Origin of the sequence: Xenorhabdus thuongxuanensis (genome assembly GCF_001908095.1) — a bacterium.
Taxonomy (GTDB): domain Bacteria; phylum Pseudomonadota; class Gammaproteobacteria; order Enterobacterales; family Enterobacteriaceae; genus Xenorhabdus; species Xenorhabdus thuongxuanensis.
Genome location: NZ_MKGR01000013.1, coordinates 1 through 57,671 on the forward strand (window position 1 = coordinate 1; position 57,671 = coordinate 57,671).

Consider the following 57,671-nt stretch of genomic DNA (forward strand, 5'->3'; position numbering starts at 1 on the left):
AGCCATGATCAAACTCTTCAATTAAAAGTTTGATGCTCAAAGAATTCTACTGTTAGTTCGTAATGAATTAACTGTCAGTCACTCTTCAAGACTTTAAATCTTTTTGCCTTTCGGCTTGGATAAGTGTCTTGCGAGTGCCCACACAGATTGTCTGATTAATTTGTTAAAGAACGTTGGCAACCGGAAGTGGCCTTCGGGTTGCGAGGCTGCGTATCTTACGCTATCCTCTTATTGTGTCAAGCCTTATTTTTCAGGGCCTTTCACGTTGTCATCCCGACAGGTTTGTGTGTTTGTCGTGACAACGGAAGCGCATTATAGGGAGTTTTGTGATACTGGCAATAGTTATTTTGAAAAAAAGCCTCAACCGCTTATTTATCACCCAAAAAGCCCTGATTTGGTGTTTTTCCAATCTACAAAAAGAAAAAAGAGGTGCAAAAAACACCTCTTAAAAACTTTCTAAGTAATCAATATCATTGTGTTGCAACAATACGATTGTCTTCTAACTCTAAAGTCACTAATTTACCTGGGATCAATTTGCCAGAAAGAATTTGCTGAGCCAGCGGATTTTCAATCTCTTGCTGGATAGCCCGTTTCAATGGACGAGCTCCATATACAGGATCGAAACCAGCTTCGCTTAGTTTTTCCAGTGCTTGAGATGTTATCTCCACCTGATAACCGTGCTCTTCCAAACGCTGATATAAACGTTGCAATTGAATATTTGTAATAGATTTCAGATGCTCTTTTCCTAATGGGTGGAACACAACAACTTCATCAACACGGTTAATAAACTCAGGTCTGAAATGATGACCAACTACTTCCATCACCATATTTTTCATACCCACATAATCCAATGTACCAAAACGTTCTTGAATCATATCGGAACCTAAGTTGGAGGTCATAATCACAACCGTGTTACGAAAATCAACTGTTCTTCCCTGACCATCAGTCAAACGGCCATCATCCAATACCTGCAACAAGATATTGAAAACATCTGGGTGAGCTTTCTCTACTTCATCCAGCAAAATGACAGAATAAGGACGACGGCGCACCGCTTCCGTCAGATATCCCCCTTCTTCATATCCAACATATCCGGGAGGCGCTCCCACCAACCTTGAAACTGCATGTTTTTCCATAAACTCCGACATATCAATGCGTACCATAGCATCATCACTGTCGAATAAGAAATTAGCCAACGCCTTACACAATTCTGTTTTACCCACCCCAGTCGGCCCCAAGAACATGAAAGAACCAATCGGACGATTGGGATCAGATAATCCCGCTCTGCTACGACGAATTGCATTCGATACAGCATCAACAGCTTCATTCTGCCCTATTACGCGCTTATGCAATTCTTGCTCCATGCGCAGTAACTTATCTTTTTCACTTTCCAGCATTCTGGATACAGGGATCCCTGTCCAGCGTGCGAGTATTTCAGCGATTTCAGCATCTGTGACTTTGTTACGCAGCAGCTTCATATGACGATTTTCTGCTGTTGTTGCTGTTGCTAAACGTTTTTCCAATTCCGGAATTTTTCCGTACTGAATTTCAGACATTTTAGCCAAGTCACCGCTACGGCGAGCTTTTTCTAATTCAATACGGGCATTTTCTAATTCAGCCTTAATATTCTGAGTACCACTAAGTTCAGCTTTCTCCGCTTTCCACTCTTCTTCCAATTCAGAATATTCACGTTCTTTTTCTGCTAATTCTTCGTTCAGCATCTCTAAACGTTTTTTACTGGCATCATCAGACTCTTTTTTCAGTGCCTGCTGCTCAAGCTTTAATTGAATAACGCGGCGCTCAAGGCGATCCAACGCTTCTGGTTTAGAATCCATCTGCATACGCAGGCTTGCCCCTGCTTCATCAATCAGATCAATGGCTTTATCAGGTAGCATACGATCAGAAATATAGCGATGAGATAATGTTGCAGCCGCCACGATTGCCGGATCAGTGATTTGGACGTGATGATGCAATTCATATCGCTCTTTCAATCCACGTAAAATAGCAATCGTATCCTCAACCGTAGGTTCTGCCACATAAACTTTCTGGAAACGACGCTCTAAGGCCGCATCTTTTTCTATATACTGACGATACTCATCAAGTGTTGTTGCCCCAACGCAATGCAGTTCTCCACGAGCCAGAGCAGGTTTTAACATGTTACCAGCATCCATTGCACCTTCGGCTTTACCAGCTCCTACCATGGTATGCAATTCATCAATAAATAGAATGACTGAACCTTCCTGTTTGGCAAGATCGTTCAAAACACCTTTCAAACGCTCTTCGAATTCACCACGGTATTTAGCACCAGCTAATAACGCTCCCATATCAAGAGACAGAACACGTTTATTTTTCAGCCCCTCAGGAACTTCACCATTGACAATACGCTGTGCTAAACCTTCAACAATCGCGGTCTTCCCAACCCCTGGCTCACCAATGAGAACAGGGTTATTTTTGGTTCTTCGCTGCAATACCTGAATAGTTCGACGAATTTCTTCATCACGCCCAATCACAGGATCTAATTTACCTTGTTCGGCTCGTTCAGTCAGATCAATGGTATATTTCTTTAATGCTTGACGCTGATCTTCTGCGCCATGCTCATTCACTTTTTCACCACCACGCATTTGTTCTATTGCCTTAGTGATTTTATCTTTAGTTGCACTCGCAGCTTTCAGCATGTCACTTAATGTTCCACGTTCTTCTATCGCTGCCAGGACAAAGAGTTCAGAAGAAATAAAGTTATCACCGGCTTTTTGTGCAAGTTTGTCACACAGGTTTAAATAACGTCCCAGTTCGTTGGATACTTGCACATCTCCACCATTGCCTTCTACTTTCGGCAATCGGTTCAGAGCCTGATTCAGTTGATTATTGAAGCTTCCCGTATCCACCCCTGCCGAGGCCAATAAAGGACGTACTGAACCGCCTTCTTGATTAATTAATGCACTCATCAAGTGGATAGGTTCTATAAATTGATTATCACGCCCTAATGCGAGAGATTGGGCGTCAGCGAGAGCAAGCTGGAATTTATTGGTAAGACGATCCAGACGCATAACACCTCCAATACTGGTCAGAATTTGCTACTGGAGACTAGATAAGGTCATTCCTTAAATATTCAAGGTCTTCTGAAAAGTTAATTGGAAACTTACCGCTATACGCCAAAGATCGTCCTGTAAAGTAGGTTATCGCAACCAGATTAAAGTTGCCATTCGCCCTGTATTACCATCACGACGATAGGAGAAAAAGTTTTTTTCCTCCGTGACAGTACATGCGGTTCCACCAAAAATCTCTGTGATTCCTACTGACTGCAATTTTAATTTAGCCAGTAAGTAAATATTTGCCAGAAACTTGTCACCATAAGGCGTGAAAGCTTGTTCTAGATCAGGATTGTTCGTAATGAAAGCCTCCCTAACCTCACTTCCTACCTCAAATTTTTCAGGGCCAATAGCAGGCCCCAACCACGCACGGATCATGCCAGGTTTTGCGCTAAATCGAGACACGGTATTCTCCAACACTCCGGCACATAATCCGCGCCATCCTGCATGAGCCGCTGCAACTTCATCACCAGAAATACTACAAAAAAGAACTGGCAAACAATCTGCTGTCATCACAGCACAAACCTGATCAGGTATATTCGTGTAAACGGCATCGGCCTGATTATTCACCAATGGATGACCATCAAGTGTGATAACATGCGTTCCGTGTACTTGCTCCAACCATGTAGGCTGCTGCGGCAATTGGGCATATTCAACCAACAGCGTTCTATTCCGTTCCACGTATTCTGGAACATCCCCAACATGATTACCCAAGTTTAAACTGTCATATGGGAGTTGGCTTATTCCACCAAAACGGGTAGTACTGCAAGCGCCAACATTATCAGGCTGTGGCCAGTCAGGAAAAATCAGTGGCGTCATTTACCTACCAATCCATCTCGTCTTTGAAAGTCTCAGCATCCACTTTCATCACTTCAATCAACTTAACCATATCGTCCGGTAATGGAGCATGCCATTCCATCTCAATTCCAGTGATCGGATGGTAAAGACGTAACATGGTTGCATGCAATGCCTGGCGATCAAAATTGCGCATCACTTCGCGAAATTCGTCAGAAGCCCCTTTTAAGGGACGAGGGCGTCCACCGTACAGAGGATCACCCACCAACGGGTGTTTTATATGTGCCATATGCACACGAATTTGGTGTGTTCTGCCTGTCTCCAAACGCAGACGCAATCGAGTATGTGCCCGGAAATGTTCCATAATACGGTAATGGGTAACAGCAGGTTTACCCATAGGGTGTACTGCCATGTGTGTGCGTTTTGTTGGATGACGGGAGATAGGTTCTTCTACCGTTCCTCCAGCCGTCATACGTCCCAAAGCAACCGCTTCATATTCACGAGTTATTTCACGTAATTGCAAAGATTCTACCAACCGCGTTTGTGCCGGAACGTTTTTTGCCACAACCATTAGCCCTGTCGTATCTTTGTCAAGACGATGAACAATACCTGCGCGGGGAACATCTGCAATTTCAGGATAATGATATAATAAGGCATTCAACACTGTACCGTCAGGATTACCTGCTCCCGGATGAACAACCAAATCACGTGGTTTATTGATTACCAAAATATCGTCATCTTCATAGACAATATTCAGTTCGATATCCTGAGGCTCCCAACGTGCATCTTCTTCAATGATAGCGTCAACGGAGATTTCTTCACCTCCCAGGACTTTTTCTTTTGGTTTGCTAACTAATTTGCCATTAACTTGAACTTTATTATCCAAGATCCACTCTTTTATACGTGACCTGGAGTAATCAGGGAACAATTCAGCCAAAGCTTGATCTAAACGTTGACCAAGCTGAGATTCAGCGACTATTGCATTAAGTCGGATTTGTTGTGCCATATATAACTTCTATATTTTACGTTGAGTTTTGACGGCGAAGCCGTTTCATTTAAAATAGTGTGCTATTGTAACCCCATATTTTGCCGGGAGCTTCACGGACAGTCTCCCAGAAAACACTCAGAGGATAATCAACACGTGATGATTCGCATGAAATATCTGGTGGCAGCGACCACATTGAGCCTGGTTCTATCTGGATGCTCCAGCAATAAGGATGCTGTTCCTGATATCCCGCCATCTCAAATTTATTCAATTGGGCAGGAAAAGCTGCAAGAAGGTAACTATAAAGCGGCTATCAAGCAATTGGAATCCCTCGATAACCGATATCCTTTTGGCCCGTACTCTCAGCAAGTTCAGCTTGATCTGATCTATGCCTATTACAAATCAGCGGAATACCCACTGGCTCTCGCATCCATTGACCGTTTCATGCGCCTGAATCCAACCCATCCTAATATCGACTATGTGCTCTATATGCGTGGTTTAGTCTCGCTAGCTTTGGATGACAGCCTATTACAAGGCCTTTTCAACATTGATCGATCAAATCGTGATCCTGAACATGCCCGTGCTGCATTCCGTGATTTCAACCAACTGGTGCGCTATTATCCAAACAGTCAGTATTCAACTGATGCTACCAAGCGGTTAATATTCCTCAAAGAACGTTTAGCCAAATATGAACTTGCTGTTGTGCAATATTACACTAAACGCAGTGCTTACGTGGCTGTCGTCAATCGGGTAGAACAGATGCTACGAGACTATCCTGATACTAATGCAAGTCGGAAAGCACTCCCTTATATGGAATTAGCTTATAAAGAATTAGGATTGACGGCTGAAGCCAATAAAGTGGCACAACTGATCGCTGCCAACCCCGTATAAAATCTCATCCCATTAAATTTGAATAGGTGATCGAAAACAGCAGCTAAATGGCTGCTGTTTTTATATCTATTGCTATTGTTTTTATCTAATAGTGAAGCTGCTAGGGTTATATCGTTGCCAAGAATATCACTGCTGGGAGTGTGATTTTTGTAAGACTTGCCTTTTTATTCTATTTAGTTAACCAACAAACTGAATGCATTCGCACATTTTGGTCATATTTGGCTGTATCTTCATTATTTTTACCCTGAAAATAATTCATTTCTTGTAACTATAACTCTATTTAATAATCCCATAACTGACCAATAATGACGCATAACTCCTCCCTTAGCAACAAATATTCTCCATATCTTCCTTGGCTATCACAATTCCGTCACTTACTGCCAAAATCACCCAATAAAAGTGATTTAGATCATTCTTTTTATACAAAATGGCGCTATGCTGAATACATCAAAGACGGAGTAACATCAAAGAGGTAACTATATGTTAGTGAATATTACCAGCAAACAAATGGAAATTACCCCCGCAATTCGTAGCCATGTAGAAGACCGTCTAAGTAAGTTGAGCAAATGGCAAGTCAATCTAATCAATCCACATATCGTACTATCAAAAGAGCCGCAAGGATTCTTGGTTGATGCCACAATTGGCACACCGAATGGCACGTTAGTGGCTAGCGCCAAACATGAAGATATGTACGCAGCAATCAATGATCTGTTGACAAAATTAGAACGCCAACTCAATAAAGTGCAGCATAAAGCTGAAGCTCGCCGCACAGACAATAGTGTTAAAGAGTCCAATCTCAACTTAGAAGTATAATTTCCCCTGATTCTTATCCTAACGCGCTCAATGAGCGCGTTTTTACTGCCTGTTGACACTCCAAGCTAAATAGGTTAATTAAAATACATTATTGAAACCATAAAGTAATGTGCTAACAGACTAAATGATTATCAAACCGTGTTTCTTATTTTTCTTTTTTTTCACCTTCTCATAAGGAGGTTATTTCGTTTTAAAAAAAATTTAAGAAGACGAATAAAAAGCCTCCCATCAACAGGGAGGTTTTTTTGTTTTACTGATCCACGATGCACAGGCTACACTCATGATAAGAATGTCAGGAATATATTATGGAACGAGATTTAGTTAGTTTACGAGAAGAAATTAGCCATATTGATGCAGAATTGCTGGATTTGCTTGCTAAACGCCGAAAATTAGCCAGTGACATCGCCCAGACAAAACTGCACGATAATCGCCCTATCCGAGATAAAAACCGTGAACGAGAGTTATTAGGCATATTGATTGATAAAGGAAAATCACGTGGATTAGATGGATTTTACATTACACGATTATTTCAAATGATCATTGAGGATTCTGTTCTCACTCAACAAGCGTTATTACAGCAACATCTGAATCAGACACCTTACGATTCTGCCCGTATTACTTTTCTGGGGCCAAAAGGTTCATATTCTCATATTGCAGCTCGACAATTTGCTGCCCGTCACTTTAATCAGTTGGTTGAGTGCAGTTGTCACAAATTCTCAGATATTTTCTCACTGGTTGAGATTGGTCAGGCTGATTATGGCATCCTGCCACTGGAAAATACCAGCTCAGGGGCAATTAATGAGGTTTATGATTTATTGCAACATACCCCCTTATCCCTTGTTGGAGAGATAACTCTACCAATCAACCACTGTCTATTGATTACGGGACAAACTGACATATCAAGGATAAAAACCGTCTATAGCCATTCCCAACCTTTTCAACAATGTAGCCAATATCTCAATAAATATCCTGACTGGAATATTGTCTACTGTGAAAGCACTGCTGCTGCTATGCAAAAAGTAGCTGAACTTAACTCACCAGAAATAGCCGCATTAGGCAGTGAGGCTGGCGGTGCTTTCTATGGATTACATGTTTTAGAAAACAACTTGGCAAATCAGCAAGAGAATAGTACTCGCTTTATTGTTGTTTCCCGCAAATCTATTGACGTATCCGAGCAAGTTCCGGCTAAAACCACTTTCATTATGTCAACCGGACAGCAAGCAGGAGCACTGGTTGATGCTCTTATTATCCTAAAGAAACACGATATCCCCATGAGTAAATTGGAGTCTCGCCCAATAAATGGCAAACCGTGGGAAGAGATGTTTTATATTGATGTGCAAGCCAATCAGCGTTCCATAAAAATGCAACAAGCATTAAAAGAGCTGACAAAAATCACTCACTTTCTGAAAGTGTTAGGATCTTACCCATCGGAAAATGTTATTCCTATTGATCCTATCTAAAGTAAAAGACAAAACCGGATGAAAATATCCGGTTTTAAAATGAAATCTATACTCGGTTGTCATTAGCCTGCTGCAAAAGCACTCGACTTTCCTTCATAAATCGGGTTGCTTCATCACCAAACCAATCAGTTACCTGGTTAAAGTTCTCAATAAAAGCTGACTTATCTTGATGTTCCAATATTTCCAATGCCTGCCCGAAACTTTGGTAATACCGACGGATAAGTGCAATATTTTCGGGACTAGACATAATAATATCAGCATACAGTTGAGGATCTTGTGCGAATAATCGTCCTACCATCGCTAGCTCTAATCGATAGATCGGCGAAGATAATGAAAGCAATTGCTGTAAATCGATATCTTCTTTTGCAAGATGCCGTCCGTAAGAAAAAGTAGTGAAATGGCGCAGTGCCTGGATGAATCCCATATTTTTATCATGCTTTTCTGCGGTAATTTGATGCAATCTCGCTCCCCATACCGATATCTGTTCCAAAAACCATTGATACGATTCTGAATGACGTCCATCACAATACACTACTAATTGCTTAGCAAAGCTACCTACATCTGGTCCAAACATAGGATGCAACCCTAAAACAGGTCCTTGATGTACTTCAAGCATCGCATTTAATGGTCTTTGCTTGATTGAAGCCAAATCAACTAAAATGCACTGTTCTGGTAAAGGAGGTAATCGACGAATAATTTTCTCTGTCAAGTGGATGGGAACACTAACAATCACCATCCCTGCCCCAGCTAATATATGTTCGGCGTTATCCCAATCATCAGCTTCTAGCACCTTGACTTCATAGCCAGACAGCGTCAATAATCGACTGAATAATTGCCCCATTTTGCCTAAGCCACCTACAATGACTACAGGCCCCAAATGAGTACCGAGTTTTTTAAAGCCTTTGTTATTTTCATTGACATAAGACTCTCGCATAATTCGACGTAAGATATCTTCAATCAAATCAGGCGGAATTCCCATGTTTTCCGCCTCCTGACGGCGGGAGGACAACATGTCTGCCTCCCTATCAGGAGCATAAATCGGTAAGCCAAGCTGACTTTTAACTTCACCAACTTGTGCTACCAGATTCATTCTTTTCGCTAGCAAGGATACTAAGGCTTTATCTACCTCATCAATTTGAGTTCTCAGTTGTGATAATTCTGCCGTCATATTGATTATCCTGCTTTTTCCATCATTACATTTCGATTAGCCAAATAAGGGGCGATTTGTTGATGCAGTTTTCTCAATATTTGCTCCGTAGTCTGCCAGCTAATACAAGCGTCAGTTACCGAAATACCATATTTCATATTAGAACGAAGCTGTTCGGAGGATTGATTACCTTCATTGATATGGCTTTCCAACATAATCCCAATGATGGATTGATTTCCGGACATAATCTGTTCAGCAACAGAATCCACAACAATACTCTGGCGACGAAAATCTTTATTGGAATTACCGTGACTGCAATCAATCATCAGTGATGGTATCAACCCTGCTTTAATCATTTGGCGTTCACAATCAGCAACATGTTCTGCACTGTAATTCGGTACTACACCGCCACGCAATATCACATGTCCATTCGGATTACCCTTAGTTTGTAGCAAACAAACTTGGCCTGACTGATTTATCCCCATAAAGCGATGAGGCATTGCTGCTGCTTTCATGGCGTTAATTGCGGTATTCAAATTACCATCTGTGCCATTTTTAAATCCGACTGGTACAGATAGCCCTGATGCCATTTCACGATGAGTTTGAGATTCAGTTGTTCTAGCGCCAATTGCTGACCAGCTAAATAGATCCCCTAAGTATTGTGGATTATTGGGATCAAGTGCCTCATTAGCCAAAGGCAATCCCATTTCTACCAGGTTCAACAACAGGCGACGGGCAATATGCAGCCCCGCATCCATATCAAATGAACCATCCATATAGGGATCATTAATTAGCCCTTTCCAACCAACGGTTGTACGAGGCTTTTCAAAATAGACACGCATAACAATATACAGACAATCACTCAATTCAACAGAAAGCGCCTTCAAACGGCGAGCATAATCCAGAGCAGCATCCACATCATGAATTGAACATGGACCACATACCACTAATAAACGAGGATCACGATGCTGAATAATGTCAGCGATGGTATTACGCGCGTTTGTGATGGCATGTCGATCATGGCTATTCAACGGATATTTCTGTTTCAACTCTTCCGGTGTGATAAGGACTTGCTCATCAAGGATGTGAACGTTATTCAGAGCGTCTTTTTGCACGATCATTTCTACCTGCCTTGTCTGTTTAATGTTTGTCTAAGTGTCTGGTGAATAACATACCATGAGACGTAAAGAATACAATCCAAAAACGTAAATATTCACTATAAAATGGAAATATTTTTTTACACACAAATAAAAAAGACTATTTATATTATAGAGATACTAACAATCTGTTGAATTTTATGAGCGGTACCTTCCTTAGGTGAATTAAAGGAAGTTTATTATTAACTACAGCTTTCTTTTACCAGGATTGATTAACGTCAGTGGCACTTACACAGTAGAATATATTTTAATCAGCACGTTGATTGGATTTATGGTAATAACCCTTACCTGGATTACGAATGCAAAAAGGCCAGCATATACGCTGGCCTTTAATAACTTTCAGATGTAGCGAAAGCGTATTATTTTGCGTTCAGACGCTCTTTAATACGAGCTGCCTTACCAGAACGCTCACGCAGGTAGTACAGTTTAGCTCTGCGAACAGCACCACGACGTTTAACGCTGATGCTGTCTACGACTGGGGAGTGAGTCTGGAATACACGCTCAACGCCTTCGCCGTTAGAAATCTTACGAACAGTGAATGCAGAGTGCAGACCGCGGTTACGAATCGCAATAACCACGCCCTCGAATGTCTGCAGACGCTTTTTAGAACCTTCAACGACCCATACCTTAACTTCCAAGGTGTCACCCGGACGGAATGAAGGTACATCTTGCTTCATCTGCTCTTGTTCAAGTTGTTTAATAATGTTGCTCATAATAACTCTCTTACCCTAGGTAAACTGATATATCAAAGACATTCCCTCAACGGAATGTATCTGGATTAATTCGTTGCCTGATCTTGATATTCCCGTTGGAATTCAGATAGCAACATCCTTTGCTCGTCAGTCAGAGCTAGGTTTTCTAGAAGTTCGGGCCTTCTTAACCAGGTTCGGCCAAGCGACTGTTTCATTCGCCAGCGATTAATTTCAGCATGGTTTCCCGACAGCAAAACTGGGGGGACTTCCATACTATCTAACACTTCAGGGCGAGTATAATGTGGGCAATCCAACAATCCATCAGCGAATGAGTCTTCTTCTGCCGATGCTTGACGCCCTAATACTCCCGGAATAAACCGCGATACCGAGTCAATCATCGTCATTGCAGGAAGCTCTCCCCCGCTAAGAACGTAATCACCGATAGACCATTCTTCGTCAATTTCGGTTTGGATGATACGCTCATCAATACCTTCATAACGCCCGCAAACCAGAATTAATTTCTCATTTGCTGCCAGTTCACAAACTCCCTGTTGATCGAGTTTGCGTCCCTGAGGTGAAAGATAAATCACCTTTGCACCATCACCTGCCGAAGCTTTAGCTGCATGAATGGCTTCTCGTAATGGTTGCACCATCATCAGCATGCCTGGACCACCGCCATAAGGGCGATCATCAACAGTACGATGCCGGTCGTAGGTAAAATCCCTTGGATTCCAGCATTCGATACTCAACAGGCCATTTTTTACTGCCCGACCAGTTACCCCGTAATCGGTTATTGCGCGGAACATTTCAGGAAACAGGCTAATAACCCCAATCCACATACTGTGTCCCACTCATTTAAACCGTTTTTATCGGAGATTAAAAACCAGGATCCCAATCTACCTCAATGGTTTTGGTAGCGAGATCGACTTTCTTGATAACCTGCCCATCAAGAAACGGAACCAACCGCTCCTTGATACCGAATGCATCTTTCAGATTTGCTTTTATTACCATCACATCGTTAGAACCCGTTTCCATCATGTCATGAATGGTTCCAAGGTTATAACCGGATGTATTTATTACTTGGCAGCCAATAAGGTCTTTCCAGTAATAATCACCCTCTTCCAGTGCTGGTAACTGGCTACAATCCACCATAACTTCACAGTTAGTGAATAAATTCGCCGCATCCCGATCGTCAATACCTTTGATTTTGACGATAATATCTTGGTTATGGTATTTCCATGCTTCCAGTTCAATGTGTTGCCACTGACCTAAGCGTTGAATAAACCACGGTTGATATTCAAAAATGTCTTCGGTGTGTTCGGTGGAAGAAAAAACTCTGAGCCAACCACGAATGCCATATGCAGACCCTAACTTCCCCAATACAATTGGCTCAACAGGGTGCTTCAGGCCAGATTGTTTGCTCATTGTTACCACCGCGACAGATTAAGCTGCTTTCTTAGCGTCTTTGATCAGTGTAGCAACACGATCAGACACAGATGCACCCAGACCAACCCAGTGTTCGATACGGTCCAGATCTAAACGCAGAGCTTCTGCTTTTCCTGAAGCGATTGGGTTGAAGAAACCAACACGCTCAATAAAACGACCATCACGCGCATTGCGGCTATCGGTCACGACTACTTGATAAAACGGACGCTTTTTTGCGCCGCCACGAGCTAAACGAATTGTTACCATAACATCCTCATTAGTTAGCAAAACAACCAGACTCCATCGAGGAATGGAGTCCGGCTGTCCATTTAAAAGCCCGAAAATTTTACTCACTTTGGCGCAAAAAGCAATCCAAAGAACATCTTCTTTCGCAACTTTGTTGATTATCGCCCCATAAATCCCGGTGGCAGCATACCTTTCATGCCTCGCATCATTTTTGCCAAACCACCTTTCTTCATCTTTTTCATCATACGCTGCATTTCATCAAACTGTTTCAGCAAACGGTTGACGTCCTGCACTTGTGTACCTGATCCCATCGCGATACGGCGCTTACGGGAACCTTTGATGATTTCTGGTTTTTCACGCTCTTTACGGGTCATGGAATTAATGATGGCTTCCATTTTAACCAGAACCTTGTCATCCATTTGGGATTTGACAGCATCAGGGATCTGCGACATTCCCGGCATTTTGCTCAACATACTAGCCATTCCGCCCATGTTACGCATCTGTTTAAGCTGCTCAAGAAAATCACTTAAATCAAAGCCATCACCTTTTTTCAGCTTAGATGCCAGTTTTTCCGCTTGGGTACGATCAACTTTGCTTTCAAGTTCTTCGATCAGTGAAAGCATATCCCCCATACCCAGAATGCGGGATGCAATGCGATCAGGATGGAAAGGCTCTAATGCATCCGTTTTTTCACCAACGCCGAGGAATTTGATAGGCTTACCAGTGATATGGCGGATAGAAAGCGCAGCACCGCCACGCGCATCACCATCTACTTTGGTCAGCACAACCCCTGTTAATGGCAATGCTTCATTGAATGCTTTTGCTGTATTTGCCGCATCTTGACCCGTCATTGCATCAACAACAAACAGGGTTTCAACAGGATTAATAGCCGCATGAACTGCTTTGATTTCATCCATCATAGCTTCATCAACATGCAAACGGCCTGCTGTATCGACTAGCAATACATCATAGAATTTCAGCTTAGCATGTTGGATCGCTTTATTGACAATATCAACAGGCTTTTCCTGTGGATCAGAAGGGAAAAAGTCAACTCCAACTGTTTCAGACAAAGTTTCAAGCTGTTTGATCGCCGCTGGTCGGTATACGTCAGCAGAAACAACCAAGACTTTTTTCTTGTTTTTCTCTTTTAGCAACTTACCTAATTTAGCAACGCTGGTTGTTTTACCTGCACCTTGTAAACCAGCCATAAGAACCACTGCAGGAGGCTGTGTGGAGAGGTTCAGTTCACTGTTAACCTCTCCCATCGCCTTAACCAATTCATTTTGAACGATTTTGACGAATTCCTGACCTGGGGTCAGACTTTTGTTAACCTCATGCCCCACAGCGCTTTCTTTGACTCGTGCAATAAAATCACGCACGACAGGTAATGCAACATCCGCTTCGAGCAAAGCCATACGAACTTCGCGCAGCGTATCTTTAATATTATCTTCAGTCAGCCGTCCTCGACCGCTGATATTGCGCAATGTGCGCGATAGTCTGTCAGTTAAATTATCAAACATTGTCTCAGCTCAGATATCTACAAGTGGGTCTACCTGTAAGGCAAATTTCGCAAATTATAGCACGATGATTATGTGATCTCTGCAAAGAGATTCCCAAGTATGATTAACAACGGTTGGAGGCTATTCCTGCTAGCGGTATACTTAAATTTCAGGTTCAATCCATACCCAATGGATTCCATTGCGAAAACAATAAACGTTATGCTGATATTTTCAATTATTGCTTTACTTGCCTATCTCATTAGCCTGACGCTCATCGTGCCAGGTTTATTGCGCCAACAAAACAGTTATCAAAAACTGGCACTTTCTTTTGCCATTGTAGCGTTAGTCGCTCACGCGATTGCATTAAAATACCAAGTTTTTCATGTTAGCAGCGGGCAAAATCTCACTTTATTGAATTTAGGTTCAATTGTTAGCTTGCTTATGTGCATCATCATGACAGTCGTCGCTTTCCGTGGACGTGCATGGTTTTTACTGCCGATTGTTTACAGTTTCTCCATGATCAATTTGATACTGGCTAGCATGATGCCGGGAGAATTTATTACTCATCTTGAAGATAGTATCGAATTATTTATTCATATTGGGCTGGCATTACTTGGCTATGCTACTTTACTCATTGCAGCGCTTTATGCATTGCAACTTGGTTGGTTGGATCATCAGCTTAAAAAGAAAAAACTCACATTTACCTCTGGTATTCCTCCATTGATGACAATTGAGCGGAAAATGTTTCACATTACCCAAGTTGGTGTAATTTTACTAACATTGACGCTATGTACTGGCATCATGTACATGGATGATATTTTCAGTAAAGAAAACATCCATAAATCTATTTTATCTATTATTGCATGGTTTGTTTACGTTATTTTGCTTTGGGGACATTATCATGAAGGATGGCGTGGCAAGCGTGTTATTTGGTTCAATTTGATTGGCGCATTTATTCTAACACTTGCTTTTTTCGGCAGCAGGCTATTGCAGGAAATGATGGTTTATTAATAAGTTAATTTATCATCACCGATTTGTATCCTTATTAGGAAGGAATTCTGTTTTGGAGAACATCTCAACAAGTACACTGATTATAATTCTTGTTGTCATGGTGATTGTTTCAGCTTATTTCTCTGCCTCAGAAACTAGCATGATGACAATCAACCGATATCGTCTACGCCATTTGGCTAAACAGGGGAGCAATCCCGCACGTAGGGTTGAATCTCTGCTGCGTCATCCAGACAGACTTATTAGCTTGATCCTTATCGGTAATAATCTTGTCAATATCTTGGCGTCCTCTCTTGCTACTATCGTTGGTATGCGGCTCTATGGCGATGCCGGTGTTGCTATTGCAACAGGTATACTCACATTCATTATTCTCATTTTTTCTGAAGTAATGCCAAAAACCATCGCAGCGCTTTACCCTGAAAGAGTTGCATTCCCAAGTAGCTTCTTGTTACGCCCACTAGAAAAAATTATGCTGCCTCTTGTTTGGTCATTTAATAGGATCAGTTTGCTGTTTATGCGCTGTTTGGGTATCAAAACTTCTAATATCCGCAGTGATGCCGTTAGTAAAGACGAGCTACGCACAATTGTAAATGAGTCAAATGCCAATCTATCACGCCGCAATCAAGATATGCTGCTCTCAATATTAGATCTTGAGAAAGTCACCGTTGGTGACATTATGATCCCACGTAATGAAATTGTCGGTATTGATATTAATAATGATTGGAAGTCCGTTATCAGGCAACTGACACACTCTCCACATGGACGCATTGTGTTATATCGGGACTCTCTTGATGATGCTATCGGTATGCTCCGAGTGCGTGAAGCTTATCGACTAATGATGGAGAAAAAAGAATTTACAAAAAGAAATTTACTCAAAGCCGCAGATAAAATCTATTTCATCCCAGTTAGCACGCCATTAAATATCCAGCTTATTAACTTCCAACGTAACAAACAAAAAGCTGGCCTAATCGTTGATGAATATGGCGATATTCAAGGATTAGTGACTGTCGAGGATATTTTGGAAGAAATTGTCGGAGATTTTACCACCTCCATGTCGCCAACTCTAGCAGAAGAAGTTCTTCCACAAAGTGACGGAACCGTTCTGGTTGATGGCACAGCCAATATCCGTGAATTAAATAGGGCTTTCGGTTGGGCGCTTCCCGAAGACGGTCCAAGGACAATGAATGGAATGATTCTGGAAGAGCTAGGTGAAATTCCCGAATTAAATGTTCAAGTGAAAATTAGTGAATACAATTTTGAAGTTCTTGCAGTACACGATAATGTTATCAAACAGGTTCGTGTCACACCAATGAAAAAAATACAGAACAAAACATAGATCTGATAAATAATCTAACCATCATAATACATTCAGGTTAAAAATATCCAATCTCATCAGTCTAGGCAATTAAGAGCAGAAGAGTTAAATTTTATTAATTATTATCTTTTCCTCCAGTTTGTTATACGTGGATTTTTAAATAATTAGAGAGAAAAGAACACCAATACAGGACTAGCAGAATAAGCTAGCCCTGCAATAAAATAAAGTGAGTTTAAACCTGAAGCTCCACAAGTTTTTCTTCAGGCAATGCCAATTCATCGTTATAATTGACACGAACACCTGAATCAATAATACACTGAGCAATATCTTGAGCTTCTTTCAATGAATGCATTTCATATGTACCGCACTGATAAATGTTCAATTCTGGGATCTGGCTCTGATTTTGAACTTTTAGCACGTCTTCCATTGCAGCTTTCCAAGCCTCAGCCACCCTCAATTCTTCCGGAACACCGATCAAGCTCATATAAAAACCAGTACGACATCCCATTGGAGAGATATCAATGATTTCAACACCATCACCGTTCAAGTGATTGCGCATAAAACCTGCAAACAAATGCTCAAGTGTGTGAATACCTCGTTCTGGCATCACCGCTTTATTAGGAACACAAAAACGTAAATCAAATACTGTAATAGTATCACCATGAGGCGTTTTCATTGTCTTGGCAACTCTAACAGCAGGTGCCGCCATACGAGTATGGTCAACTGTAAAACTATCCAACAAAGGCATAATACTACCCCCTAAGGTATCAGATTTTTTACGAAGATTTTTTCAGATAAATGAAACCTTTTCATTTGCGGCTGGTCATAAGATATGAAGACGCGCAAAATTGTTATCATCCCTATTCTCTAAGATGTTTTATTTGGCCACCAGTGGTGGCCATTTTCTTTTTTAACGCCCTGCATGAAGCTGTAAATACTCTTCAAAACTCATGTTATCTTGCTGTTCAAGGCCATGCTGATGTGATACAGAAACGTCACGCTCAACAGAAAAATTTTCATCATTCAAAATTGAATAATGCTCTTCAACCAATTCGTTATGATACTGCCCTGCCAGTTCCAACCCAAAACCAACTATCCCCTGAGATTTCATCTTGTCCAAGACACGCGCTGAAAACGTCAGTGATGGATTTTCAAACATATTAACCAATTCTTTACAGACTGATTGATATTGAGTTCCTGAACAGGCATCCAGAATTGCAGCAACTCGCTCTAAATCCCTGAATAATTCCTGTCCTACGATCTTAAGAGGCTGTTGCTCAACCCCATAACCAAGGTCAATAGATAACCCAGGTTTGCGCCCTTCTAAGATAACCTTGTTCCAGTTTCCACGGCAATATGCAAGCTCCTCATTTCCCATTTCAGGAGCATCAGCTAGAACACACCATATCAAGAATAAGTCAAGAAAACGAATTTGCGTCTCATCAACCCCAATGGAAGCAAAAGGATTAATATCTAGAGAACGCACTTCAATATACTCTATACCCCCTCTCAACAAAGCATCTGAAGGAGATTCTCCCTCTTTCGTGACTCGTTTTGGACGTATTGGTGCGTACAACTCATTTTCAATTTGAAGAACATTAGTGTTGAGCTGTAAGTACTTATCTCCTTTTTTGATACCGATTGCCGCAAATTCTTCAGATGGCTTATGAATTGCTTTCTTAAGTCCCTCTACATAGGTATGAAGATGATTAAAAGTAATATTCAGATCACTTTGTGATTTGTTGGTATACCCAAGATCACTCATCCTCAACGACGTCGCATAAGGCAGATAACAAGTCCCTCTTTCTGTTTCCTCAAAAGATAATGCTGTATTTCTCCCACTTAAGAATGAAGAACAAATTGCCGGTGATGCACCAAATAAATAAGGGATAACCCAGCCAAAGCGGTAATAATTGCGGATTAAACGAAAGTAGCCATCTGAAATCTGCTCTTTTCCTGTTTCGGCGTCTTTAATACCCAACCGTGCCTGCCAAAAACTCATTGGCAGAGAAAAGTTATAATGTACACCAGAAATTGTTTGCATTAGTGCGCCATAACGGCTCTTTAATCCTTCACGGTACAAAGTTTTAAAGCGACCCAAGTTAGACGTACCATATTGAGCCAAAGTGATATTTTCTTCTTCGTCGATAAAACATGGCATACTTAAAGGCCACATTTTTTCATTGCTCAGATTCCGGGCGGTATAGATATGCAAATCTTTAAGGAAGGCAATGGTTCTATCTATATTGCTATCAACAGGGGTAATAAACTCCAATAGAGATTCAGCAAAATCAGTTGTAATCCATTTATGCGTTAAAGAAGCACCAAGTGATTTTGGATGCTCCGTCTTAGCTAAATGACCGTCTGGAGTAACACGCAATGTTTCACGTTCAATGCCACGACAAATACCGTTTAATACAGTAGGATTTGCTTCTAACCATGACAATGCTTTTGATACGTCCGGGATCAATTTGTCCTCCCGTGGAATTTAAGAGATTATTACTAAAAGTTTACTTTATATGAAACAAGTCAAGTTGTCGCTGATTACATAGAGGTGGCAACGCACTACAGCCCAAATTATAAACAGAGTTAATGAAACAAATGTTATATTTGAACGGAAATAAAAAGAAAAACCCCTGCCTTGATAAGGCAGGGGTTCTGATCTGGTGCATCCAGGAGGATTCGAACCTCCGACCGCTCGGTTCGTAGCCGAGTACTCTATCCAGCTGAGCTATGGATGCGTTGTCGATTTTCTATTTCTATTCAGGCGCTATTGGTTGCCTGACTTTATAGAACTTGGATACCCCAAATTCGGGATATATAAAATGGTGCATCCAGGAGGATTCGAACCTCCGACCGCTCGGTTCGTAGCCGAGTACTCTATCCAGCTGAGCTATGGATGCGTCGTCAATGTTCTACTTCTGTTCAGGCGCTGTTGATTGCCTGACTTTATAGAATTTGAATATCCCAAATTCGGGATATTTAAATTGGTGCATCCAGGAGGATTCGAACCTCCGACCGCTCGGTTCGTAGCCGAGTACTCTATCCAGCTGAGCTATGGATGCGTATTAAATGGCGGTGAGGGAGGGATTCGAACCCTCGATGCAGCTCTTAACCACATACTCCCTTAGCAGGGGAGCGCCTTCAGCCTCTCGGCCACCTCACCATTTTTAAACCCTGCGACTTATAAGTTTCCACTTTGTAGCTCTTCGAATATTCACTTCCGTTATTTACTCAGAAGCTTTTCATCAAGCTCTTCGTCGCTGCGATGGCGCACATATTACTTTCCCCGCCTGATAAGTCAAACAATTTTTCTCAACTTTTTTCCGTTTGAACACTTAACACGCAAAACGCTTGGTTTAACATCTAAGTGGCTGTTTTATAAACAGTGAAATTATCTAAAAACCGTTAAAATTTATGAAAATGATTATTCCTCTCTATGGCCTCATGAACGACGCTTTTTCAACAGATAGAAAATAAAAAGACATGAGAGAATAGAATCAAGGTATCAAAAAGAGATAAACATAGCAGGGTTACAAAACAAGAAAGTAGAAAAAAGAAGGCAAAAGGAAGTAGAGTAGCGCCCAAGTCTTGAAAAAAGCATGGACGCCATTCTTGAATTAAAAAGTTGTAGGCTGAGATTTTTCCGCCTGAATCCGTTGATAAATTTCTTCACGGTGAACAGAAACTTCCTTGGGCGCATTTACACCAATGCGAACTTGGTTGCCTTTAACTCCCAGTACTGTGACTGTTACCTCATCGCCTATCATGAGCGTTTCACCAACTCGACGAGTCAGAATAAGCATTCTTTGCTCCTTGAAAATTTAAAAGAGTCGGGTCTCTAGGTTTCCCCGCTATTATCCATCAAACACCGTGAAAACGTAAAGCAATGATATCTACTTAAAGTATAAGTAGTTTTGAACACATTTCTTATATCTATAGGATAGCTAAAATATAAGCATGCGCCCAACATTTCAACAATTTCACAACAAAAAACATCGGCACCATAAAAAAACACTTTCATGGTGCCACTCACTGCTCACGGCAATACCAACTATAACCGCAATGTTACCCACTCTTCTACACTAGCTAATGCGGAAGGAAGAGCTGTTACATCAGTCCCGCCAGCCTGAGCCAGATCAGGACGACCTCCTCCTTTACCTCCAACCTGTTGGGCAACAAAAGAGATTAAATCGCCTGCTTTTATTCTAGCAGTCAAATCCTTCGTTATACCAACAATTAGGCTGACTTTATCACCAGTCACTGTAGAAAGCACAATAATTGCTGATCCTAACTGATTTTTTAGATCATCAACCATCGTTCTGAGCATTTTCGGTTCTATATCACCTAATTGTGTTACTAGTAGACGAACGCCTTGGATTTCTTTGGCTTGATTAGCCAAAGAGGAACTTTCCTGAGCTGCTTGTTGAGATTTCAAATGTTGCAACTCTTTTTCCAACTGTTTCGTTCTGTCCAGTGTCGTTTTCACTTTCTCATTCAGGCTACTGATATCACCTTTCACCAGATGAGCGATGTCTTGCAGTAAATCAGCCTGTTGATAGACAGAGTTTAGCGCAGTTTGCCCCGTAATGGCTTCAATACGTCGAATCCCTGCTGCTGTACCTGATTCACTAGATATACGGAACAACCCTATATCACCTGTGCGATTCGCATGAGTACCACCACATAGTTCGGTAGAAAAACTTCCCATGCTAAGTACACGTACCTTTTCGTCATATTTCTCACCAAACAGCGCCATAGCACCTTTAGCTTTTGCTTCTTCTAGCTCCATTAATTCTGTAACAATTGGTGAATTTTTGCGAATCTCTTCATTCACCAAGTTTTCGACTTGACGGATCTGTTCTAGCTTCATGGCTTCAAAGTGAGAGAAGTCAAAACGCAGATACTTATCATTTACCAAAGAGCCTTTCTGGGCAACGTGTTCTCCCAAAATTTGACGTAATGCCGCATGTAATAAATGGGTCACTGAGTGATTCAAACGGATCGCATCTCTGCGTACCACATCAATTTCAGCACTAACTGTATAATTAACGCTCAATTTACCACTTGTCAATTTACCAATGTGACCAATTGCCTGAGTATATTTTTGTGTATCGATGACTTCGAAGACACCATTGTCATTCGATAATTTACCCGTATCACCAACCTGTCCACCAGATTCAGCATAGAAAGCAGTTTTATCAAGTATAACAATCGCCTCTTCACCAGCGTGAATTTGCTCAACAGCTTGGCCATTGCGGAAGATAGCGATAACATCAGCTTGCTGTGAATTATGTTCATAACCACAAAAATCACTACGTCCATCAACTTTGATCAATTCATTGTAATCTGTACCAAAGCCACTGGATTCACGAGCACGACGACGCTGGTTTTCCATCGCTGCATTAAAACCAACTTCATCAACTTTGATATTACGTTCGCGGCAAACATCCGCAGTCAGGTCAACAGGGAAACCATAGGTATCATACAAGCGGAAAGCGATTTCACCGTCGAGAATATCACCAGATAATTTAGTCAGCTCTTCATCCAGCAACTGCAAGCCACGTTCCAAAGTACGAGCAAACTGTTCTTCTTCTGTTTTTAATACCTGCTCAACCAAAGCTTGCTGCTGTTTCAGCTCTTCACCAGCCGCTCCCATGAATTTAATCAGTGGTGCAACTAGCTTGTAGAAGAAGGCCTCTTTTGCCCCCAACATGTTGCCATGACGAACAGCACGACGAATAATACGGCGAAGTACATAGCCACGGTTTTCGTTGGATGGAATAACACCATCGCAAATCAAGAATGCACATGCACGGATATGGTCTGCAACAACACGCAGAGATTTATTGGTAAGATCTGTTGCTCCTGTCACTTCTGCAACCGAAGCAATTAAGTTTTGGAATAGGTCAATCTCGTAGTTGGAATTAACGTGCTGCAAGACAGCTGTGATACGCTCCAGCCCCATACCGGTATCAACTGAAGGTTTTGGCAACGGTTCCATAGTGCCATCAGCATGGCGATTGAACTGCATGAAAACGATGTTCCAAATTTCAATATATCTGTCGCCGTCTTCCTCTGGGCTGCCTGGAGGGCCTCCCAAAATATGCTCACCGTGGTCGTAAAAAATTTCCGTACAAGGACCACATGGGCCAGTCTCCCCCATTTGCCAGAAATTATCTGACGCATATGGAGCACCTTTATTATCGCCTATACGAATGATTCTTTCTGCCGGAACATCGACCTCTTTATACCAGATGTCATAAGCTTCATCGTCTGACTCATAGACAGTAACCCACAGTTTTTCTTTTGGCAGGTTAAACCACTCTTCGCTGGTCAGTAACTCCCATGCATATTTAATTGCATCTTGTTTAAAATAATCGCCAAAACTGAAGTTACCCAACATTTCGAAGAAAGTGTGGTGACGGGCTGTATAACCCACATTTTCTAAATCGTTATGCTTACCGCCAGCACGAACGCAGCGCTGAGCCGTTGTTGCTCTAGAATAAGGTCTATTATCCAATCCTAGAAAGACATCTTTGAACTGGTTCATCCCTGCGTTGGTGAACAACAATGTTGGATCATTGGTTGGCACCAACGAGCTGCTTGGTACTATCTGGTGCCCTTTAGTATGAAAAAAGTCAAGAAACGCTTGACGGATCTCAGCGGTGCTTTTGCTCATAATTGTCCCGAAATCAAGCTGAAAAAACAGATCTATGAATGGATAAGGTGGTATATCGCATCACCATTTCAACTCACGAATAAATTAAAGTAGGGTTAAGATAGAGTGTCTTCCATAAGAAGTAAAATCCCATATAAATCCATTCGCTTTCCAGCATTGTAATTCGTCTAAGGATTTTCTGAAAGTCTGTTCGTTACACCTGTTTCAATACGCCTATTTCAAGGATGTTTATTTCCTTTATGAAAACAGATGTAAAAATAAAAACCACACCCGATATGGATGTGGTTTTTAAAAGCCAAATTAGCTCGGTATTATGATTAAATATGGAAGTCGAATAATTAATTAAAATTCTTCGTGGTTCACTTCTTCGCCATTATCTTCATAATCTGTCACATAATCCGTAGCTGCACTACTGAACTCACCTGTATTATTCAACAGTAAATCGCGCAATTTCTTATCCAACTCGGATGCAATTTCTGGGTGTTCTTTCAGGTACATAGTGGCATTGGCTTTACCTTGTCCAATTTTTTCGCCACTGTAGCTATACCATGCACCTGCTTTTTCCACCATCTTGTGTTTAACACCCAGATCAATCAATTCACCAAAAGTGTTAATACCTTCACCATAGAGAATTTGGAATTCGGCTTGTTTAAATGGCGCAGCAACCTTGTTCTTGACTACTTTCACACGCGTTTCACTACCAACCACTTCGTCGCCATTTTTCACTGAACCAGTACGACGAATATCCAAACGGACAGATGCGTAGAACTTCAGCGCATTACCACCAGTGGTCGTTTCAGGGTTACCAAACATCACACCAATTTTCATGCGGATTTGGTTAATAAAGATCAACAGAGTATTCGAGTTTTTCAAGTTCCCTGCTAACTTACGCATCGCTTGGCTCATCATACGTGCAGCCAGGCCCATATGAGAGTCGCCGATTTCACCTTCAATTTCTGCTTTTGGAGTTAATGCTGCAACAGAGTCAACAATAATCACATCAACAGCACCAGAACGTGACAAGGCATCACAGATTTCCAATGCCTGTTCGCCAGTATCAGGCTGAGAACACAACAGATTATCAATATCTACGCCCAGTTTTTTCGCATAAACTGGATCAAGAGCATGTTCGGCATCAATAAAAGCACAAGTTCTGCCTTCTCGCTGGGCAGCGGCAATGACTTGCAATGTCAGCGTTGTTTTACCGGAAGATTCTGGCCCGTATATTTCAACAATACGACCCATTGGCAAACCACCCGCCCCCAATGCAATATCCAGTGACAGGGAGCCGGTAGAGATGGTTTCAACATCCATTGAGCGGTTTTCACCTAAACGCATGATGGAACCTTTACCAAATTGTTTCTCAATTTGGCCCAGCGCTGCTGCTAGTGCTTTTTGTTTGTTTTCATCGTTAGCCATGTTTACTCCTTCGCAAGCAATGAAGGGGCTGCCTCACTGCTGATAAGCTGTTTCTGATACCAAAGTGCTGTATGATTATACTGTATAATCATACAGCATCAAGCTAATTTTTTATGATTTCATCCAATACGGTTTTTAAAGAAAAAATGACGGCTTGTAGACGCACAGCATTGCGATCACCCGGAAAATGCTGGCGATATAATACAGTCTGGATGTTTTCATTAACGTAAAAGGCAAACCCAAACCAAACCGTGCCAGTCGGTTTTTCTTCACTTCCCCCTTCTGGTCCAGCAATGCCACTGACAGCAACAGAAACGTCTGCCTTAGCAACAGTTAATGCCCCTGTAGCCATCTCTTTTACGACTTGCTCACTTACTGCACCAAATTTCGCCAATGACTCTGGTAAGACGCCCAACATTTCATGCTTAGCATCATTACTGTAAGTCACAAAACCACGATTAAAATAGGCCGAACTTCCCGCAATATCTGTGATCACTTTAGCTATCCAACCTCCTGTGCAAGATTCTGCGCAGGTCACGGATAATTTTTTCTGTTTTAATCTCTTTCCAAGTTCAATACTAAGCTGATTCAGGATTTTTTCATCCATAACAGGCCTTCAATTCTATAAGAAATTAATTTTTCCGAAGCAGATCCCAAATCCATAGCCCCCCAATTGCCAAAGAAAGCAAGATACCAAAACCAATGCCAACAGTAACAACCGAGGCTCCCGACATCACGGAAACCGAATACAGTCCCAGCATTACCAGCATGGCACTATTTTCGCCCAGGTTTTGCACAGCAACGGCTTTACCTGCCCCCATCGAATGCTTCCCATGTTCTTGTAATAGCGCATTTAATGGAACGACAAAAAGCCCACCAAATACTCCAAGGATGATCAAAATTAAGTAGGAAAATACTATTGATTGCTGAGTAGCAAAAAGAATGACCATGAACCCAATTAAGATCCCCGCTGGCATACAGCGACGCACGGTTTTCAATGTAATAAACTGCGCAGCTAAGCCTGCTCCAACAATAATACCAATCGCAACTACTGCATTCATCAATGTAGGAGTTGTATTGCCATCAATCCCCAGCACAACAGGAACCCATGCGACTAACAGGAAGCGCAGCGTAATACCTGCTCCCCAAAATAGGCTAGTACCTACCAGTGAAAAACGCGTTTCCTGATTACGCCAAAGTGAAGCACAAACCATCATGAAATCCACCAACATTTTTTTGGGATTCCAACCCTTGCCTTCACGAGCCGCCGCCAAACGAGGTATAAAGAAATTAGATACGACTGCGATACCATACAATAAGGCACAAAGCCCTAATGCCAGTACTAAACTCGCATCAGAAAGGAAACCGCCAACAACTGAGCCAATCAGGATAGCTACAATGGTAGAAGCTTCTATCATGCCATTGGCTTTTACCAAACGCCCGTCATCTGTCAACTCTCCTAAGATCCCATACTTGGCAGGAGAATAGGTTGCAGCCCCAATTCCCACTAAGGTATATCCCAGAAAAGGATTCATATCGATGCAGATGCTGATGGCTCCAAGCAATTTAATACCATTAGAAAAGAGCATGACACGCCCTTTTGCAAACCGATCAGCAATTTGCCCTACAAAAGGGGCAAGTATGATATAAGTCAGGACAAAAACAATTTGCAGTGCTGGCCAACTCCATTCAGGATAAGACTCTGCCTTCAATTGGGCTAAAATGGCAAAAAACAAAGCATTATCAGCAAAAGCAGAGAGAAATTGTGACAACAATACTGATTTCATTCCACGGGTCAGTAATGGTTGTTTCTCTACAATGATATCCATTTCCTTACTCCTGTTCAGCCATTTCTCTTAGGGTGACAAAATCCGGTTTGCCACTGCCGAGCAAAGGAAGTTGCTTCACATAACGAATATCTCGTGGAACCGATAACTCAGACATCCCTATTTCACGTGCTGCTCCCAACATTGTATTTCTATTTAAATTCGCATCTGTTGTGAACAATACCAGTGCCTCGCTTTTGCTTTGATCACCTCTGGTTGTAACCGCATGTAGCGCATCAGTAGAAACGTGAAAGGCTATTTGTTCTACCGCTTCGAGAGAAATCATTTCTCCTGCAAGTTTGGCAAATCGTTTCGCTCTCCCTTTGATCGTACAGAAACCTTCTTCATCAATAGAAACAATATCTCCGGTATCATACCAACCAATTTGATTACTCCCTTCTGCATCTTCCGCAGATGGTGACTCCAAACGATCAGGTGCTTCAACTCGCAGATATCCTTTCATGACATTCGGCCCACGTAGCTGTAAACGGCCTCCTCCCTCAATACCCTGTATAGGCAGCAAACGAGCTTCCATACCAGGTAAAATCCGCCCAACTGTTCCCGTTTTTGCCGCCATCGGTACATTGATTGCCACTATCGGCGCACATTCAGTTACCCCATAACCTTCCAAAATACGGATACCGAATTTATCTTGCCAAACTCGCTTGGTGTTTTCTGACAGTTTTTCTGCTCCGGCCACCACATAACGCAGACGGGCAAAATCATAAGGATGGGCAAAACGAGCATAATTATCCAAAAAAGTCGACGTTCCGAACAGTACAGTACAATTTTGGTCATAAACCAATTCAGGCACAACACGATAATGTAAAGGATTTGGATAGAGGAATACGCGACTGCCTGTCATTAATGGAGTAAATAGACCAACTGTTAGACCAAAGGCATGAAACAGAGGTAAGGAAGACATAAAGCGATCCAGCGGAGTAAAATCAGCAATTGTTTTTATCTGTTCAACGTTCGCTAATAGGCTAGTATGGCTATGAACAACGCCTTTAGGTATACCTTCTGAGCCTGACGTAAACAGAATCAATGCATCATCATCCGGTTTTTGCGAAGTTAAAATGGCTTTGGAAGGGAAAATCAAATGCCACAATATCCAAAGCTTATCTTCCCACGTTATTGTGTCCTTTAAATCTTCGAGATATACCCAATTGACTTCAGTCAATTGTTCTGGCAGATGAGCTAATTGCCCGTTTTCCAGAAATTGGCGGGATGTTACGATGGTTTTAATGGTTGCCGCCTGCATAGCATATTTAATGCCACTGCTTCCTGCCATATAGTTCAAAAGGGCGGGCACTCGTCTTTTTAACGAAGCACCATATAGGGTAGCAGCCATCACAGTCGCATTTGGCAACAGTAGACCAATTCGTTCACCTTCTTGTGTAAAGCGTTCTAATATCCGGCTGATATTCAATATTTTTTTCAGTAATGAATGATAACTATCTTCTTTAAAGCTCACATCTTCAATGCAAGGCTTAAAACGGCCAAAGCGTGTTTGCGCAGCCAAGTAAGCGCTGAATAACGTTTCCTTTGGGCGCGTCTGCATTCTCACTTCCATCATAATGGCATGGAGGTGTTCTCCTACCAAACGACGGCGTGTTGTTGAATCAGGTGCATCGGGCATTGGCAGATCGATGGCGGGTAAAATCTTGAGAGTGATTTTCGGGAACCAATGCAATTTCATAATTCCTTTTAACCGACCAAAAACTGTTTGCTCTGCACCATCAATTCGGATTGGTACTACTTTTGCTCCTGATTTCGCGGCAATAAAAGCAGCGCCATCATAAATTTTCATAAGGGAACCAGTTACGGTGATCCTCCCTTCAGGGAAAATCACAATCGGACGCCCTTTGTCCACTTCTTTCACCAATGTCCTGACTGCCATTGAGTTAGTAGGATCCAGAGGTACAATATCTGCATAAGGCTTGATAAATTTGAAAAAACCGCAGGTCGCAATATTAGAATAGATAGCAAATACTGGCTTTATCGGCAAAAATAACCCAATTAACAGGCCATCCAGAAACGAAACATGATTGGGAGCAATAATACATTTGGGGTGTTGTTGTAACTGTTTAGTATCACCTTCGATTGTAACCCTAAAGAGTATACGAACAAGCGGCCGAATAAAATTTAAGAGCATATCCATATCTCAAATATAATTAGTAAAATTAAAGTGAGTAAATAGAGTGATACTATAAGTTGTACAGAAAATTTGTTATATCAGATTTTTTCGCCAATTAGAAAATAAACGCAAACGACGTTGATATATCAAATTAATCTTTTTTATGGTTTAAAATGAAAGACTTAACGTGAAATACGATATCTTCTGTTGCAAGATTGGCATTGACAATAAAATCGGCACACTCTCGGTATAATGGCTCTCTTTCAATCAATATTCCTTCCATTTCTTCTATGATGGACTTTCCTGTTAGGCTAGGACGCTGTGTATTTTCTGGATTAAGGGATAATCGCTTACTCAAAACTTCCGCAGATGCCTGTAAATAAATCACAATACCATTGTGTTGCATATATTGGCGATTCTCAAGCGATAACACCATTCCTCCACCTGTTGAAATAACATGTTCACTCTGGTTAACCGCTTTCAACGTTTGACTTTCTAATTTTCTGAAATGTTCCCAGCCATATTGTTCAACAAGATCAGCTATCGTCATTTTACTCATGGTCTGGATACTTTCATCGGTGTCAATAAATTTATACGACAGCGCTTCAGACAACAACTTACCTATTGTCGTCTTCCCTGCACCTCGTGCACCTACGATGAATAGAGTTTGTTTCATTTCATTGTTTTCCCAAAGAGTCTTAAAATTAAGCCTAAGCACAAAGTATAGTAACTAAATATTTACACTAGTGTAAAAAGGTATTTTTGATGGATTAAAAAGTCACACTTAAAATTAAGTGTGACTCAACATAGTTCAATAAAATCTAATTAAAGTAGGATATAGTCAACTCCGAAGCAAATAATTACCATAACCAATCCACTTATACGTTGTCAGTGCATCAAGCCCCATTGGACCTCGTGAGTGTAATTTTTGAGTGCTGACAGCCACTTCAGCCCCTAAACCAAATTGTCCGCCATCAGTAAAACGCGTGCTTGCATTCACATATACTGCGGCTGAATCCACATTGCGCACAAAGTAATCGGCTTGCTGCAAAGATTCCGTCAGGATCGCATCGGAATGGGCTGTGCCATAAGTACGAATGTGCTCAATAGCTCGATCGATATCACTGACAATTTCCACATTCATATCTAAAGATAACCATTCATCACAGTAATCTTCCTCTGCCACTTCAACGACAGTTGCAGAGCCACCTTGCAGCAATGCCATCGCTGATTTGCTTGCGTGTAATGTCACTCCCTGCTCTTTCATTTTGGTACTTAAAACTGGCAGGAAATCGGCTGCTATTTTTTCATGTACCAATAATGTTTCCAATGAATTACAAGCGCTTGGACGCTGAACTTTCGCATTAGTAATGATTTCCAGCGCTTTTTCAATATTGATAGTTTCATCCACAAATGTATGACAGACACCAATACCACCAGTAATCACGGGAATAGTCGATTGTTCTCGGCATAACTTATGTAACCCAGCTCCACCTCGAGGGATCAACATATCGACATAACGATCCATTTTCAGCAATTCAGCCACCAATTCACGATCAGGTTTATTGATAGCCTGAACCGCAGCAGCCGGCAATCCGCTTTGTTCCAATGCCTGCTGTATGACTTTAACCATAGCTTGATTTGTATGGTGAGTCTCTTTGCCACCACGCAGTATCACTGCATTACCTGTTTTCAGACATAACGATGCCACATCAATGGTAACATTCGGGCGAGCTTCATATATCACGCCAATCACGCCCAACGGAACTCGGCGGCGGCTCAATTGCAATCCATTATCCAATAATTGCCCATCAATGACTTGCCCTACAGGATCAGCCAAACGACAGACTTGGCGCACGTCGTTAGCAATGGCATTCAGCCGTTCTGATGTCAGTAATAACCGGTCGAGCAGCGCTGCACTCATCCCCTGTTCACGGGCTTGCTTCATATCTTGCTGGTTAGCAGCAAGAATCTCTTCAATCTCCGTCTCCAACAAATCAGCAATGTGATTCAACGCTTGGTTTTTCTGGTTGCTACTCAATTGTGCCAATTGCCACGATGCTGCTTTGGCTGCTTTTCCCATCTGCTCTAGCATGGTGAAATCCTTAACTCACGATCAATTCATTAAATTACGATCAAATCGTCACGATGAACCGCAACAGCGCCATATTCATAACCCAGTATCTGGCTAATTTGCTGTGAATGATGGCCTGCAATCAGGCGTAACGCATCACTGTTGTAACGGCACACACCGTGAGCCAAATCTTTGCCCGATAAGCTACGGATACAAATAACTTCACCGCGGGAAAAATCACCTTTAACGTTTTTGATCCCTTTTGGTAGTAACGAACTGCCTTTCCCAACAATTGCCGCTTCCGCGCCATGATCGACTATAATTTCCCCCGCCGGAGGTGCCCCAAAAATCCAGCGCTTACGGTTTTCCATTGGGCTAGTCAGGCCATGAAAGCGTGTTCCAACCGATTTTCCTGCAATTACATCAGCAATAACATCCGGCCTATTACCTGCGGCAATAATGACATCAATTCCAGCACGTCCAGCCACGCCTGCCGCCTGAAGTTTTGTTGCCATTCCTCCCGTACCTAACCCCGAAACACTGTCTCCGGCCATTGTTTTCAGCTCATCACTGATGTCATGCACTTCAGGGATCAATTTTGCATCAGGGTTACTACGAGGATCTGCGGTATAAAGCCCTGCTATGTCTGTCAGAAGCAACAATTTATCCGCACTACCCAAAATAGCAGCCAGTGCAGAAAGATTATCATTGTCACCCACTTTAATCTCTGCTGTCGCAACGGCATCGTTTTCATTAATAATGGGAATGATGTGATTATCAAGCAAAGCCTGAAGAGTATCCCTTGCATTCAGGAAACGCTCACGGTCTTCCAAATCTGCACGGGTCAGGAGCATTTGCCCAACGTGAATACCATAAATAGAGAAAAGTTGCTCCCACAATTGGATCAGGCGACTTTGCCCAACGGCTGCCAGCAATTGTTTTGAAGCAATAGTTGCCGGAAGATCAGGGTATCCTAAATGCTCACGTCCAGCGGCAATCGCACCAGAAGTCACAATAATAATGCGATGACCTTTTTCATGCTGTTGAGCACATTGACGAACCAGTTCCACAATATGGGCACGATTCAAACGACGAGAGCCACCGGTCAATACACTCGTTCCCAGTTTTACAACCAATGTTTGGCTGCCATTCATCATATTTCTGCCATTACAGTTAATTTGAAAAAACAATTAATTTAAAAAAACAATGCTCAGTTTTAACAGGAGAGAAGCGTTATGCCAACTGACATAACGCAAAATTTAGCAAAAGCAGGTTAAAAAAAATCACGCTATCACTCGCGTTTGCAGAGTGGTGGTATTTTCAGATGGGATCAATGTCAATTTGAGAGTGTCAAAAGAATCAACTAAACGTTTGTGAAATGCCTGTAAAGTTGATTCAAGGTGCTCAAGATCGGCCTTTTTTTTGATATTCATGACACTCCATTCACCATGTTTATCGAATAAGCCTATCTGATAGTTATAAACAAAACCTTGCTCCTGCTCTTGTAGCTCTAACCACCATCCCCAAAATTCACGTTTTTCTGGTGCCGCTTTGGCGCTGACACAAACGGCTAAACAGTCAAAGAAAAAATAACCATTTTGGCACTTTAATTCACGTACATACGGCCCTAATGCAGAAAAGCGCTTTAACAACCTATTTTTAGAATAACTTGCAGGTAAAGTCATACAAAGGTCTCCTTATATACAGAACACCTTTGTATCAAACGATTAAAAAATATCAAGTAATAAATTTCTTTTTATAAAACTTTATCTTTCAACCATACACGTATTTCGTGTAACGCCTTATTGAAACCACTATAGACTGAGGTAGCAGGAATAGCTCGTAATGAACCATCCATTGATGACATGGCAATCAACTTCGAGTCTTTCCTTGGGCTGAAAATATCATCTTCCCAATACACCGAAAACATGGGCACAGTACAACGACGACCCAATAACCCTTGATTCTTCAATGAATAACACGCCAGTTCTGAACGCAATCTCTTTTCATCAATGTGATAAATACCTAAGCGACTGGCCAAGACGTCTATATACATTGACGGAATTTTCTGCTGTAATTTTTCATCATGCAGTAATTCATGAACAATCGGGCCGACTACCGATACTCCTTTAATAAGTTTCGGCTCCAGATAGGCAAGCCTAACAGCGATATTTGCCCCAAAACGAAAACCAAATATACCTACACGGGTATGATCAATCCACGGCACGCTATTTAGCTGTTGTAAAACTTGTTGATGAAGTGCACAGGTATCCTGCGTCAATGTAAATTTAGCGGAATAACCAACAGAAGGTATATCCACCGTTAACATTGCAAAACCAAGAGGCGAGAAGTGTTCACGAAACAACCGCCAGCAATCACTCTGTACATTATCAAGGCTGGCACAGACTAATATCGTTGGATAAGGCCCCTGTACATGGGAAGGCAGGTGTAATAATCCAGTAACACTCTTGCCCCCTTCCAACTGGAATTCCAGTTTTTTCAATTCATAGTCAGAAAAACGCGCTGCATTTTCATAGGCTTTATTAGCCAGCGCAATGGCCTGATCTGCCAGTTCATCACCGCGCAAATGAGGATAAGCTGCAATACTATATAGCATTGCAGCTCTTAACCAACATGCTCCGGCTTTTTCCGTATCTTCGGTACGCAATGCTTTCTGTTGCCAGTACATTGCTTGCTGAGACCACTCAAATGCCCAGTTTCCTTTACGATAGCCGACCACAGTATCCAACAAATGTTCAGTACTACGCTCGGCATCTGTCACAGCAATCCGACTGAGGACATCTTGAATTTCTAGCGGATTGACTCCCCTCCAGATCCAAGCGAGCCAATTAATCATGCGATACCAATGCTCGCTGCGCCCCCCACCAAGCATACTATCACTGGTAGTTACAGATTGTGGGCGAGTATATTTTACCAGTGTAGAGGTTTCCCGATGTTTAAACCGAGGTTTAAACAGCGATTCTGAAAGGTTTTGTTTCGTCATGATAAAGGAAAAATCTTACTGCTTCTCACAAACTGGTGGCACGAACACGACCCCCATATCCCATGGCTGTTCAATCCATGTGTTTTGAGGAATGTCAATAACATAATCATCAACAAGAGGGCGACCGGCAGGTTTGGCAAAAATTGTTACAAAGTGAGCTTTCGGATACATTTCACGGATTGCCTGGGCAGTACCTCCGGTATCAACCAGATCATCAACAACAATGAACCCTTCACCGTCACCTTCCGCTTTTTTCAGTACTTTTAACTCGCGCTGATTATCGTGATCATAGCTGGAAATACAGACAGTATCGACATGGCGAATTCCCAATTCACGAGCCAGTAACGCTCCCGGAACAAGGCCACCACGGCTAACGGCAATAATGCCTTTCCACTGTTCTACGGGAAGTAAACGTTGCGCCAATTGACGGGCATGTATTTGCAACATATCCCACGTTACAACATATTTTTCACTCATAAAATTAGATCCTGGAAACTAAAGAATATTTCAGAAAAGCGTTTTTTGCGGAAAAAAGGTTGCGCGAGATTATAGTGATTTGAACCAACAAAAACCAGTAAAAACAAGGTAAGCCCTCATTCTTACTGCCCATTGCTGGCAATAAAATGATATTCTCAAGCATAGCATGGATATTAGGCCAATGCAGATGACAAAAATTCCTGATGTGTCAAACACTACCACTTTCTTCTCACTAAGATCCAGTTACAGGAGATTCGCCGTGTCCGAATTATCAACGCTATCCCCACAACCCTTATGGGATATTTTTGCCCAAATTTGTTCCATTCCTCATCCTTCTTATCATGAAGAAGCGCTCGCATCCCATATTATTGAGTGGTCAAAAAACAAAGGATTCCATGTAGAGCGGGATGAAGTGGGTAATATTTTAATCAGAAAACCAGCTTCAAAAGGTATGGAAAATCGCAAGGCGGTTGTCCTTCAAGCACACCTTGATATGGTTCCACAGAAAAATAACGATACCCTACACGATTTCACAAAAGATCCTATTCGCCCTTATATTGATGGTGATTGGATTACAGCTGATGGTACAACTTTAGGCGCGGATAACGGTATTGGTATGGCTTCCGCTCTGGCAGTCTTAGCGGATGAATCCGTTAAACACGGCCCATTGGAAGTTCTATTGACCATGACTGAAGAAACAGGTATGGATGGCGCATTCGGCTTGAAATCCGGCTGGCTGCAAGCTGATATTCTGATCAATACCGATTCGGAAGAAGAAGGCGAAATCTACATGGGTTGTGCGGGCGGCATTGATTTTTTCACAACCTTACGCCTGTCCCGTGAAGCTCTGCCAGCTAACTATAAAACCCTGCAATTAACTATTAAGGGATTAAAAGGTGGTCACTCTGGTGGCGATATTCATCTTGGATTGGGTAATGCCAACAAATTACTGGCTCGTTTCCTGGCTGCGTATTCCAGTGAGTTGGATCTGAAATTAATTCATCTGCAAGGTGGAACCCTACGCAATGCCATTCCTCGTGAAGGTTCTACCGTGATTGCTGTTCCTGCTGATAAAGTTGAAAAACTCTATCAGATAAAAGACAGCTATCTGGAGACATTGAAGAACGAATATTCCGTGGTTGAACATAATCTCGCTCTCTTGTTAGATGAAACCGAAGCATCATCACAAGCGTTAACAACGGATTGCCAGGCTCGCTTCATAGCCATGCTCAATAGCATACCGAATGGTGTTATTCGTATGAGTGATGTTGCCAAAGGTGTTGTAGAAACTTCGTTGAACGTAGGCGTTATAACCATGGACGAAGAGAAAGCCGAGATTATATGCCTGATCCGTTCACTTATCGAAAGTGGCAAGGTTTACGTTACTGAAATGCTGCATTCTCTGGCAAAACTGTCTGGCGCAGAAACCATGGCAAGTGGCAGCTATCCGGGCTGGCAGCCTGACGCCAATTCTCCAATCATGCATTTAGTACGTGAAACTTATCATCAACTCTTCGATAAGACGCCGAATATTATGGTGATCCACGCTGGTTTAGAGTGTGGCCTCTTCAAAAAACCGTATCCTGCTATGGACATGGTTTCTATCGGCCCAACCATTCGAGGTGCCCATTCTCCTGATGAGAAAGTACACATTAAAAGTGTCGGTCAATATTGGCAGCTACTCACTGCAATTCTAAAAGCTATTCCGGCTAAAGAATAATAGAAAGTTATACGGCCTCTCTCCCGCCATTGCTTGTGGGGGAGATTGCGTTTTTTACCCCTTACCATTCCAATAAAAGCTGACGCTCCAGTTGTGGGTTTTGTAATGTCACATGTAGCCCAACCAACCTGACTCCTCGTCCTTCTCTGCGTGTTTCCCAGGCTCGTTTTGCTATTTGAATCAGATCGCGTTTATCCAACATAGGATGGACATGTTCATGTGTCGTCAATTGAAAATCATCAAACTTTAATTTGATACCTTGACAGGCAATGCGGAGATCGGGTTTTACCTTTTCCAGCCGTTTTTTCAGCTCAGGGTAAAGTTGTTCAATCAGTTCCACACATTCATGCCATTCATGGATATCCTGCGCCAAGGTTTTTTCTACCCCAACGGATTTACGCAAACGTTCTGGCGTAATCTGCCGTTCATCAATACCGTGACAGCGCTGCCAAAGTGACAATCCAAACTTACCCAAACTTTTTATTAGTGTCAGCTTGTCATAACGTTGCACATCAGAACAGGTTTCCAACCCCATGTCTGATAAACGCTTGGCTGTGACTTTTCCGACACCAGGAATTTTGCGTAATGGCAGTGAGTTAACAAAAGTGTCTACTTGTTCAGGAGAGATAACATATTGACCATTGGGTTTATTGATATCAGAAGCAATTTTGGCTAAAAACCTGACGGGTGCAACGCCTGCGGAAGCAGTTAACTGCAATTCATCAAAAATTGTCTGACGAATTTCTTGGGCGATCAACGTGGCAGAACCATAACAATATCGGCAATTCGTCACATCTAAATAGGCCTCATCTAAAGAAAGAGGTTCAATCAATTCAGCGTAACGGGAAAAAATTTGGCGGATATGTTGAGATACTTCTTTATAATGCGCCATTCTGCCAGGGATGATTTTCAATTGAGGACAAAGTTTTAATGCCATGGCAGTAGACATCGCACTATACACCCCAAAACGGCGGGCAGGATAATTTGCCGTACTAATTACTCCCCTTCGATCAGCGCTTCCCCCTACTGCAATGGGAATATTACGGAGTGATGGATTATCCCGCATTTCAATGGCGGCAAAAAAGCAATCCATATCAATATGAATAATTTTGCGCATCTGATCTCCTCACATCAAATAGCTGTATAAATATACAGAATGAGATCATGAAACTCTAGTTAATTCTTCAGCAAAACGTCAACGAGTTGATTTTTCCGAATGCCAACATGTACTCAACTCCCGTCAAGATTGAATGATAAAATCAATGCATGATTTATTTTAGTAAAAAAATCGCCTGTCACTTCATATAACACAGGCGATTTTTTATCAGCTACTCTTATTCTCCACTATATTCCACTTATCTTTCTTTCACTTATCCTCAACTGGGAAAAATCAATGTTTGCCCCGGTGCTTCTCGGTTTAAGTGAATAAAATTCAGATGTTTTTCATAGTGATCAAGAATATCGCTAATGATTTGCTCTTTCGTATAGTCCATCAAATCATTACCCTGTGTTCCTTCCATCAGAAAAGTTTCCAATCTGTAATAGTAAGATTTGCCCGATCTCGCTCGATAGGTAAATCCAGGCACAGAATAACGTTGTGGCCAGATTTGATAGATGAAATTCTGTTCATCACCTAAATCAACAATCAACTCCAGTGGATTCAGTCGCTTGTTTCCTTTGGCTGGCAGTGCATTAAACTGCACTTTCGCACCACGCACCACCAACTCTTTAGCCACTTCCAGCATAGCCGGACGACACACCATATCCAGCATTCGCTGAGTGTTCTTCGTACCAGGAAAATGCATCATACGGCTCAAACGCTGCTTCCAGTTCAATGAACCATTGTCATGAATAAGCGTGGGGGATGTATTGTGCAACGAACTGGCTTTGCGGAAATCTTCCACCCGCAAAGACTTATATAGCCCCGCCATAACAAAGAAGATCACAAAACTAAAAGGGAGCCCCATGATGACCGTGGTATTTTGCAAAGCAGAAATGCCATCAGTCATGAGTATGCCTAACGTTAATACACCAATTGCCACAGACCAAAAAACACGCAACCAATTCGGTGCATCATTATTAATATCACTCAGATTAGAGGTGAAATTGCCTAACACTAACGAGCCAGAATCCGCCGATGTGACATAAAACAGTAATCCGGTAATGGTAGCCACAGAAGCACTAAATGTGAATGCCGGATAAAGTGACAGCAAATTATAAAAACCTCGTTCTGGGTGTTGTAGCACTGTCTCCGCTAATTGGCGATTACCATGAAGAATTTCATACAACGCACTGTTACCAAAAATCGATAGCCACAACAGTGTAAAAACAAATGGAATGACTAATGTTCCCATAACAAATTGACGAATAGTTCTGCCACGAGAAATGCGCGCCAAAAATAACCCTACAAACGGCGACCAGGCCACCCACCATGCCCAGAAAAACAGTGTCCAGTTATTCATCCATTCAGTTGGACGTTCAAATGCAAAACTGTTCAGCGTCATACCCATAAAACGGCTGATATAATCCCCGATATTCTGCACTAATCCGTTAAGCAAGAATTCAGTATCGCCCATAAACAAAATGAACAAAACTAAGCCTAGCGCCAGCAGGACATTCAATTCAGACAAAAATCGAATGCCTTTGTTTACTCCAGAAGTTACAGAGATAATGGCTATCACTACAGATAATAATATCAATCCTCCCTGAACCCCCAATCCTTGCGGTAATCCGAAAAGCACTTTCAGGCCATAATTCAACTGCACAACCCCAATTCCCAACGTCGTTGCAATACCAAAAATGGTCCCTATTACGGCTGCAATATCCACCGTGTGACCAATTGAGCCTTTAATGCGGTCACCAAAAATAGGATAAAGTGCCGAGCGGATAGTCAAGGGTAAATTATAACGATAACTAAAATATCCCAGTGCAATTCCCATCAAGGCATACATCGACCAGCCCGTCAGGCCATAATGGAACAGTGTCCACACCATCGCCTGACGAGCTGCTTCAATTGTTTCCCCCTGACCCGTTGGCGGTCGCATATATTGCGTAACAGGTTCGGCCACCGAGAAAAACATCAAATCAATGCCGATCCCAGCGGCAAACAGCATTGCCGCCCAACTCAGCAAGCTGAATTCCGGCTTAGATTGCTCCGGTCCCAATTTGATTGAACCAAAACGGGAGGCTGCAACAAAAACAACGAACACAATGTAAAGTGTCGCGGCCAGTAAATAATACCAACCGAAAGTTTTAGATACCCAATTCAGTGTATTTTTTATCCAAATACTTGTTGCATCCGTGAAAAAAATAGTGAACAAAGAAAATGCAATAATCAGTCCGGCAGAAGTAAAAAAAACGACAGAATTCAGGGTATCTTTCTGGGTGTTTTTTGGACTGTCTTGTGTATTCATAGGCAGTTCCTGAAATTAATAGCATTAAAACACATGAAAAGCATAAGACATATAACCATTTGAATTTAATATAAAACTTAAAAAATGTTAAATAAAATCGCCCCTTTATTGTAAAATTATTGTGATAAAACATATTTAATTTTGATTGAACATTCAATTAAAAAAAAGTTTAATACTGTTCGAATAATTGATTTTCTGAGCATAAAATCATGCCAAAAATTGGAATGCAGTCGATAAGAAAACAACAACTCATTGATGCAACATTAATCGTTGTGAATGAAGTTGGAATGCAGGAAGCAACTATTGCACAAATAGCCCGAAAAGCAGGGGTTTCCAACGGTATTATCAGCCACTATTTCAAGGATAAAGACGGCCTGTTGGAAGCCACTATGCGTTATCTATTGCATCAGCTAAAAATGGCTGTAGCACGCCGATTATGCCTGCTCGATAACGCAACTCCCACACAAAGGTTGAAAGCCATTGTCGAAGGGAATTTTGATCCCAGCCAGATCAACAGCGCAGCAACGAAAACCTGGTTAGCATTCTGGGCGAGTAGCATGCATCAACCAAACCTGTATCGGTTACAACAAATCAATGAACGCCGTTTGTATTCCAATCTTTGTGTTGAATTTAAACGTGCCATGCCAAAAGCAGAAGCGCGGCGGGCTGCACAAGGTCTTGCTGCCTTGATTGACGGCATTTGGCTGCGAAGTGCATTAAGCAGGAAGCCTTTTGATATAACAGAGGCATTCAAAATTACTATCGATTACATCGAACAGAAACTCGAATTATCTGATAAGTCCTGACTTATCAACTAATAGATAGACTCTTAAGGAGAATCTATGACCCATTTTGGATTACAAAAACTTTATATCCACGGTACTTATGTAGATAGCACCAATCCTGATAATACAATTTTTGACGCAATTAACCCAGCTAATGGCGAAGTTATTGCTCAATTTCAGTCTGCAACAGAACAAGATGTTGATTTAACAGTTGAAAGCGCCCAAAAAGGACAGAAAATCTGGGCAGCCATGACTGCGGTGGAACGTTCACGGATCTTACACAAGGCGGTGAATATCTTGCGTGAATGCAATGATGAACTGGCTGAATTGGAAACACTGGATACCGGCAAACCCCTTTCTGAAACCCAACAGGTTGATATCGTCACGGGTGCCGATGTATTGGAATACTATGCTGGCTTAATTCCAGCCCTTGAAGGCCAACAGATCCCATTACGTGAATCATCTTTTGTGTATACACGCCGTGAACCATTGGGGGTCGTAGCAGGCATCGGCGCATGGAACTACCCTATCCAAATTGCCCTCTGGAAATCAGCACCAGCTCTGGCTGCCGGCAATGCTATGATCTTCAAACCCAGTGAACTCACCTCTCTTACCGCCTTGAAGTTAGCCGAAATCTATACCGAAGCCGGTTTACCTGATGGTGTCTTTAATGTCTTGACCGGAGCCGGTCATGAAGTCGGGCATTATCTGACTGTTCACCCTAAAATCGCTAAAATGTCTTTTACTGGCGGTATTATGACCGGCAAAAAAGTGATGGCAAATGCTTCCGCTTCCACCCTAAAAGAAGTCACGATGGAATTAGGTGGCAAATCCCCGCTGATCATTTTTGATGATGCCGATCTGGATCGTGCTGCTGATATTGCCATGATGGCAAACTTTTTCAGTTCAGGTCAGGTTTGCACGAACGGAACACGAGTCTTTGCCCCTAAAGCATTGCTTTCACAATTTGAAACAAAGATTCTTGAGCGTGTTAAACGCATCCGAATTGGCTCACCTCTCGATCCCAACACTAACTTTGGTCCGCTGGTGAGTTTCCCACATATGGAGTCTGTCTTACGCTATATCGAAAACGGTAAAAACAGCAATGCCCGTCTGCTTTGTGGTGGCGAACGCCTGATGGAGGGTGAATTGGCGAAAGGTGCATTTGTTGCACCAACAGTATTCAGTGACTGTACCGATGATATGTTGATTACACAGGAAGAAATCTTTGGGCCCGTGATGTCTATCCTGACTTATGAAACGGAAGATGAAGTCATTGTCCGTGCCAATAACACACATTATGGCCTGGGTGCAGGATTAGTCACCAAAGATCTTTCCCGCGCACATCGCGTGATCCACCAGCTAGAAGCAGGGATCTGTTGGATCAATACCTGGGGAGAATCTCCAGCAGCCATGCCTGTCGGCGGCTATAAACATTCTGGTGTTGGCCGGGAAAATGGGCTGGTCACACTACAAAATTACACACAAACCAAATCAATACAGGTGGAATTAGGCAATTTTGAATCCCTATTTTAATCCACGCCTGAAACAGAGGAGATAACAATGGTTTTTGATTACATTATTATCGGTGCTGGTTCAGCGGGTAACGTGCTTGCAACTCGTTTAACGGAAGATGCCAATGTGACTGTCCTGCTGCTGGAAGCAGGTGGGCCAGATTACCGATTCGACTTCCGTACTCAAATGCCAGCGGCGCTGGCATATCCCTTGCAGGGAACCCGTTATAACTGGGCTTATGAAACCGATCCCGAACCCCATATGAATAACCGGCGCATGGAGTGCGGGCGCGGTAAAGGACTGGGTGGATCTTCACTCATCAATGGCATGTGCTACATTCGTGGCAATGCGCTGGATTTTGATCATTGGGCAACACAATTTGGTCTGGAAGACTGGACTTATCTTGATTGCCTTCCCTATTTTCGCAAAGCTGAGTCAAGGGATATTGGCGAAAATGACTATCATGGTGCAGACGGGCCTGTCAGCGTCACAACGCCCAAGGCAGGAAACAATGAACTCTTTCACGCGATGATAGAAGCCGGTGTCCAGGCGGGTTATCCACGTACTGACGATCTGAATGGCTATCAGCAAGAAGGCTTTGGGCCAATGGATCGCACCGTTACCCCTCAAGGGCGCCGATCCAGCACAGCCCGTGGTTACCTGGATCAAGCACGTTCACGCTCCAATCTCACTATTATTACGCATGCGTTAACTGATACCCTCGTATTTGAAGGAAAGACAGCCGTTGGTGTCAATTTTTATCAAGGCAATAGCTCAACTTTAACCCAGGCAAAAGCACGTAAAGAAGTTTTACTCTGCGCGGGTGCGATCGCATCTCCACAAATTCTGCAACGTTCAGGTATTGGCCCCGAAGAAGTATTAAACGAGCTTGGTATTCCTGCGGTGCACGTGTTGCCAGGCGTTGGACAAAATTTACAAGATCACCTTGAAATGTACTTGCAGTATGAATGCCTCAAACCCATTTCCCTCTATCCCGCATTGAAATGGTATAACCAACCTCAAATTGGCGCTGAATGGTTATTCAAAGGCACAGGTATTGGTGCCAGCAATCAATTTGAGGCAGGTGGCTTTATTCGTACCGATGAAAAATTTGCCTGGCCAAATATTCAATTTCACTTCCTGCCCGTTGCCATTAATTACAATGGCAGCAATGCTATCAATCAACATGGTTTTCAGGCTCATGTTGGCTCTATGCGTTCCCCAAGCCGGGGTCGGGTAAAAATTAAGTCGCGAGACCCACGTCAGCATCCCAGTATTTTATTCAACTACATGTCAACAAAACAGGATTGGCAGGAGTTCCGTGCTGCTATTCGCATTACGCGGGAAATTATGGCGCAACCTGCACTGGCGCCATATTGTGGACGTGAAATCAGCCCAGGTGTTGAAAATCAGTCAGATGAGCAGTTAGATGCCTTTATTCGTGAACATGCCGAAACAGCATTTCACCCATCATGCAGTTGCAAAATGGGAACCGATGAGATGGCGGTCGTGGATGGTCAAGGACGAGTGTATGGCATTGAAAATTTACGTGTTATTGATGCCTCTATTATGCCAATAATTATTACCGGTAATTTAAATGCCACGACAATTATGATGGCCGAAAAAATTGCTGATAAAATCAGGGGAATTTCTCCTCTACCCCGCAGTCAGGCAAAATATTATGTTGCCAATGATGCTCCTGTCCGGCAATGAGTAACAAACCATTGATCAATCCATTCATTCTCACAAACACTGGCTAAATCACTCATACGGGGAATTGAGATATTCAAGCAATATTATTTGAACACTCACCTTCCTCGTATTTATATTTCGAATTTCTCTTCATTGACGACCCCCTAGTACGTAAGGAAATTGAACTTCAATTTCAATGCCAAAAATCTCATCATCCATTGGGATAAGCCTCATCATCGTATGATATGCTTGCCAAAATCCGCAGGTAAATAAAAATAGTTCTCATTTTTATTTACCTTTTTTAATTTCTCAGGTGACTTATTACTTTGAAAATATTTCATTTGATCACATTTCAGGAAATTTATGGCAAATAATAGTCAAAAATTAGAAAAACGCCCAATCGCTACCACAATTCAGAAAATTTTAACCGGTACATTAGTATTGGGAGCGGCATTCTCCAGCGCTGTTTACGCAACCGAAGATCCCAAAGAACAAAAGTCTGAAAAGAAAAATGAGGTGATAAAATTACCCACACTTTCCGTTGTTGAAAGTTTGCGCAACAGCACCAGTGCGGGAAGTTCTGTGCTCAAAAAGGCGGATATTGACCGCATTCAAGCCGATAATATTGCCCAGTTACTCGACCAACTTCCTGGCGTTTCAATGTCAGGTTCACCACGCCCCGGTGGGCAAACCCTGAATATCTGGGGAATGGGCGACCAGGAAGATATCAAAATCACGTTGGACGATGCGCCAAAAGGATTTGAAAAATATATGCAGGGTTCTGTCTTTATTGAGCCTGAATTAATCAAACGAGTCGAGGTTGATAAAGGGCCACACAATTTACTTAACGGCAATGGTGGATTTGGTGGTTCGGTCAAACTGGTGACAAAAGAAGCGAACGATTTACTGCGCCCCGATGAAGATTGGGGCGGGTTTGTCAAACAAAGCTACCACACAAATGACAGACAATGGATCAATAGTGGCGCAATATACGGCAGGGATCCCGATGGCTTTGCCGATGGGTTGCTCTATGTGAGCAAGCGAAATGGGCACAATATTAAACGCCCTGATGGCACACGTTTTGAGTTTTCACAAAACAACCAAACATCTTACTTATTGAAAACCAATTTTTATCCCAGTGATGCTCATACGATTAGCCTGTCTGCTATGCGATCTGAATCGGATGGCTGGCAACCCTGGGCGGCTAACCGTGATAAGATGGCCGCTCCATCACCCAAAGATGTAGAAGAATACGGTTGGGATGGCGCCTGGAAAAGAAAATTGGTCTTTCGTGATCAACTTGATCAGAACTACACTGCCAAATGGAATATTGCACCAGAAAATAACCCGTGGTTAAACCTGACGATGCTCTATGCCTATTCCAAAACCAAGCAAGACGATACTCGCCCAGAAAATGCCTCCCCCTATTTTAGTACATCAATGGGTAATAAAAGCTGGGTTGATTACACCGATAATCTGGTTGATATCAACAACAAAAGCGTATTCTCAACCGGTATGATTAAACACGAATTACTGGTGGGAACCCGTTGGCATAAAAACGAACGCAATGTGCTGATGTTCAATAAAGACAAAATAAAAAACAAAAACTATAACTATGGTTATTATCAACCAGGCTATATGCCTGCTGGCGATCAATTCGCTTACAGCTTCTATCTGCAAGATTCCCTGAAGATAGGCAGCGTCACCGTCACACCGGGTGTTCGTTATGATTATGTCAAAAATAGGGGTAAAGAAAATAACGCGCCACTGTATAACGATACATCGCCAGAATCTAATCATGACTATAGCAGTGTAACCTATACCGGCTGGTCACCCCATTTAGGCATTCTGTGGCAAACAAATAAAAACCTTTCATTGTTTGCAGATATCAGCCGTACATGGCGTGCACCAATAGTTGATGAACAATATGAAGTACAAGGGAACATTAGTAGCCTTAGAGGCTCCAGCCGCGATCTTGGTATTGAACGAATGGCAGGAATACGCCTCGGTGCAATTCTCGATTTCGATAACTTGATACTTGAAGAGGATAGCCTGCAAATCCGTACCACCTTATTCCGTAACCGTGGTAAAGATGAGATCTTTAGAAGGCGCGGTATTTACTGTAAAGCCCAACTTGATAGTGGATCAACCCGTTCATGTAGAACATCGTTGGGAAATTACCGCAATTTACCGGGATATACGATTGAAGGCTTAGAAATAGAAACGTTCTACGACAGCTCCACACTGTTTGGAAAATTATCGTTCTCTACCATGCGTGGGCAACGTGACGCTTCTCCACGTGATCCGTGGTTAGGGCATAAAACCTGGCTTGCGGAAATACCGCCAACTTCTGCCCATGCCATGTTAGGGTTTAAAATTCCGCAATGGCAGATGGCAATGGGATGGAAAGGTGATTTTATCCGCAAACAAGATCGCTCCCCTATAGATGGAGATCCAAATGCAGATTCTTGGTCATTCCATAAAAGTAAGGGCTACGCCCTGCACGGCCTGTTTGCAAGCTGGCGTCCTTCTTTTATCAAAGGATTTGAAGCACGGGTCACTGTCGATAATCTGTTCAACCGTGGTTACTATCCGTACCTGGGAGCGCAAGGAGAGTCGATTTCAGGTATCGGCCGGAATTACAAATTCAGTATCTCACAGCAATTCTAACTGACACGTTCCTAACCCTCTTAACCTAAAGAGGGTTAGGTTTCCAAACGTTGCATTGACTTCCTCCCATCAAATACAAATAATAACTATTATCAGTTATATCCCATCAGGCAATATCATTATGGCGGTGCAAAAAAGCACATTTGAGCACAATCAAATCACCCAGAAACTCTATGCCGATTACCATCATTGGTTATGCAACTGGATCAGACAAAACAGTGCTTATCCTAATCAGGCTGAGGATCTCGTTCATGAGGTTTTCATCAAATTGATGCAATCTTCGGATCTTGAAAATATCCGCCAGCCAAAAGCCTTTTTAATGACGATAGCGCGCAGAACTTTGTCCAATTACTGGCGCAGAAAAAAACTGGAAGACCATTATCTGGAATATATCAGTGAGCAATCTGAAATCTCAGCAAATTCTTCTGAAAATCAACTTATGCTGTTAGAACAGTTAGAAAAAATAGATGAGACCCTGGATGAACTCCCGGTAAAAGTCCGCCAGACATTTCTGCTCATTCAGCTCCAGGGCTTACGTTATAAAGAGGTTGCGGAAAATTTGGGTATCTCAATAAGCTCGGTAAAAAATTATTTGCAGCAAGCCCACAAGGAATGTCACCTTTTTAATACGCATTGAACAGCCACCCCTGAACAAACAACAAAAAACCCCGCTGTTTATCTGGCAGCAGGGCACTTGTTTTAACTGCAAATTTGCTTGACGGAAAAGCAGTGTCAAAGAATGCGATTCTTCTCCAACTGCGCTTGACGGGCAGTTTCCCTCGCCATACGTTTTTTGCGGGCATCACAAGGTTCAGGACAATCACACACTTTTTCTACGCCGATGCTTCCCAAACCACCACAGCTTCCTTGAATGCTTTTGCGCTTAAAAATATAGCCTAACGCCATGCCAGCAAAAGCCAGCAAGAAAAAGATAAAAGTGGCAATAAAGACTTCCATCGCCTTTCCTCCCTTCTTATTTTTTCTGTAAATAAGCCTTAAAGGCGGTATTGTAGCGCTCTTCAAAACCCTCTTTGGTTTTGACAATCATAAAGACCGGAATATTCAGCTTCTCAGCCAATTCCATACCTTTCTTTGGCCCCAATACATCTAAACCTGTAGAAAAGCCATCTGCACTCATACAGGTCGGTGCTATCACGGTAATTGAAACTAAATTATGTGTTATCGGCCTGCCGGTTTGCGGATTAATGGTATGAGAGTAACGCACGCCATTCTGTTCAAAATAGTTGCGGTAATCACCCGATGTTGCTACAGACATATTGCCTGGTTCAATGATCTCCTGAGTATTTTGTGCCATGCCGCTATCTGATGGTTTTTCAATCGCTATCCGCCATGGACTTCCTTTGCCATTGTTGCCTGATGTGCGAACTTCACCGCCAATATCAACCATGTAATTTTTGATGTTACGAGATTCCAGATATTCAGCGACAACATCAACACCATAACCTTTAGCGATGGAAGAAAGGTCAACATACAACTCAGGAATGGATTTAAACAAATTATTGCCTTCAACAGACAAGTTATCAATCCCCGTCCAGGCACGGCGAACTTCTAATTCTTTATCCGTCGGCGCCTTGGTAATGCGTCCTTCTGGCCCAAATCCCCATAGATTTACCAGCGGGCCAACAGTAACATCCAGTGCACCTTCTGTCAGTTTATTAATTCGAATAGCTTCTTTGACCACTTTTGCCGTAGCAGCAGATACTGGAAACGGTTTATTCACTTCACGGCTTTGATTAAAACGACTCAATTCAGAATTTGGCCGATAAGTGGACATCTGATCGTTCACTTCTTCCAACAGACGATCAATCTCTTTTTGCAGAACTTCTGGAGCAGGTGCAGACGAATCAGCAACATATTTAACGGAGTAATAAGTCCCCATTGTCTGTCCATTCAGGTTTTGCTGCTTAGGGCCATCACATGCCACAAGCATCATAGTTGCAAACAGCAATGCCCCCCAATTGATAATTTTTTTACTCAGCATAACTTACTCTTTCTGACTTATTGTGGCTTTTTTAAATAGCAGCGCCCACATTTTGTGGGCACTTATCGTTAACTCATTGTCATTAAAACGTGTTATACGCCCTTTATTTTTCAAGCCATCACTTTGTTAGCTACAACCCGAAATTTATTGGGTATACCATCAGCCGCCGAAATCATCCAACATGATGTTTTCATCTTCTACGCCAAGGTCTTTCAACATCTTAATCACCGCAGCATTCATGACTGGAGGCCCACACATATAGAATTCACAGTCTTCAGGTGCCGGATGATCTTTCAGGTAGTTTTCATACAATACATTGTGGATAAAGCCTGTATAGCCATCCCAATTATCTTCCGGCAGAGCATCTGACAATGCCACATGCCATGTGAAGTTCTCATTTTCTGCTGCCAACTGATCAAAATCTTCGGTATAGAACATTTCACGCTTAGAACGCGCACCATACCAGAAGGAGATCTTACGCTTAGAGCTTAATCGCTTAAGCTGGTCGAAGATATGAGAACGCATTGGCGCCATACCTGCACCACCACCGATGAAGATCATTTCTGCATCAGTGTCTTTCGCGAAGAATTCACCAAACGGACCAGAAATCGTCACCTTATCACCCGCTTTCAGCGACCAAATATAAGAAGACATGATACCCGGAGCAACATCTGGGTTTCTTGGTGGGGGCGTTGCAATACGTACGTTTAGCATGATAATGCCATGCTCTTCTGGATAGTTCGCCATGGAATACGCACGAACCGTCGGCTCTTTGACTTCGGAGACATAACGGAACAGATTAAATTTATCCCAATCTTCACGATATTCTTGTGGAACATCATAATCAGCGTAACGGGCAACGTGGGGCGGACATTCAATCTGAATGTAACCACCAGCACGGAATGGCACCACTTCCCCATCAGGAATTTTCAGCTTCAATTCTTTAATGAAAGTGGCTTTGTTATCGTTGGAGATAACTTCACATTCCCATTTCTTAACACCGAAAATTTCCTCTGGCAATTCGATTTTCAGGTCTTGTTTAACATTGACCTGACATGCCAACCGGCAGCCTTCTTTTGCTTCACGCTTGTTGATGTGGGAAAGCTCCGTTGGCAGGATATCACCACCGCCTTCCTTAATTTTCACCCGACACTGGCCACAAGAACCACCGCCACCACACGCAGAGGAGACGAAAATCCCCTGGCTGGAAAGCATACCCAACAACTTATCACCGGCAGGAGCAGAGAAACTTTTATCCTCATCGCCATTGATTTCAACTTTAATATCCCCGGTGTTCACTAACTTCGATTTTGCGAACAAAATCATTGCCGTTAGTACCAACACAATCAGGGTAAACATGACTACGCCTAGAATAATTATATCCATGAATTCTTCTCGCCTTTAAAGCTGCACACCGGAGAAGGACATAAAGCCCAATGCCATCAAACCGGTGGTGACAAAGGTGATCCCCAATCCTTTCAGACCTGCCGGAACATCCGCATATTTCATTTTTTCACGGATAGCAGCCATCAGAACAATTGCCAGCATCCAGCCCATACCTGAACCGAAACCGTATACAATGGATTCACTGAAGTTATAGTCACGCTGTGCCATAAATGAAACACCACCGAAAATTGCACAGTTCACCGTAATCAACGGCAGGAAAATTCCCAATGCGTTGTAAAGTGCTGGAACATAACGGTCTAAGATCATTTCCAGAATTTGTACCAGTGCAGCAATTACCCCGATAAAGGTAATGAAATTCAGGAAGCTCAAATCCACCCCATCCATCAACGCTCCATCACGGAGTACCAGATTGTAGACGAGGTTATTAGCAGGCACGGAAATTCCCAATACGACTGTTACAGCCACACCGAGGCCAAAGGCCGTTTTAACATTTTTTGATACCGCCAAAAACGTACACATACCGAGAAAGAAAGACAACGCCATATTCTCGATAAAGACTGCGCGGACAAACAAACTAATATAATGCTCCATTTTGTTTGTTACTCCTTCTCAATCTGCGCAGGTTTCAGAGTCCGCAAACCCCAAATCAACATACCAATAATGAAAAATGCGCTCGGTGCCAGCAGGAACAAGCCATTTGGCTGATACCAACCGCCATTCTTGACAGATTCCAGCACCGTAATACCGAACAATTTTCCTGAACCAAACAGTTCACGCAGGAAACCAACCAACAACAGAATAACGCCATAGCCCAAACCATTACCGATACCATCCATAAAACTTTCAACGGGTGGTGCTTTCATGGCATAGGCTTCAGCACGTCCCATGACAATACAGTTCGTGATGATAAGTCCAACAAACACCGATAGCTGTTTGGAAATTTCGTAGGCGTAAGCCCGTAAGATCTGATCTACGACGATAACCAGAGACGCAATAATCGCCATCTGTACGATGATTCGCACACTGCCAGGGATGTAATTACGAATTAATGAAATGAAAAAACTAGAAAATGCTGTTACCAGTGTAACTGCAATAGTCATGACTAACGCAGTTTCCAATTTGGTGGTAACAGCCAGCGCTGAACACACCCCCAAAACCTGCAATGCAATTGGGTTATTATCAAACAGCGGCCCAAGCAGGACGCGTTTTATCTCTTTACTATCAGCCATCTTTCAAGGCTCCCTCACGTACTTTTTTCAGGAACGGACCAAAACCGTTATCACCCAGCCAGAAATCAAACATATGCTGAACACCGTTAGAAGTCAGGGTTGCTCCGGACAGCCCATCTACACCGTAAGGGTTATCACCTGCACCGCCACGAACGATCTTAAGTGCCGGAACACCTTGCGGGTTATAGAGTTTTTTACCTACCCACTGCTTACGCCACTGTGGGTTATCAACTTCCCCCCCCAAACCAGGGGTTTCACCATGAGAGTAGTACGTGATGCCGTGAGATGTGACACCATCTATATCGATGGAAATAAAGGCATACATCATTGACCACAGGCCAGAACCATATATTGGCAAAACCAGCTCAGTCGTTTTACCGCTTTCATCCTTAACCAGATAAATTTCGGCCATATTAGCTCGGCGACGGATCTTCGCCAGATCTTGCTCAGGTAACAAAGCAATACTAGTTTCGTCACTGCGCAGGGCATTATTCAGGTCAAAATTGCCTTTGCTTTCTTTCAACATCGCTGTTTTCAAGTCAAGCAATTCAGGCTGGATACGGCTGTTATAGACTTCTTTAATTTCCTCAGTTGTCATGCCAGGTTTTAGCAAACCAGACACATCCAGAATATTACGCTGCTTATCCAGTAGCTTTTGTTCATGCTGCTGCGCTTTCAAACCTACGGCTGAACCAGCAACCACAATCGAACATACAAGACACAGTACAAAAACAACGAGGAATGTTCTGCCGATGCTATCATTATTTTTTGGTTTATTATCAGCCACGGGCTTTTCTCCGCTTAATATTGGCCTGTACGACCAGATAATCGAACAGTGGCGCGAACAGGTTAGCGAACAAGATCGCCAACATCATTCCTTCTGGATACGCTGGGTTTACAACCCTGATCAAAATGCACATCACACCGATCAGGATACCGTATGCCCATTTCCCTTTATCCGTAAACGCTGCGGATACAGGATCAGTCGCCATAAAGATCATACCGAAAGCGAAGCCACCCAGAACCATGTGCCAGTACCACGGCATAGCGAACATTGGGTTAGTGTTAGAACCAATCGCATTAAACAGGTAAGACGTTGCAATCATACCGATCATCACACCAGCAACAATGCGCCATGAAGCAATACGGGCAAACAGAATGATGGCACCACCGATAAAAATCATCAAAGTGGATACTTCACCAATTGAACCTGGAATGTTACCAATAAAAGCGTCCATCCAAGTGATTGGTTGTCCGGTAATGGTATTTATCAGACCATGGCTACCCGCAGTTGCCCATTGGGACAAAGGCGTTGCACCAGAGAAACCGTCAGCCGCAGTCCAAACCAAATCACCTGAAATCTGGGCTGGATAAGCAAAGAACAGGAAAGCACGACCCGCCAAAGCTGGGTTTAGGAAGTTACGACCAGTCCCCCCAAAAATCTCTTTCGCAATCACTACGCCAAAAGTAATCCCCAAAGCCGCCTGCCACAATGGCAGTGTTGGTGGAACAATCAGTGCGAACAGAATGGAACTAACAAAGAAACCTTCGTTGATTTCATGTTTGCGGATAATGGCAAACAAAATTTCCCAAAAGCCACCCACAACAAATACAACCGCATAAATTGGCAGGAAGTAGGTCGCTCCCAACAGAATTTTACTGCCCCACCCTGCATCTGGAGTTAATGACGCACCAAGATACTGAGCAAGCATGTAATGCCAATCAGAAGCCAGAACTTGCTGTAAGGCATCTCCGTTATATAAATGAGTCAAGGCGGGTATTGCCTGATTCCCGACATTATACATGCCCCAAAACATCGCAGGGAAAACAGACAGCCACACCAAGATCATCATGCGTTTGAGATCGATGGCATCACGGACATGGGCACTCCCTTTTGTCACTGTGCCCGGCGTATAGAAAACGGTGCTTACTGCCTCATAGAGAGGATAATACTTTTCCAGTTTGCCACCGGCCTCAAAGTGGTGCTCTACTTTTTCAAATAAATTTTTCAGGCCCATGAATTACCCTTCCAGCTCAATCTTAGTCAGTACTTCACGCAGTACTGGACCGTACTCATATTTGCCTGGACAAACATAGGTACACAATGCCAAATCTTCTTCATCCAGCTCCAGACAACCCAACGCCTGAGCGCTATCAGAATCACCTGCAAGCAAGTCACGCAGTAGGTGAGTTGCCATGATATCCAGTGGCATTACACGCTCATAGTTGCCAATTGGCACCATGGAACGTTCCCCCCCGTTTGTTGTGGTTGAGAAAGCAAAACGTTTCTTTTTCAGGAAGTGGCCGATTGTGGTGCGGGTAATCGAGAACTTATTAGCGCCTGGCGCAATCCAACCAAACAGCTCTTTTTCCCGACCTTCAGCAAGTACAGAAACTAACGTATGGAAGCGGCCAAGGTAATGACGAACGTCATCTGATTTTGTACCACACAGTACGGAACCAGAAACAATACGGTTTTCACCCTCTTGCAATTGATTTTGCGTCAATTCAAGCAAATCTGCGCCCAACTGGGTACGTACCAAGCGTGGCGATTTAACCTGCGGTCCTGCCAGAGATACCACACGATCAGCATAAAGCTCACCCGTAGTAAACAGTTTACCGATAGCAATAACATCCTGATAACCCAGATGCCAAACCATTTTTTGGGCACTAACAGGTTCAATAAAATGAATATGAGTGCCCACCAAACCGGCTGGGTGTGGACCAGTAAACTGGTTGTAGGTGATTTGAGCGTTATTTCCCACTATTGGAATATTTCCAGCGCCGTAACAAACGTGGATTTTCCCCTCTGTCAATGTTGATAGAACATTCAGGCCATCAACAAAAGCCTCTTCCTGAGTTGCGATAACGACGAGTGGATCAGCAGCCAGTGGCTGGGTATCCATTGCCGTAACAAAGATGGCCTTTGGTGTGGAACCGGGGACAGGGGTACGGCTGAAAGGACGTGTACGCAACGCTGTCCACAATCCTGATACAAGCAGATTTTTCTCTACTTGTTCACGGCTCAAGCCAGCAAGCTCAGCACGCTCGTAGTGATCAAATGTGACTTTCTCATCGCCACTTATTTCAATCACAACGGATTGCAAAACACGACGTTCACCACGTCCAATGGTAACAATTTTCCCGCTTACGGGACTAGTGAAAACAACCCCTGGATTCTTCTTATCTTCAAAAAGAATTTGCCCTTTTTTGACATGCTCACCTTCCTTAACCAGCATAGAAGGACGCATTCCAACATATTCTTCACCCAGTAAAGCAACATGGCGAATTGCTGGACCATCTTCTATAACTTGGGCAGGCGCTCCTGCTATCGGGAGGTCGAGTCCTTTTTTAATTTTAATCATAAGATTTGCACAAGTTTATCAGTTAAATCATATACTACAGACTACCTTGCGGTATTCCCGTGAGGTAATGCAGCGACTCTAGTAATACAAAAAACCTTGAGCAATAGTATGTCTCAAGTCATTCACTCCGATAATCGTTACAAAGTTTCTCTTAATTTTCGCCGGAGTAATTCTAACATCTCCCCCACTGACTGTCTGACTAATGAAGTGACTTAGTTCAAGCAAATAAGAATAATTTCTCTGCTAAACCGTCAACTACTCGATAAAGGCGAATGTTTCTATCACTTTTCCCTACGTCATGGCAATTTTCAATCAAAAAGTAACTTCACAAGGGCTAGAGAGTTTGATAAATCACAAGGATATTCCGGCGGGAATTTAATGGAAGTGGCACCAAAATAACGACAATTACCCGTTTTAGTAACAGTTACAGCCCGCCTATGAGTATTTTGCTCAAACTAGCATTCCTGCACAGTTAGCGTAATAGGCGGGCAATATGTTGTTAATATAAATATAGAACTAGGAAACTAATCACTCTTTTGGCACAGGGAATCAAATTATTCTCTCTCCAAGATGAAATAACGCATAGTCACCTGATTCAATACGGTGCCAAACTTCATTTCCGGTTAAAGGTTGGGTGGCAATTACGGATACTACATCCCCTGGCTGGGTATGCTGCTGGAAATCAATTTCAACATCCTGATCAAGTAATTTAGCCCTGCCAAAAGGGGCGCGACGAGTAAGCCAATGCAATTGAGTTGAACAGTAAGCCATAACAAACTGTCCATCTGACAGCAGCATATTAAAAACACCTTTCTTTCTCAGTTGATCCGCCAGGGAAGCAATAAATTTAAATACAGCAGACCAATTAGAAGGTCGCTTAGGATATTTCAGCGATAATTGATGCAATATCCAGCAAAATGCCCATTCACTGTCCGTCTCACCAACCGGCCGGTAATTACCCGTTTTCAGCTTACTGTATCCCTTAAGCTGACCATTGTGGGCGTAAGTCCAATATCTTCCCCACAGTTCACGGGTAAATGGATGGGTATTGGCCAAGGAAACATTACCACTGTTTGCCTGACGAATATGGGCAACAATCACTTCTGATTTGATTGGATAGCCTTGTACAAATCGAGCTACAGGTGAATGGCAACTGGATTGGTGATCTTTAAATGTCCTGTATCCCAATCCCTCATAGAAAGTAACTCCCCAGCCGTCTTTATGTGGACCGGTATGCCCACCACGCTGAATGAGACCACTCAAACTGAAAACGATATCTGTTGGCACGTTGGCACTCATGCCAAGTAATTCACACATTGACTACCCCTAACGCCAATTCCTAACGAAAAGCAATCAGGCTTTTACCATTTCTTTTTCAATCAATTGAATCAAGATATGAATGACTTTGATGTGGATCTCCTGGATACGATCTGCATAACCAAAATGTGGTACTCGAATTTCAACATCTGCCGTTCCTGCCATCTTTCCACCATCCTTGCCAGTCAGTGTAATGACTTTCATCCCCTTGGCACGGGCTGCTTCAACCGCTTTAATGATGTTGCCAGAATTTCCTGACGTTGAAATGCCCAACAGTACATCACCTTTCTGACCGACTGCTTCAACATAGCGGGAAAATACATAATCATAGCCAAAGTCATTGCTCACACAAGATAAGTGGCTAGGGTCAGAAATCGCAATGGCCGGATATCCCGGACGATTTTCACGGTAACGACCTGTCAATTCTTCAGCAAAATGCATGGCATCACAATGCGAGCCACCATTACCACAGGAAAGCACTTTTCCTCCTGCCTTGAATGAATCAGCCAACAAAACCGCCGCTTTTTGAATGGCATCGATATTTGCATCATCATTGAGGAAGTTAGCTAACGTATCTGCGGCTTCGGATAATTCACTGCGGATCAGTTCTTGATACATGGAACTCATACTCCTGAAAAGTCTTCGGGATTAATAATGTCAGTCAACAAGTGTAACGGATTCCCCTATTTGAAAGAAGATATCATCACATCTTGCAAGAATTATCGTTTGCAAAACTAACACGACTTTGTGAGCTGGATTGTAATTAAGATGTAAATATATTGATAAATACACTTTCCTCATCTAAAAAAGAAGGACATCACAACAGGTCAGACCTCTGACGACTCAACCTGAGATTTACAGGAGTTTTACTATGACCGCTTTCAGCATTATCTTATTTTTAGTCTTGATTGGTGGGCTTTGTTACCACAAAGTCAGCCTGACTCTCAGTAGCTTACTGCTTGTTGCCTATACGTTCGTTATGGGTATAACTGGCCTTTGGAGTTACTGGCTGCTGTTACCACTCGTCATCGTCCTATTCCCTCTTGTGTTTACACCTGTACGTATATCTTTATTCTCTGCACCTGGCCTAAAAGCCTTCCGTAAGGTTATGCCAAGCATGTCCAAAACAGAGAAAGAAGCCATTGATGCAGGAACTACATGGTGGGAAGGCGATCTATTCCGTGGTAATCCTGACTGGCAAAAACTGCATAACTATCCAAAGCCGCAGTTATCTGCTGAAGAACAAGCTTTTATTGATGGTCCAGTAGAAGAAGCCTGCCGCATGGCAAATGATTTCCAAATCACTCATGAATTGGCTGACTTACCACCTGAGCTTTGGGCCTACCTGAAAGAACACCGTTTCTTTGCCATGATCATCAAGAAAGAATATGGTGGCCTGGAATTTTCCGCTTATGCTCAATCTCAGGTATTGCAAAAACTGTCCGGCGTATCAGGTATTCTGGCAATTACTGTTGGCGTACCTAACTCCTTGGGACCAGGTGAATTGCTGCAACACTACGGTACAGATGAACAGAAAAAACGTTACTTGCCTGGACTTGCCCGTGGTGAAGAAATTCCTTGCTTTGCTTTGACCAGCCCGGAAGCCGGTTCAGATGCCGGAGCTATTCCTGATACCGGCGTTGTCTGTATGGGTGAATGGCAAGGCGAACAAGTTCTTGGGATGCGCCTGAATTGGAATAAACGTTACATTACCCTTGCCCCTATCGCTACCGTGCTGGGATTGGCATTTAAACTGTATGATCCGGATCATCTACTGGGCGATACTGAATCGCTGGGAATTACTTGTGCTTTGATCCCAACCAATACGCCAGGCGTTGAAATTGGTCACCGCCATTTCCCTCTGAATATCCCATTCCAGAATGGTCCAACCCGTGGTAAAGATATTTTCGTTCCTATCGATTACATCATTGGTGGGCCGAAAATGGCAGGCCAGGGCTGGCGTATGCTGGTTGAATGTCTGTCGGTTGGCCGTGGTATTACTTTGCCATCCAACGCAACAGGGGGATTGAAAAGTGCAGCTATGGCAATTGGTGCTTATTCCTATATTCGCCGTCAATTCAAGCTACCTATCGGTAAAATGGAAGGTATCGAAGAGCCACTGGCACGTATCGCAGGTAATGCTTATTTGATGGATGCGGCCGCAACCATGATCACTAGCGGTATCATGTTGGGTGAAAAACCGTCGGTTCTGTCTGCTATCGTGAAATACCATTGTACGCATAGAGGTCAACGTTCTTTTATTGACGCCATGGATATCGCTGGCGGTAAAGGCATCTGTCTTGGGCCATCTAACTTCCTTGCTCGCGGTTATCAGGGTGCACCCATTGCTATTACTGTTGAAGGTGCGAATATCCTGACCCGTAGCATGATCATCTTTGGCCAGGGTGCAATCCG

General features: G+C 42.7%; 48 protein-coding genes, 4 tRNA genes and 1 other annotated feature (1 of these 53 running past the window's edge). Of the genes, 12 read left to right on the plus strand and 40 right to left on the minus strand.

Annotated features, from left to right (window positions below; all coding sequences use genetic code 11):
* Window positions 1-470: 470 nt before the first annotated feature.
* The 3 genes from clpB to rluD form a co-directional block, all read right to left on the minus strand.
* Complete coding sequence (gene clpB, locus Xentx_RS10140) at window positions 471-3,044, minus strand: ATP-dependent chaperone ClpB (protein WP_074020131.1); 2,574 nt, start codon at window positions 3,042-3,044, stop codon at window positions 471-473.
* 129 nt (window positions 3,045-3,173) lie between these two features.
* Complete coding sequence (gene yfiH / locus Xentx_RS10145; protein WP_074020132.1) at window positions 3,174-3,905, minus strand: purine nucleoside phosphorylase YfiH; 732 nt, start codon at window positions 3,903-3,905, stop codon at window positions 3,174-3,176.
* Window positions 3,906-3,909: 4 nt separating this feature from the next.
* The gene (gene rluD / locus Xentx_RS10150; protein ID WP_074020133.1) at window positions 3,910-4,887 is read right to left on the minus strand and encodes a 23S rRNA pseudouridine(1911/1915/1917) synthase RluD; all 978 of its coding nucleotides are present in this window, start codon (window positions 4,885-4,887) and stop codon (window positions 3,910-3,912) included.
* 147 nt (window positions 4,888-5,034) lie between these two features.
* Here rluD and bamD point away from each other — a divergent pair, with 147 nt between their 5' ends.
* The 3 genes from bamD to pheA all read left to right on the plus strand — a co-directional run bounded on the left by bamD (window position 5,035) and on the right by pheA (window position 8,030).
* Window positions 5,035-5,757 (plus strand): outer membrane protein assembly factor BamD, encoded by a 723-nt coding sequence (gene bamD, locus Xentx_RS10155; protein ID WP_208607569.1) that lies wholly within the window; start codon window positions 5,035-5,037, stop codon window positions 5,755-5,757.
* Between the two features lie 480 nt (window positions 5,758-6,237).
* Window positions 6,238-6,570, plus strand: coding sequence for a ribosome-associated translation inhibitor RaiA (gene raiA, locus Xentx_RS10160; protein WP_047771873.1), 333 nt, complete (start codon window positions 6,238-6,240; stop codon window positions 6,568-6,570).
* Between the two features lie 123 nt (window positions 6,571-6,693).
* Window positions 6,694-6,820: a sequence feature (Phe leader region), on the plus strand.
* A 55-nt stretch (window positions 6,821-6,875) separates the two neighbouring features.
* The gene (pheA, locus tag Xentx_RS10165; protein ID WP_074020135.1) at window positions 6,876-8,030 is read left to right on the plus strand and encodes a bifunctional chorismate mutase/prephenate dehydratase; all 1,155 of its coding nucleotides are present in this window, start codon (window positions 6,876-6,878) and stop codon (window positions 8,028-8,030) included.
* A 46-nt stretch (window positions 8,031-8,076) separates the two neighbouring features.
* On the opposite strand, the gene tyrA is transcribed toward pheA, so the two are convergent.
* The 7 genes from tyrA to ffh all read right to left on the minus strand — a co-directional run bounded on the left by tyrA (window position 8,077) and on the right by ffh (window position 14,217).
* A complete protein-coding gene (gene tyrA, locus Xentx_RS10170; RefSeq protein WP_074020136.1) occupies window positions 8,077-9,198 on the minus strand; it encodes a bifunctional chorismate mutase/prephenate dehydrogenase in 1,122 nt (373 codons plus the stop codon).
* A 5-nt stretch (window positions 9,199-9,203) separates the two neighbouring features.
* Window positions 9,204-10,298: a 3-deoxy-7-phosphoheptulonate synthase gene (locus Xentx_RS10175; protein WP_074020137.1), complete on the minus strand. Its 1,095-nt coding sequence runs from the start codon at window positions 10,296-10,298 to the stop codon at window positions 9,204-9,206.
* 395 nt (window positions 10,299-10,693) lie between these two features.
* Entirely contained in the window at window positions 10,694-11,047 is a 354-nt protein-coding gene (gene rplS, locus Xentx_RS10180; RefSeq protein ID WP_074020138.1) for a 50S ribosomal protein L19, read from the minus strand.
* Window positions 11,048-11,112: 65 nt separating this feature from the next.
* The gene (trmD, locus tag Xentx_RS10185) at window positions 11,113-11,865 is read right to left on the minus strand and encodes a tRNA (guanosine(37)-N1)-methyltransferase TrmD (RefSeq protein WP_074020139.1); all 753 of its coding nucleotides are present in this window, start codon (window positions 11,863-11,865) and stop codon (window positions 11,113-11,115) included.
* Window positions 11,866-11,902: 37 nt separating this feature from the next.
* Window positions 11,903-12,451: a ribosome maturation factor RimM gene (rimM, locus tag Xentx_RS10190; RefSeq protein ID WP_074020140.1), complete on the minus strand. Its 549-nt coding sequence runs from the start codon at window positions 12,449-12,451 to the stop codon at window positions 11,903-11,905.
* Window positions 12,452-12,469: 18 nt separating this feature from the next.
* Window positions 12,470-12,718, minus strand: coding sequence for a 30S ribosomal protein S16 (gene rpsP, locus Xentx_RS10195; protein WP_074020141.1), 249 nt, complete (start codon window positions 12,716-12,718; stop codon window positions 12,470-12,472).
* A 137-nt stretch (window positions 12,719-12,855) separates the two neighbouring features.
* The gene (gene ffh / locus Xentx_RS10200) at window positions 12,856-14,217 is read right to left on the minus strand and encodes a signal recognition particle protein (RefSeq protein WP_074020142.1); all 1,362 of its coding nucleotides are present in this window, start codon (window positions 14,215-14,217) and stop codon (window positions 12,856-12,858) included.
* 198 nt (window positions 14,218-14,415) lie between these two features.
* On the opposite strand from ffh, the gene Xentx_RS10205 reads away from it, so the two are divergent.
* Together Xentx_RS10205 and Xentx_RS10210 are read left to right on the plus strand one after the other, a co-directional pair.
* A complete protein-coding gene (locus Xentx_RS10205; protein WP_074020205.1) occupies window positions 14,416-15,207 on the plus strand; it encodes a cytochrome C assembly family protein in 792 nt (263 codons plus the stop codon).
* Between the two features lie 52 nt (window positions 15,208-15,259).
* The gene (locus tag Xentx_RS10210) at window positions 15,260-16,540 is read left to right on the plus strand and encodes an HlyC/CorC family transporter (RefSeq protein WP_074020143.1); all 1,281 of its coding nucleotides are present in this window, start codon (window positions 15,260-15,262) and stop codon (window positions 16,538-16,540) included.
* A 211-nt stretch (window positions 16,541-16,751) separates the two neighbouring features.
* On the opposite strand, the gene luxS is transcribed toward Xentx_RS10210, so the two are convergent.
* The 18 genes from luxS to gpt form a co-directional block, all read right to left on the minus strand.
* Complete coding sequence (luxS, locus tag Xentx_RS10215) at window positions 16,752-17,267, minus strand: S-ribosylhomocysteine lyase (protein WP_074020144.1); 516 nt, start codon at window positions 17,265-17,267, stop codon at window positions 16,752-16,754.
* A gap of 162 nt (window positions 17,268-17,429) precedes the next feature.
* The gene (gene gshA / locus Xentx_RS10220) at window positions 17,430-18,989 is read right to left on the minus strand and encodes a glutamate--cysteine ligase (protein WP_074020145.1); all 1,560 of its coding nucleotides are present in this window, start codon (window positions 18,987-18,989) and stop codon (window positions 17,430-17,432) included.
* A 194-nt stretch (window positions 18,990-19,183) separates the two neighbouring features.
* Window positions 19,184-19,260 (minus strand) — tRNA-Arg (locus tag Xentx_RS10225).
* A gap of 85 nt (window positions 19,261-19,345) precedes the next feature.
* Window positions 19,346-19,422, minus strand: a tRNA-Arg gene (locus Xentx_RS10230).
* 85 nt (window positions 19,423-19,507) lie between these two features.
* Window positions 19,508-19,584 (minus strand) — tRNA-Arg (locus Xentx_RS10235).
* A gap of 8 nt (window positions 19,585-19,592) precedes the next feature.
* Window positions 19,593-19,685: transfer RNA gene (locus Xentx_RS10240), tRNA-Ser, on the minus strand.
* A gap of 454 nt (window positions 19,686-20,139) precedes the next feature.
* Window positions 20,140-20,325, minus strand: a complete 186-nt coding sequence (csrA, locus tag Xentx_RS10245) for a carbon storage regulator CsrA (RefSeq protein ID WP_010845367.1) — start codon at window positions 20,323-20,325, stop codon at window positions 20,140-20,142.
* Between the two features lie 248 nt (window positions 20,326-20,573).
* A complete protein-coding gene (gene alaS / locus Xentx_RS10250) occupies window positions 20,574-23,201 on the minus strand; it encodes an alanine--tRNA ligase (protein WP_074020146.1) in 2,628 nt (875 codons plus the stop codon).
* Between the two features lie 342 nt (window positions 23,202-23,543).
* Complete coding sequence (recA, locus tag Xentx_RS10255; protein WP_074020147.1) at window positions 23,544-24,620, minus strand: recombinase RecA; 1,077 nt, start codon at window positions 24,618-24,620, stop codon at window positions 23,544-23,546.
* Between the two features lie 103 nt (window positions 24,621-24,723).
* Window positions 24,724-25,227: a nicotinamide-nucleotide amidase gene (gene pncC / locus Xentx_RS10260; protein WP_074020148.1), complete on the minus strand. Its 504-nt coding sequence runs from the start codon at window positions 25,225-25,227 to the stop codon at window positions 24,724-24,726.
* A gap of 25 nt (window positions 25,228-25,252) precedes the next feature.
* Window positions 25,253-26,449 (minus strand): lysophospholipid transporter LplT, encoded by a 1,197-nt coding sequence (gene lplT / locus Xentx_RS10265; protein WP_074020149.1) that lies wholly within the window; start codon window positions 26,447-26,449, stop codon window positions 25,253-25,255.
* Window positions 26,450-26,453: 4 nt separating this feature from the next.
* The gene (gene aas / locus Xentx_RS10270) at window positions 26,454-28,604 is read right to left on the minus strand and encodes a bifunctional acyl-ACP--phospholipid O-acyltransferase/long-chain-fatty-acid--ACP ligase (protein WP_074020150.1); all 2,151 of its coding nucleotides are present in this window, start codon (window positions 28,602-28,604) and stop codon (window positions 26,454-26,456) included.
* A gap of 133 nt (window positions 28,605-28,737) precedes the next feature.
* A complete protein-coding gene (gene aroL / locus Xentx_RS10275) occupies window positions 28,738-29,262 on the minus strand; it encodes a shikimate kinase AroL (protein WP_074020151.1) in 525 nt (174 codons plus the stop codon).
* A gap of 165 nt (window positions 29,263-29,427) precedes the next feature.
* Window positions 29,428-30,681 carry a glutamate-5-semialdehyde dehydrogenase gene (proA, locus tag Xentx_RS10280; protein ID WP_074020152.1) on the minus strand — a complete coding sequence of 418 codons (1,254 nt, stop codon included), beginning with the start codon at window positions 30,679-30,681 and terminating at the stop codon, window positions 29,428-29,430.
* A gap of 29 nt (window positions 30,682-30,710) precedes the next feature.
* Entirely contained in the window at window positions 30,711-31,814 is a 1,104-nt protein-coding gene (gene proB, locus Xentx_RS10285) for a glutamate 5-kinase (RefSeq protein WP_139292479.1), read from the minus strand.
* A 129-nt stretch (window positions 31,815-31,943) separates the two neighbouring features.
* Window positions 31,944-32,345 carry a sigma factor-binding protein Crl gene (crl, locus tag Xentx_RS10290; RefSeq protein ID WP_074020154.1) on the minus strand — a complete coding sequence of 134 codons (402 nt, stop codon included), beginning with the start codon at window positions 32,343-32,345 and terminating at the stop codon, window positions 31,944-31,946.
* Between the two features lie 71 nt (window positions 32,346-32,416).
* Window positions 32,417-33,664, minus strand: a complete 1,248-nt coding sequence (gene frsA, locus Xentx_RS10295) for an esterase FrsA (protein ID WP_074020155.1) — start codon at window positions 33,662-33,664, stop codon at window positions 32,417-32,419.
* Window positions 33,665-33,679: 15 nt separating this feature from the next.
* The gene (gene gpt, locus Xentx_RS10300; protein ID WP_074020156.1) at window positions 33,680-34,141 is read right to left on the minus strand and encodes a xanthine phosphoribosyltransferase; all 462 of its coding nucleotides are present in this window, start codon (window positions 34,139-34,141) and stop codon (window positions 33,680-33,682) included.
* A gap of 259 nt (window positions 34,142-34,400) precedes the next feature.
* Between gpt and pepD the strand changes: the two genes are divergently transcribed.
* Window positions 34,401-35,861 carry a beta-Ala-His dipeptidase gene (gene pepD / locus Xentx_RS10305; RefSeq protein ID WP_074020157.1) on the plus strand — a complete coding sequence of 487 codons (1,461 nt, stop codon included), beginning with the start codon at window positions 34,401-34,403 and terminating at the stop codon, window positions 35,859-35,861.
* Window positions 35,862-35,922: 61 nt separating this feature from the next.
* Here pepD and dinB read toward each other — a convergent pair whose 3' ends face one another.
* Together dinB and Xentx_RS10315 are read right to left on the minus strand one after the other, a co-directional pair.
* Entirely contained in the window at window positions 35,923-36,978 is a 1,056-nt protein-coding gene (gene dinB / locus Xentx_RS10310; RefSeq protein ID WP_074020158.1) for a DNA polymerase IV, read from the minus strand.
* 259 nt (window positions 36,979-37,237) lie between these two features.
* Window positions 37,238-39,274 (minus strand): choline transporter, encoded by a 2,037-nt coding sequence (locus Xentx_RS10315; RefSeq protein ID WP_074020159.1) that lies wholly within the window; start codon window positions 39,272-39,274, stop codon window positions 37,238-37,240.
* Between the two features lie 209 nt (window positions 39,275-39,483).
* Between Xentx_RS10315 and betI the strand changes: the two genes are divergently transcribed.
* The 5 genes from betI (at window position 39,484) to Xentx_RS10340 (ending at window position 46,573) form a co-directional block, all read left to right on the plus strand.
* Window positions 39,484-40,080 carry a transcriptional regulator BetI gene (gene betI / locus Xentx_RS10320; protein WP_074020160.1) on the plus strand — a complete coding sequence of 199 codons (597 nt, stop codon included), beginning with the start codon at window positions 39,484-39,486 and terminating at the stop codon, window positions 40,078-40,080.
* 36 nt (window positions 40,081-40,116) lie between these two features.
* Window positions 40,117-41,595, plus strand: coding sequence for a betaine-aldehyde dehydrogenase (gene betB, locus Xentx_RS10325; RefSeq protein ID WP_074020161.1), 1,479 nt, complete (start codon window positions 40,117-40,119; stop codon window positions 41,593-41,595).
* A gap of 27 nt (window positions 41,596-41,622) precedes the next feature.
* Window positions 41,623-43,287 (plus strand): choline dehydrogenase, encoded by a 1,665-nt coding sequence (gene betA, locus Xentx_RS10330; RefSeq protein WP_074020162.1) that lies wholly within the window; start codon window positions 41,623-41,625, stop codon window positions 43,285-43,287.
* Between the two features lie 342 nt (window positions 43,288-43,629).
* Window positions 43,630-45,936, plus strand: coding sequence for a TonB-dependent hemoglobin/transferrin/lactoferrin family receptor (locus tag Xentx_RS10335; protein ID WP_074020163.1), 2,307 nt, complete (start codon window positions 43,630-43,632; stop codon window positions 45,934-45,936).
* A 121-nt stretch (window positions 45,937-46,057) separates the two neighbouring features.
* Window positions 46,058-46,573 carry a sigma-70 family RNA polymerase sigma factor gene (locus Xentx_RS10340; protein ID WP_074020164.1) on the plus strand — a complete coding sequence of 172 codons (516 nt, stop codon included), beginning with the start codon at window positions 46,058-46,060 and terminating at the stop codon, window positions 46,571-46,573.
* Between the two features lie 95 nt (window positions 46,574-46,668).
* On the opposite strand, the gene nqrM is transcribed toward Xentx_RS10340, so the two are convergent.
* The 10 genes from nqrM to lpcA all read right to left on the minus strand — a co-directional run bounded on the left by nqrM (window position 46,669) and on the right by lpcA (window position 55,874).
* Window positions 46,669-46,893 (minus strand): (Na+)-NQR maturation NqrM, encoded by a 225-nt coding sequence (gene nqrM, locus Xentx_RS10345; RefSeq protein ID WP_074020165.1) that lies wholly within the window; start codon window positions 46,891-46,893, stop codon window positions 46,669-46,671.
* 16 nt (window positions 46,894-46,909) lie between these two features.
* On the minus strand, window positions 46,910-47,890 hold the full coding sequence (locus Xentx_RS10350) for an FAD:protein FMN transferase (protein WP_415843313.1): 981 nt from the start codon (window positions 47,888-47,890) through the stop codon (window positions 46,910-46,912).
* Between the two features lie 207 nt (window positions 47,891-48,097).
* Window positions 48,098-49,324 carry an NADH:ubiquinone reductase (Na(+)-transporting) subunit F gene (gene nqrF, locus Xentx_RS10355; RefSeq protein ID WP_074020167.1) on the minus strand — a complete coding sequence of 409 codons (1,227 nt, stop codon included), beginning with the start codon at window positions 49,322-49,324 and terminating at the stop codon, window positions 48,098-48,100.
* A 15-nt stretch (window positions 49,325-49,339) separates the two neighbouring features.
* Window positions 49,340-49,936, minus strand: a complete 597-nt coding sequence (gene nqrE / locus Xentx_RS10360; protein ID WP_038235359.1) for an NADH:ubiquinone reductase (Na(+)-transporting) subunit E — start codon at window positions 49,934-49,936, stop codon at window positions 49,340-49,342.
* An 8-nt stretch (window positions 49,937-49,944) separates the two neighbouring features.
* On the minus strand, window positions 49,945-50,574 hold the full coding sequence (locus Xentx_RS10365; protein ID WP_074020168.1) for an NADH:ubiquinone reductase (Na(+)-transporting) subunit D: 630 nt from the start codon (window positions 50,572-50,574) through the stop codon (window positions 49,945-49,947).
* Complete coding sequence (locus Xentx_RS10370; protein WP_074020169.1) at window positions 50,567-51,361, minus strand: Na(+)-translocating NADH-quinone reductase subunit C; 795 nt, start codon at window positions 51,359-51,361, stop codon at window positions 50,567-50,569. Before Xentx_RS10370 ends, Xentx_RS10365 begins: the two co-directional genes overlap by 8 nt.
* On the minus strand, window positions 51,354-52,592 hold the full coding sequence (locus Xentx_RS10375) for an NADH:ubiquinone reductase (Na(+)-transporting) subunit B (RefSeq protein WP_074020170.1): 1,239 nt from the start codon (window positions 52,590-52,592) through the stop codon (window positions 51,354-51,356). The genes Xentx_RS10370 and Xentx_RS10375 overlap by 8 nt, the downstream gene beginning before the upstream one ends.
* 3 nt (window positions 52,593-52,595) lie before the next feature.
* Window positions 52,596-53,939: a Na(+)-translocating NADH-quinone reductase subunit A gene (locus tag Xentx_RS10380; protein ID WP_074020171.1), complete on the minus strand. Its 1,344-nt coding sequence runs from the start codon at window positions 53,937-53,939 to the stop codon at window positions 52,596-52,598.
* Between the two features lie 549 nt (window positions 53,940-54,488).
* The gene (locus Xentx_RS10385) at window positions 54,489-55,256 is read right to left on the minus strand and encodes a class II glutamine amidotransferase (RefSeq protein WP_074020172.1); all 768 of its coding nucleotides are present in this window, start codon (window positions 55,254-55,256) and stop codon (window positions 54,489-54,491) included.
* A gap of 36 nt (window positions 55,257-55,292) precedes the next feature.
* Window positions 55,293-55,874 (minus strand): D-sedoheptulose 7-phosphate isomerase, encoded by a 582-nt coding sequence (gene lpcA, locus Xentx_RS10390; protein ID WP_074020173.1) that lies wholly within the window; start codon window positions 55,872-55,874, stop codon window positions 55,293-55,295.
* A 253-nt stretch (window positions 55,875-56,127) separates the two neighbouring features.
* Here lpcA and fadE point away from each other — a divergent pair, with 253 nt between their 5' ends.
* Window positions 56,128-57,671 carry the 5' portion of an acyl-CoA dehydrogenase FadE gene (gene fadE, locus Xentx_RS10395; protein ID WP_074020174.1) on the plus strand. Its footprint extends 904 nt past the window's final position, so only the first 1,544 of its 2,448 coding nucleotides appear in the window; the start codon lies at window positions 56,128-56,130; its stop codon lies beyond the right edge, outside the window.

Coding starts and splice junctions, on each gene's coding strand:
- clpB (WP_074020131.1), bottom strand. CDS start 3,044: ATGCGTCTGGATCGTCTTACCAATAAATTCCAGCTTGCTCTCGCTGAC.
- yfiH (WP_074020132.1), bottom strand. CDS start 3,905: ATGACGCCACTGATTTTTCCTGACTGGCCACAGCCTGATAATGTTGGC.
- rluD (WP_074020133.1), bottom strand. CDS start 4,887: ATGGCACAACAAATCCGACTTAATGCAATAGTCGCTGAATCTCAGCTT.
- bamD (WP_208607569.1), top strand. CDS start 5,035: ATGAAATATCTGGTGGCAGCGACCACATTGAGCCTGGTTCTATCTGGA.
- raiA (WP_047771873.1), top strand. CDS start 6,238: ATGTTAGTGAATATTACCAGCAAACAAATGGAAATTACCCCCGCAATT.
- pheA (WP_074020135.1), top strand. CDS start 6,876: ATGGAACGAGATTTAGTTAGTTTACGAGAAGAAATTAGCCATATTGAT.
- tyrA (WP_074020136.1), bottom strand. CDS start 9,198: ATGACGGCAGAATTATCACAACTGAGAACTCAAATTGATGAGGTAGAT.
- Xentx_RS10175 (WP_074020137.1), bottom strand. CDS start 10,298: ATGATCGTGCAAAAAGACGCTCTGAATAACGTTCACATCCTTGATGAG.
- rplS (WP_074020138.1), bottom strand. CDS start 11,047: ATGAGCAACATTATTAAACAACTTGAACAAGAGCAGATGAAGCAAGAT.
- trmD (WP_074020139.1), bottom strand. CDS start 11,865: ATGTGGATTGGGGTTATTAGCCTGTTTCCTGAAATGTTCCGCGCAATA.
- rimM (WP_074020140.1), bottom strand. CDS start 12,451: ATGAGCAAACAATCTGGCCTGAAGCACCCTGTTGAGCCAATTGTATTG.
- rpsP (WP_074020141.1), bottom strand. CDS start 12,718: ATGGTAACAATTCGTTTAGCTCGTGGCGGCGCAAAAAAGCGTCCGTTT.
- ffh (WP_074020142.1), bottom strand. CDS start 14,217: ATGTTTGATAATTTAACTGACAGACTATCGCGCACATTGCGCAATATC.
- Xentx_RS10205 (WP_074020205.1), top strand. CDS start 14,416: ATGCTGATATTTTCAATTATTGCTTTACTTGCCTATCTCATTAGCCTG.
- luxS (WP_074020144.1), bottom strand. CDS start 17,267: ATGCCTTTGTTGGATAGTTTTACAGTTGACCATACTCGTATGGCGGCA.
- csrA (WP_010845367.1), bottom strand. CDS start 20,325: ATGCTTATTCTGACTCGTCGAGTTGGTGAAACGCTCATGATAGGCGAT.
- alaS (WP_074020146.1), bottom strand. CDS start 23,201: ATGAGCAAAAGCACCGCTGAGATCCGTCAAGCGTTTCTTGACTTTTTT.
- recA (WP_074020147.1), bottom strand. CDS start 24,620: ATGGCTAACGATGAAAACAAACAAAAAGCACTAGCAGCAGCGCTGGGC.
- pncC (WP_074020148.1), bottom strand. CDS start 25,227: ATGGATGAAAAAATCCTGAATCAGCTTAGTATTGAACTTGGAAAGAGA.
- lplT (WP_074020149.1), bottom strand. CDS start 26,449: ATGGATATCATTGTAGAGAAACAACCATTACTGACCCGTGGAATGAAA.
- aas (WP_074020150.1), bottom strand. CDS start 28,604: ATGCTCTTAAATTTTATTCGGCCGCTTGTTCGTATACTCTTTAGGGTT.
- aroL (WP_074020151.1), bottom strand. CDS start 29,262: ATGAAACAAACTCTATTCATCGTAGGTGCACGAGGTGCAGGGAAGACG.
- proA (WP_074020152.1), bottom strand. CDS start 30,681: ATGCTAGAGCAGATGGGAAAAGCAGCCAAAGCAGCATCGTGGCAATTG.
- proB (WP_139292479.1), bottom strand. CDS start 31,814: ATGAATGGCAGCCAAACATTGGTTGTAAAACTGGGAACGAGTGTATTG.
- crl (WP_074020154.1), bottom strand. CDS start 32,345: ATGACTTTACCTGCAAGTTATTCTAAAAATAGGTTGTTAAAGCGCTTT.
- frsA (WP_074020155.1), bottom strand. CDS start 33,664: ATGACGAAACAAAACCTTTCAGAATCGCTGTTTAAACCTCGGTTTAAA.
- gpt (WP_074020156.1), bottom strand. CDS start 34,141: ATGAGTGAAAAATATGTTGTAACGTGGGATATGTTGCAAATACATGCC.
- dinB (WP_074020158.1), bottom strand. CDS start 36,978: ATGCGCAAAATTATTCATATTGATATGGATTGCTTTTTTGCCGCCATT.
- Xentx_RS10315 (WP_074020159.1), bottom strand. CDS start 39,274: ATGAATACACAAGACAGTCCAAAAAACACCCAGAAAGATACCCTGAAT.
- betI (WP_074020160.1), top strand. CDS start 39,484: ATGCCAAAAATTGGAATGCAGTCGATAAGAAAACAACAACTCATTGAT.
- betB (WP_074020161.1), top strand. CDS start 40,117: ATGACCCATTTTGGATTACAAAAACTTTATATCCACGGTACTTATGTA.
- betA (WP_074020162.1), top strand. CDS start 41,623: ATGGTTTTTGATTACATTATTATCGGTGCTGGTTCAGCGGGTAACGTG.
- Xentx_RS10335 (WP_074020163.1), top strand. CDS start 43,630: ATGGCAAATAATAGTCAAAAATTAGAAAAACGCCCAATCGCTACCACA.
- Xentx_RS10340 (WP_074020164.1), top strand. CDS start 46,058: ATGGCGGTGCAAAAAAGCACATTTGAGCACAATCAAATCACCCAGAAA.
- nqrM (WP_074020165.1), bottom strand. CDS start 46,893: ATGGAAGTCTTTATTGCCACTTTTATCTTTTTCTTGCTGGCTTTTGCT.
- Xentx_RS10350 (WP_415843313.1), bottom strand. CDS start 47,890: ATGATGCTTGTGGCATGTGATGGCCCTAAGCAGCAAAACCTGAATGGA.
- nqrF (WP_074020167.1), bottom strand. CDS start 49,324: ATGGATATAATTATTCTAGGCGTAGTCATGTTTACCCTGATTGTGTTG.
- nqrE (WP_038235359.1), bottom strand. CDS start 49,936: ATGGAGCATTATATTAGTTTGTTTGTCCGCGCAGTCTTTATCGAGAAT.
- Xentx_RS10365 (WP_074020168.1), bottom strand. CDS start 50,574: ATGGCTGATAGTAAAGAGATAAAACGCGTCCTGCTTGGGCCGCTGTTT.
- Xentx_RS10375 (WP_074020170.1), bottom strand. CDS start 52,592: ATGGGCCTGAAAAATTTATTTGAAAAAGTAGAGCACCACTTTGAGGCC.
- Xentx_RS10380 (WP_074020171.1), bottom strand. CDS start 53,939: ATGATTAAAATTAAAAAAGGACTCGACCTCCCGATAGCAGGAGCGCCT.
- Xentx_RS10385 (WP_074020172.1), bottom strand. CDS start 55,256: ATGTGTGAATTACTTGGCATGAGTGCCAACGTGCCAACAGATATCGTT.
- lpcA (WP_074020173.1), bottom strand. CDS start 55,874: ATGTATCAAGAACTGATCCGCAGTGAATTATCCGAAGCCGCAGATACG.